The sequence below is a fragment of the Providencia sp. PROV201 genome (assembly GCF_028479545.1).
In the GTDB taxonomy this organism is placed as follows: domain Bacteria; phylum Pseudomonadota; class Gammaproteobacteria; order Enterobacterales; family Enterobacteriaceae; genus Providencia; species Providencia huaxiensis.
In genome coordinates, this window is record NZ_JAMPNW010000010.1 from 115,343 (window position 1) to 161,044 (window position 45,702).

The window sequence follows — 45,702 nt, forward strand, 5'->3', positions numbered from 1 at the left end:
ATAATAATTTCAATTAAACCATTGTGAGCAAACAGGAAATTAATCGTGAATGACAGCGAATTTCATCAGCTAGCCGAAACGCTACTAAGCAGCATCGAAGAGCATTTAGATAACTATGAGGGTGATGCCGATATTGATTGTGAAATCAATGGTGGTGTGATGACCCTTAGCTTTGAAGATGGCAGTAAAATTATTATCAACAAACAAGAGGCATTCCACCAAATATGGTTAGCAACTAAACAGGGTGGGTACCATTATGATTATAAACAAGGTCATTGGATTTGTGACCGCTCAGGGCATGAATTTAAGACTAAACTAGCCGAGGCAATTGCTTTTCAAAGCCAAGAGCCCTTTTCATTCTAAGCGTTACGAGTTTAGACGGTGGGCAGCGTTATACTGCCTACCATCAATAATAGTGCGCTTGTGGGTGCTGCGGTTGGCTCGAATGCATTTCATACCCAATGTCATCATCTTCTGCCGTAAATGGCCATGTCCCGCCAGAAAATGCAACAACTTGGTTTTTACCATCTTGATTAATGATTTGGTAAAATTGCGGTAAATTGAAGTTGATAAAATTTGCACCATAGGTAAACCGGTCGTGGGAAGAAGAATAGAATTTACTCACATCACGGACAAGATCTTCTTTCGACCCTTCACAGTGGGAATAAATTTCAACCCGATTCGCTTCATCTAAAACATAAATATTAAAACCGGTATTGTCTGCAGTATTTTCAAAGAAAAACTGTACAATCCCTTCACTCGCATAGCCATCAACAACGGCAGGCAAATGGTTGTCACTCTTCGCCTGAAGTTTAACTGGCCAGCCATGCAGCTTGTTATGGGAGATAGCCCCATAGAACTCAACCGCATTCTCAAGTTTTTGTACGGATACATTCAGGCGCTCAAAGAATAAACCCCACGTTTGCCCCGCGATACGTAATGCTTTAAAACGCCCAGGGTCATTTCGGTTGCTCGATAAACGTAATTCAACACACTCAGATATTAGCTGTTGTACACGGGTACGAATCAACCCACGTAAGTGCTCACTATAACAAAACACCTCGACCGCTTCAGGAGGCGATGCATCTTGATGCATTTTCCCTAAAATGGTCTTAAGTGCTTCTAACATGCACTGTTCTCCGCTGAAATGTAGCGTTCTTACCTCATTCCACGAATTGCGATATAACAAATCAATGCTACCGATCAGGCATTGTTGTGATTCGCCAAAACTGAAAATATCCAGTTTTCTAAAATCAACATGAACGACTTGCTCTGAATATACCTGTGTTGGGTCTTTTTCTAAATTAACAATGATTGCAAGATGGCGGATTTCACACGGACTATAAAGCGCTTTTGGCGTTGGGGCGGGTAACCTGATAGGAAAATGACTTGAAACATCGTGCATTAGCTCAAGCAGTTTTCGTTCATCACACTGGGATTTCCCATTATGCATATAAACTTGGGTTGTCTCAGTCAGCAGACCATTAAAATACGCCCACGCCACTAATTTATTTAAATAGCGGTTATATTCAAGAGGTTGATGCCCAATAATAGCATCAATATTTGGTGCTTGGTTATACAGATACCAACCACTCCGGTTCGCGCGCCCTTCTGGCACATAAATAAAGGTGAGATGCGCTTCGCTTAAATCAGGTGAAATTTGGGGGTTAACTAATGTCACCTTACCAGGAAGGGCCTCAAAAGCCGCATATAATTTACGGGTTAATACCCCAATATCTTGTGGGCTTGCACTAACACTTAAATTATTTCTACGCGCAAAACGAATAAGATTACGATAACTTTGCATCATCGTGTCAAGTAACTCGTTATGCGCCTCACGGACACGCTCAATTTTCCACTGATTACGCGTATCGAGTATCGACAAACGCGCTGATCCCCACCCCCATGATTCAACCAACTGAGACAACACATCACGGCGCCAGCCTGAGCACGTGTTAGCGTCTTCTTCAGACAGTTTTTCACATACTTTCAAGTAGAAACAGCGACGGATAAGATCAAGGCGAGTTAAATCATTAATTTCAGTCAGGTAACGTGTCACTCGCTCTAACATTAAACAGTATGAATCTAAGCCGTAACACACGATTTCGCCAGCATGTAAATGACGCTTAAACTCCATCGCTAATAGTTTGCCATTGGGATAGTCCCATGAATAGGACTCCAGCAAGATACTCTTCAACACGGCTTTATAGGGGGAATCGACACTTTTGTACAACTGCCATAGGCTTGCACCGAAATATTCCGCAGCAGAAAGTTCGCTTAACCCGCCTAAATCAAGCCATTCATTAGGCGTTAGCACGCCTTGTGCATATAACCCCATAACATATTCATCGTAATGCTGCTCTTCTTCAACCGGTACCATGGTCCACAGCAAACGTTTACCCGCCATACGCACAGCAGTTCGATAAAATTCATCTAATAATAGAATGTGTTGCGTTGAACCACAGTTCTCCCCACCTATATGCCCACTGGCATGATGACGAAAACGATTTTCATCGATTAGAAAAACAGTGACATCAATGCCTAAAGACGCTGCCCACTGTTCAATTAAGGTGCACTTCTTTTGCAAAAAACGTTTTTCTTCGTGGTCTAACCAAGAAGGATGACAAACCCAAACGTCGATATCTGAACACTGACTTTGCCCAACAGATGAAGTACTCCCCATCGAGTAAATACCCGTAATCGGTAATTCACCATTCGTTTCGGTTTCAATCGTGGGCAGAAAACGCGCAAAAGGCTCCAACCATTTTTTTTGCTCTGTATCAGGAGAGAAAAAACAGACACCATGAGGCACATTACCCTCAATAAAACCAGGTATCATTGGATGATGATAATGAAACAAAACAGGCAGCAAGCTATAAACCTTCGAGAAGGCTTCACTCATAGAAGCTGTTGCACGTTCCAACCGTAATTGGTTTATCGCATCCAGTCTTTGTTTTAAGGTTTCAATATAGAGATACAAAGGTTACGCCTGATTGAATGAAAGTAATACAAACCGGAGAATTTCCCAGCACCCAACAGATAGAGATAGATTTAAAATAATTTTCAAATGGATTGTCGGAAACGTGATCAATTTAACACCTTGCATCAAAAGGGTAAAGTAGATCACATAATTTTACGCGCTTATTTTTGATACAAAATGCTTTTCAACATATTGTATAAAAAGGCTTTTTATTTTTTAATCCGTAAAATATCCCTTGTTTTTCAATGGAATAATTTCTTTTTACCCAGTTGTTTAGTAAAAAAGCAAAATAGAATGATATTAAGTACAATACGCACAGCGTCTGTGCTTACACGCTTCAACACGAATTAACAGAAAACACAGAATGTTCCACGCAAAAAATAGCACGATAAGCTAAATAAATCACTTAATAGCAGTTCTAGGTCATCTCATTTTGAATCTCTTTCTTGCATCATGGTAGAAAAAGTGAATCGGTGATAAACGATTCAAAGAGGGTTTTTTCACCTAACTGGAAAAAATATCCTTAACATGTTAAAACTAATGCCAATTGTATGGTTAATCTGCGGCATTCTTCGCCAGAGAAAACAGTAAAAATGACATCAACAAATATCGTGCGTATTGCAACGCGCAAAAGTCCTCTAGCCCTATGGCAAGCACACTTTGTCAAAGACAAATTAGAGCAGCTTCACCCGGGCTTACAGGTTGAATTAGTCCCTATGGTGACAAAAGGCGACATCATCCTTGATACACCTCTCGCGAAAGTTGGCGGAAAAGGGCTGTTCGTCAAAGAGCTAGAACTTGCTTTATTGGAAGGGCGCGCTGACATTGCCGTTCACTCGATGAAAGATGTCCCTGTTGAATTTCCTGAAGGCTTAGGGCTAGTCACGATTTGTGAACGTGAAGATCCTCGAGATGCCTTTGTTTCAAACCACTACGATAGTCTTGATGCATTGCCAGAGGGCAGTATCGTCGGGACATCGAGTTTACGCCGTCAATGCCAATTAAGGGAACTCCGCCCTGATTTAGTCATTCGCGACTTACGCGGCAATGTAGGAACACGCCTATCAAAATTAGATAACGGTGAATATGACGCTATTATTTTGGCCGTTGCAGGGTTAAAACGTTTGGGGTTAGAAACGCGAATTAAAACCGCCCTCGCTCCAGAACAGTGCTTACCTGCGGTAGGCCAAGGAGCGGTCGGTATCGAATGCCGTTTAAATGACAGTAAAACCCGTGAGTTACTTGCGAAGCTAAATAATAACGCAACCTCAACCTGTGTCCTTGCTGAGCGTGCGATGAATATGCGCCTTGAAGGCGGTTGCCAAGTCCCCATTGGCAGTTATGCTATTTGGCAAGATGACAAAATATGGCTGCGTGCCTTGGTGGGAGCCCCAGACGGCAGCGTGATTATTCGTGGGGAACGGCTCGTTTCTCCAAGCGAAGCTAACCAAGCAGGGGTATCATTGGCTGAAGAATTACTTGAGCGTGGTGCAAGGGAAATTTTGGCGGATGTCTATCAAGGAAACCCGCCTGCATGAAAGTGCTTGTCACTCGCCCTGAGCCTGCAGGTTCAGAGCTGATCACGGCAATCACTGCCAAAGGGGGAGAAGCCTTCTCCTCCCCTTTAATTCACATTGGCCCCGGCGCTGAATTAAATACCCTTATTTCTCAACTTGATAGCCTTACTGCGAACGATTTAGTCTTTCTTTTATCTAAAAATGCAGTCGAATACGCAAATTTAACGCTTGAACAAATGGCCCGTAGCTGGTCAGATAAGTTATCTTACTATGCAATTGGTCGTTCTACAGGGCAGTTTTTTCAACGGATAACCGGTAAAAATGTACGTTGGGCAGAGCAAGGGGAAACTAGTGAAGTACTCCTAACCCATTCGGATTTGCAGTTTCTTGAAGGGAAAAAAGCCCTGTTATTGCGTGGAAATGGCGGAAGAGAACTGCTTGCATCGACATTAAGGTCTCGTGGCGCACAAGTCGATTATTGTGAATGTTATGCAAGGCACCCTGTTCATTATGATAAAACCCAGTTCAATGACCAATGGTTTCAAACCGGTATTACCGATGTTGTGATCACGAGTGGTCAAATGTTAGCCTTGTTAGAAGAATTAATCACTGAAGAATACCAAACTTGGTGGTTTTCCCGCCGCCTACTTGTCGTCAGTGAACGGATTGCAGACCAAGCCCGCAAAAGTGGATGGCAAAAGGTCTGTGTAGCTAATAGCGCAGATAATAATGCTTTATTAGAAGCATTAATTTCAATCGATATGGGATGCTAATTTATGACGGAACACGATAAAACAACCGAGACGGTTACCCCAGAAGCTGGCGCAGAACAACAGCGCCCAAAAACTAAACCTTCTTCGGAACAAAAACGTTCTGGTCTGATAGGCGGTGTAATTGCTATCGCTATTATCATCGCTATTGGCGGTGGGTTGTACTATTTCACCCAACAAAGCAACATTAATTTAGCTAATGAAAACAATGAATTAAAGCAAAAGCTAAGTGACTTAGTCGAACAACAAAACTCAGACAGGCAACGGTTAGACGCACTAATTGCGGCTAATTCTGAAATAAAAAGCCATTCTCGTGAATATGAAGAGAACCTCAACCGTCGCATGCAAGAGTTGCAAGCACACGTCACGGCATTGTCCAGCGCTGATGTGAAGAGTTGGCTACTGGCCCAAGCTGACTTTATGGTCAAAATGGCAGGAAGAAAGCTGTGGAATGACCGCGACCCAGTAACCGCAGCCGTTCTGTTAAAAAGTGCAGACTCAAGTCTGGCAGAAATGAATGACCCGAGCCTACTCGACATTCGTAAGTCAATTAACAGTGATATGGCTAAATTAGCTGCGATCAACCAAGTTGACTATGACGGTATTATTTTACGTTTAAACCAGCTAAGTAATGAAGTCGATAACTTACGATTAGCGGATTTAAACAGTGGCGACGCGAAAAGTGAAGATAACGCTGACGTTAGCGATGACATCTCAGATTGGAAACAAAATTTGGCGCGTAGCTGGAAAAGTTTTGCAAATGACTTTGTCACAGTACGAGCTCGTGATGGCTCAGAAGCCCCGCTTCTAGCCCCAAACCAAGATATTTACCTACGTGAAAACATTCGTTCTCAATTATTAATCGCAGCGCAAGCTGTACCCCGTTATCAAGAAGCCACTTACAAACAGTCATTAGAACAAGCTTCGACATGGGTAAGAGCCTATTTTGATACTGAAGCGCCTGAAACTAAAGCGTTCTTATCAACCATTGATGACTTAATCAATCAGCCGATTGACATTGAAATGCCTGACACCTTAGAAAGCCAAGAGAAGCTAGACAAAGTCATGCAAACTCGGGTTCGCAGCTTACTCTCTCAGTCGTCAGACAACACAAAAGTTAACGATGGTGCTGTTGATGCCGCAGCGGATGCACCTGAAGTGTCAACAGAGGCGGCGGCCGATGCCGCAGTTCCTACCACGGATACACAAAAAGCAGAATCAGCTGATAATCCTCACCCTTTTGAATCAGCAGAGCCTGCTGGCAATAGGGGGTAATTATGATAAAAGTCCTGATCCTATTTATAGTACTTATTGCCGGGGTGATCTTAGGCCCATTATTAGCAGGTCACCAAGGTTATGTTTTTATTCGTACTGACAATTATGACATCACAACCAGTGTAACCAGCCTCGTTTTAGGCTTTATCCTGCTCCAATTTGTGCTGTTGTTCCTCGGTTGGTGCTATCGTCGCTTTATCAGTACAACATCACGTACCAGAGGTTGGGTAAGTGGTCGTAAATACCACAAAGCACATACTCAAACACAAAAAGCGCTATTGAAATTAGCAGAAGGTGATTTCGAACAGGTTGAAAAGTTAATGAGCAAACATGCTGATTTCTCTCAACAACCCGTGATTAACTACCTAATGGCAGCTGAAGCCGCTCAACAACGTGGTGATGAATATCGCACTCACCAGTACTTAGATAGAGCCGCAGAAGCCGCGGGAAGTGACCAACTTCCCGTTGATATCAGCCGTGTCCGTATCCAATTAGCGGAAGGGGAAGTCCATGCTGCTCGTAATGGCATTGATAAACTTCTCGACAAAGCTCCAAGGCACCCCGAAGTACTGCGCCTCGCGGAACAAGCTTACTTACGTTCAGGCGCTTACCAGTCGCTGATTGAATTACTTCCGGTCATGGCCAAAGTACAGTTACACAATGAAGATGAGCTCGATGCACTGAAATTAAAGGCTTACAAAGGGCTGATGAACCAATATATGGCTGAAGGGGGTAGTGATGGGCTAAAAGCTTGGTGGAAAGCACAGCCTCGCCGAGTTCGTCATGAAACCGCATTGCAAGCTTTCTTAGCTGAACATTTAATTGAATGTGGTGATACTGCAAGTGCAGAAAAAATAATTATTGATGGCTTAAAACAGCAATATGATGAACGCTTGCTTCTGTTAGTACCGAAACTTAACAGTGAACGCCCTGAAGTTATCGAAAAAACCCTTTTACATCTGCAAAAACAAAACGGTGCCACCCCATTACTCAACAGTACATTGGGCGTTTTGTCGCTACAACACGCCCAATGGGACAAAGCAGAAACCTACTTTAAAGCTGCGTTGGCTCAACGTTTTGATGTGCAGGATGCATCATGGTTAGCCGATGCGTTTGACAAACAACATAAGCCTAGCGATGCGGCAAAAATTCGCCAAGACGCATTAAACCACTCATTAAAACAAGAACGAAACTAATACTCTTGTTTAGCCTCTTCTAAAAACTCCACTTATTTTAGTGGAGTTTTTTTATTCATAAGCTTAACTGCAACTACATTTACCTTCCCAAATAAAAACACAGAAAACAATTTAAATGCATTGCTTTAATCGCATTAAATCATCATAAAAGGAGAATATGAGGTTTATGATTGGCAACATTACAGATCAATAACTCAATGTTTAATCAATAATCGTTATTTAAGGATCAGCAAAACACACTTGGCTATGTTATAAAATAAACACATAGTGTATAAAGCTTTATATACATCTTTGTTTTGAATGAATTAGGGATATCGATATGAATGTAATTAAAACTATTTGGCGCTGGATTATTGCAACCCCAAACCGTTTACAAATATTCTTTGATCTTCTGCTGCTAGTATTATCACCTTTTGTTTTTATTATGGTTATTGGGTTTAACACCGAAGATCTTAGTAAAGACATTTTCATTATTACATTCATTATCCTCTGCTATACCTATATTACTCGCTGGTTCAGTAAGTGGTTTAGTAAAGGTAGAAGCTAATACCTGTTTTATTTTCAGCCTCTTAGTTATTTTCTAAGGGGCTAAGTATTTTGTATAGACAAAAAAACACCTGCACAAGGCAGGTGTAAAATACAATCAGGTCTACAGACGGATGGTGCCTCACTCAACGTTTCGCCCGTTCGTTGATGGTAAGAGGATGAGCTCTTGATCATCTAAGTTGGACAATAGGCACCGATAATCGGCTTTGCGTCATCTCTGGGTTTATGAAGCTTCGCTGTCATAAGAAGTGAGATGAGCATCTACATATAGAATAATGCACAATGCATGCCAACTTTTTTTAAATGATATTTTTTAAGCTCGCTCTTTTAACTTCTCTCTCATCCCTCCGGTTTTACACATAATTTTTCTTCTTGGAAGTCAACCTCTCTAACATTAAAGAATGTACGCATCTGTTGCCCATATCTTGCTGTACTATTTTGTCGCAGTTTAGAGACACCATAAATGAGTTATTTATATTTTCTTATAAATCAATAGGTAATATGTCGCCTTTTGGCGACATCAATATAATGGATTGTATCTATTCTACGACACTAGCGAGATAGCCTGTTAAATTACAAATAAAAACAAGCAATTAACTATATCCAGTCACTAATTGAAAAACACCCTGAATATACTCTAGATAATTCTAGTTATGGCTAAACCGCAAATGAAGATATCCCGATGAACATACATAAGTATGTATGTAACCTGGGTAGCTGAACATAGCCAACAACACACGGTTTGAAGTATGAAGTATGAAGTATGAAGTATGAAGTATGAAGTATGAAAGTATAAGAATAGAAAGCAAAAAACCCGTCGATTAAGACGGGTTTCTTTAAATTGGTCGGCGAGAGAGGATTCGAACCTCCGACCCACTGGTCCCAAACCAGTTGCGCTACCAAGCTGCGCTACTCGCCGAATTTTTTAGTACTCATTACATTTCTTCGTGGTGCGAAAGGGGGGACTTGAACCCCCACGTCCATAGGACACTAACACCTGAAGCTAGCGCGTCTACCAATTCCGCCACCCTCGCAATATCACAAAAAAATGGGGTGGCTAATGGGACTCGAACCCACGACAACTGGAATCACAATCCAGGGCTCTACCAACTGAGCTATAGCCACCATAACTTCACTTTTTTCAAAGCGTTGCTATATTACTACATACAACGTCATTTTGCCAACCGTAGCGAAGCGCTAAAACTGGTGCGCCCGACAGGATTCGAACCTGAGACCTCTGCCTCCGGAGGGCAGCGCTCTATCCAGCTGAGCTACGGGCGCTTAACGCCGTTGCGGGAGAGGATAGTACGGATTTATCCTCCTTCTGTCTAGTCCTTTTTGAAATAAAAATATCGATTGCTTGCCTTTTATCCATTTCGTCGAGAAAGAGAGCATATTTACCCTCTTTTCACTGTACCGCTAATAAAAATCAACCAAAATACGGCGATTAAACTTTTGCATTACGGTTATTGAACAGACGAATGATGAAATAAAGCAGGGAAACGCCCCCTAAAAAGATAGCTCCCACGATTAAAGATAAGCGAGTATCTGGGTTAATCGCCATTCCAACCAAAACGCAGGCTAAAAATAGTAAGGTTGCATAGTTAACCCACGGAAAAAGAATCGATTTGAAAGGGTGTCCGATAAGTTTTTCTTTGTTTTGTTGTCGAAAACGGATTTGACTGGTCAATAGCACTAGCCAAGGCACCATTCCGGGTAACACACTCGCACTATAGACATACACAAAGACTTTCTCTGGATTCGGTATGATGTAATTCAGGCTTGATCCGGCCACTAAGCAAAGGATAGTAAAACCTACACAACGTGCCGGCACACCGTTCTTTGTTAATTTCAATAATGAGCGAGGCAACTGTTTATTTTGCGCTAAGGCATACAGCATCCGTCCACCACTATACATCCCGCTATTACAGCCAGATAACGCTGCGGTTAACACCACAAAGTTAATCACCGCTGCGGCAGATACAATACCGACTTTCGCAAAGGTGAGAACAAATGGACTACCTTGAGAACCCACTTCAGTCCACGGAAACAGCGTTACAACAATAAAGATAGCGCCCACATAAAAAATTAATATGCGCCATAAAATATTATTGATCGCCTTTCTTAACGTGACTTGAGGATTTTTCGCCTCACCCGCAGTGATCCCAACCAGCTCAACCCCTTGATAAGAGGCCACAACGATACACAAAGCAAATAAGAAGCCTTTCCAGCCCCCGGCAAAGAAACCACCATGTTCGGTAAGGTTCGCAAGCCCAATCGGCTCAAAGTTATTACCCAGACCAAAAAAAATCAGCCCTAAACCAATTAAAATCATCACCACAATCGTGGTCACTTTGATCATGGCAAACCAGAACTCAAGCTCTCCATACAGCCGTACAGCGGCTAAGTTAGCTAATGCCACTAATACCACTGCAATAATGGCAAAAATCCATTGCGGCACATCAGGGAACCAATATTCGGCATATACGCCAATGGCCGTGATCTCAGAAATACCGACAGCCACCCACATAAACCAGTAGCCCCATGCGGTGAGACATCCCCAAAATGGACTTAAATATTTATAACCAAACGAAGCAAAAGAACCCGTTACAGGCTCAAGAAATAGCATTTCCCCCATTGAGCGCATAATGAAGAAAACAAAAATTCCTGCGATGATATAAGCCAGTAAAACAGAAGGTCCCGCCCATTTTAGTGTACTGGCGGATCCCATAAATAACCCAACGCCAATAGTTCCACCGAGCGCAATCAGCTCGATATGGCGTGCTTCTAACCCACGTTGAAGCCCCTGCTGTGGATTTCCCATACATACCCCTGTCAAAGTTAGATATTTAAAATGCAGTTTTAATTGAAACTCAGTTAGTAATAATCACTGCAATTATTTGAAAAGCATTAATTAGGCGATTAAAAAAATGCCATAGCCGCAAGATTAAGCACAAACTGGTGCGAATATGATTATTTTTGAGGGATTATAGAAATATTTGAAGGAAGAGACCAGTAATTCGGAGAATTCAGACCGCAAGCAAAAGTTTAAGCCTACTTGCGGTCAGTAAAATACATCGATAATAACGATAAAAATCAAATAATTACAAAAATCACAGCTTGCCACCGTAATAGTAGCCTAAAAATTTCAGTAATTTAAACTGACGAGTAATACGAGAAGGTTGAGATAATAAGCGATACAACCATTCCAGACCTAAGTTTTGCCAAACTTTCGGGGCGCGTTTAACATGCCCTGTAAACACATCATAAGTCCCCCCAACACCCATATATAACGCATCAGGGTGGACTGTTCGGCAATCACGCATAAACAGTTCTTGTTTCGGGGAACCCATCGCAACAGTAACAATTTTGGCACCACTTGCACGAATACGTTCGAACAATGCACTTCGGTCTTCAGCAGTAAAATAACCGTTTTGCGAGCCAACAATGTTCACATTCCACTGCGAGCGCAGCTTGCTTTCGGTTTGTTCTAGGATTTCTGGTTTGCCACCCACTAAGAAAACCGGCGTACCTTCTTTACCGGCTCTTTCCATTAAGCCTTCCCATAAGTCAGCACCAGCCACGCGGGAAACTTCAGCTTGAGGATATTTACGGCGAATAGCACGGACAATACTAATTCCATCAGCATACAAATATTCGGCTTGGCCTAGTAATGTATTTAAAGCCGTATCTTGTTCAGCGATCATCACTTTTTCTGCATTAATCGCAACGAGTGTTCCCGTTTTCGTTTCCCCATCAGCAAATAAGTAGTCTAAAAAGTGGGCCATATCTTTAAAGCCCCAAATATTATGACCACGAATACTATATTGTGGAATAGATGATTGTGGAATAGATGACTGTGTAACTGATGAAGACTGAGTTGATGACGATTCCATGATACTCCTTTAGCGGCTTTCACGCTGTTGGCTTCTTAAAAAAGAAGCTGTTTTTGTGCGAATAAGCCCTGCACTTTCAAATAACCAATACAGTAATTTTGCTAACACCAGACACAGTCCGAATATTAAGCAAAAGAAAACCACCCGTGAGACGAAAGAATCCACGCCTTCACGCGCTAAAACAATAATGTTAAAAATGGCGCCAAAACAAAATGCCTGCATAATGGCGGCCTTATAGCGATTCGGTTCTTTCAGGCTCATGCCATAGATCCAATCAAACCATTTGATGATAAGCCCCACAACGATGGCTCCGAGAGGTATAAAAATCACCCCGCCCATCACCACTAATGAACCAATCAGTGTTGGCGAAATTGCCAGCCCAGAATGGTTGTTGAGCACTTCCCACGTAAAATAGTTGGCAGAATTCAATACCGTATCTGGACGTTCTGGCCAAACCCAAGAAGGAATAAAAACATAAAAGTCACGGATAATCGGCGCTAGGCCTTGAAAATCCATCTCATCGTAATGACTCAGCAGCAATGCTAAGTTTTCCCACGGGGAGAATGTGTCCCGCGTTAAGTACAAGAAAGTGTAATACGCTTCAGCACCACTGACATCTAGGCCATAGCGTTTTAAGGCTAACCAGAACATCCCTACAATACTGGCGACCCCAGCCGCGGCTAGCATCCACAGCGTAATCCAACCTCTGACAATCCCAATAAATAAGAACAGCGCGAAGGCAATAATGATGTTCGCTCTTGTTCCCCCGACGATAACATAGGTTAAGAAACCAAATGCGACGGTACTAACAAGAAAGAAAATCCAGCGTTTCTGTGTTGGCCGCAAGAAATAAACAATCAACATTGCAGGAATGAAGAAATAGAAAAAGCGTTTTAATGCCACGCCAGAAACTTGGCTGGAGAAAATTTGGCTATAGGATTTTAACTTAAACAGCAAAAAACCGTTCTGCATGAAAAAGATACCAACTGTCACGACAGCAATCAGAATCAATAACAGACAGGTTAAATTCGTTTCCACTTTGTTCATGCTAAACAACGCGCGGCGTGGTGCATCCGGTTGCCTAGAAAGCCGTGTTTTATAAGCGACATAATAAATCGCATAAAAACTAGTTGCCGCTAGTTGGGCGTAAAGTAAGTAATCCGCCTTAACAACCGCAACATCAAATTGAAACACTAACGCACAGGTTAATGGAAAACCAAAGTAAAACGTCAATAAATACAGCATTGAGAAGAAAATATTGAAGTTAAACCGAGCACGTAAAAACTCTTTGTATAGCAAAGTACCAATAAAAATAATTGATATCAGGTAGACCAGTGCTAAGCCGCCTAATTCCGTCAGCGTCATGCTCGCTCCTCCACGGCTCTGAGAACGGCTTTCCAGCCCTCAGTAAAGTTGGGAGCAAAAAATTCAATATGGTGTTTATCTAATAAACTCATTTGGCGCTGAGCTTCGTCCACCAGCGGTATCGTCAGGTTGTCACCATAGAAAAACACAGGGACATTTTGAGCAGTTAAATCCTGCCAGAACGTATTTTGACGGCTGATTACAAACGGAATGCCAAATTGGATCAGCAAACAAACCGTTCCCACCCCTTGTTGGCGATTAAAAATAAAATAGCCAAGATCACAGGATTTGAGCAAATTCAGGTACTCGCTAAATTCCATGCGCTCTTTCAGGATTTCGACTTGTCCTGAAGTAAACTCACTATTTGCAGCCTGTTCGACTTGTTCAATATAGCCTTGGTTATTGGCAGGATAGCCCATTGGGACAATCACCTTAACCTCATCACCAAATTGCTGTTTAATCGCACTCAGTGCCTCTACATGGCGATTCGAACGGTCACCTGAGTTACCCAACAAAATAGTCAGTTGAGCGCCTTCACGCACCTTAGGCTCGCTTATTGTTAATGCAGGGTCCATTCGTGTTGGAAAATACAACACTGTCGCAGGTACTTTCGGGTTCGACTGGTGGAAATAACACAAATCCCCGCGTGTAGCACACACGTGCCCTACTTTTTTCTGCGCTAGACGACGTAAGATATAGAATAACTTAAATTTTAATGAGCTAGACTCTTCATAGAGGTCAGCTCCCCATATATGCCACCAAAACTGATGGGATTTGATTTGGCCAAATAACAGCGCTAGCCAAATAGGCGCATTGAATTGCCCATGAAAGAAAAAGCGAGTACGGCGATTTGCCTTGGCACGCTGTATAACACTATTGGCAATAGCCTGTTTATTCGCAAAAACATCTATTTTTAGCTGAGGATAAGCGTCAGCAAGCTGCGCATCGTCGCTTACGACCATAAAATGCGGTGTTGATGACGGAGCGATTTCTGCTTGGCAAATGACGTCATTAAAAAACGTCAATACCGTCTGATTGTGGTGTGGGAGGTTCGATCCCAGTACATGTATTAAGGTTGTCATGCTCGCCTACGGTAAATCAAAAATACGCAACAACATAAGGTAAAATAGACAATATAAGTGGCCATATAAGCCTGAGTTGCACCTACTGCGCCATGTTCAGGGATTAGCCAATGCGCAAAACCCGTTAATAATATAAATTGACTCACTTCAGTAAGGACATAAAAACGCAATGCGGCTTTGGCAATAACCAAATAGCCAAATACGTAAGCCCCCACTTTCAATACATCGCCGACCAGCTGCCATGCAAACAGGTCTCGCATACCTGTAAATTCTTTTGAGAACAGCAACCAAATCGCAAAATCACGTAGTAACCAAACCGTAAAACTGACAACCGCAACGGCAGGTAAAACAAATTTCAATGCTTTAACAATTTCGGCTGAAATTTCATTTTTATGTTGCAAACGCGATAAAGTCGGCAACAAATACACTGAAAATGTCGCGGTAATAAACTGCAAATAGGCGTCTGAAATGGTGGTCACACCGGTCCATAACCCCACTTCATCCCAACTATAGGTTTGGGCGAGTAGGTTTCGCATCATGATATAAGCGACTGGCAACGTGACTGCTGTTAACATCGCCATGACCGTAAATTTGCCTAAATTAGTCGCAATCGCTTTGTCCCATGCGGGCTTCAATGACGATAACGCAAATTGCTTACGTTTAATTACCATCCCAGCCGCAGGCAGTACCACGAGTGCAGGCACTAATGCTAACCCTGCGAGAGCGCCTTCATACCCACCAACCAGATAGCATAAATAATAGGCAACAACTCCGATTATGCTACCCAAAATAATGGCTAATGCGTTTGCCGATGCGTCTCGGTAGCCCTTCAAAATAGCCAGGAAATAGTTCGCATACGCGATACCCATTTGAATTAAAGCGACTATTTGAATAACCGAGCTGTATTTTTCACTATCAAACAACGCTACGCTGATTGGCGCACTGCAAAGTAAAAAGATAAGCGCCAGTAGCGCTGAAAACCCTAGAATAATCGTCGATGACGTTCCCAGAACCGCACGTAATTTTTGTGGGTCTTGGTGGTGCTCTGCAACATATTTTGTGACACCATTGAAAATCCCTGCACCAGATAACACCCCTAGTACAGTAATCAATTGGCGGAAGTTACCCGCTAGCCCTACACCGCTGGGCCCAAATGAGACTGCAAACAACTTAACGATTAACAGGCCTACCCCGATTTTAATCAGGGTAGAGCCAGCAGTCCAAACCGATGCTTTAGCAAGAGACATTAGGCAAAGAACGCTTTGATTCGCTCAATGACTGTCTGCTGTTCATCATCAGTCATGTTGTAGAACATCGGTAAACGCACTAAGCGGTCACTTTCTGATGTTGTATATTTATCTTCACCATGGAAACGGCCAAACTCGATACCCGCAGGGCTAGTATGCAATGCAACATAGTGGAATACCGTCAAAATACCATGAGATTTCATATAATCATTGAACTCGGTACGCTCGTCGATATCTTTAAGTTTGATATAGAACATATGGGCATTGTGTTTTAAGCCTTCTGGCACAGTTGCTAAGACTAAGCGTCCTGCATCAACCAATGGCTGCAACGCTTCATCATAACGTTTCCATAGTAGTAAACGGCGGTCGTTAATTTTGTCCGCTTCTTCTAACTGTGCCCATAGGTAAGCCGCTTGCAAATCAGACAACAAGTAGCTTGAGCCGATGTCACGCCATGTGTATTTATCCACTTGGCCGCGGAAAAATTGGCTACGATTCGTCCCTTTTTCACGGATCACTTCTGCACGGCTAATCAAGTCTTTATCATTGATAAGCGTTGCCCCACCTTCACCGCCTGAAGAGTAGTTTTTCGTTTCATGGAAGCTATAGCAACCAATGTGGCCGATGGTCCCCAGTGCTTTGCCTTTATAGGTCGACATCACACCTTGTGCCGCGTCTTCAATCACGAATAAATTGTGTTTTTTCGCAATGGCCATAATAGTGTCCATCTCACAAGCAACACCTGCATAGTGAACAGGAACGATGGCACGCGTACGTTCAGTGATTGCGGCTTCAATTTTAGTTTCATCAATATTCATAGTATCTGGGCGAATATCAACGAATACGATTTTCGCGCCACGTAACACGAATGCATTAGAGGTTGATACAAAAGTAAAGCTTGGCATGATAATTTCATCACCCGGCTTAGTATCAATCAGGATCGCCGCCATTTCTAATGAGGCCGTACAAGATGGCGTTAACTGCACTTTCGGGCAATTAAACCGTTTTTCCATCCATTCTTCACAACGTTTCGTGAAGCCACCGTCACCACACAGTTTGCCACTTTCCATGGCTTGTCTCATATACTCTAATTCAGTACCTACAACGGGTGGTTTATTAAATGGAATCATGTTGTCCCCTGTATAACCAATAGGCGGTACTGACAATTGCTGCACCGCTACGTGAATAAAGATTTAATGCCGCAACATTACTGATTTGCGTGGCCACATTTAACTGTCTTTTTTGGTGTTCCACACACCAATTAAATGCTGCTGACATCAACTTACGCCCCACACCTTGCCCTTTCGCTTCTGGCATTTTCGCTAGTAGGCCAACCCGCGCAGTTTCAGCATCCAGATGCCGTAAACTCACAAAGCCCAATATCGCACCAGACGCATCTTTAATCAGTAAACAAGTGTGGTCAAACGTGCCAAGTACTGATTTTTCTATCCACAACGCATAAAACTGACCGCTATCACCATCACGATACCAAGGTGCTCTAAAGCGGCTTTTGCTAAAGACAGACTCAGCGGCTTGTCGCAACGTAGGAATATCATCCACTTGTGCGACAACAATGCGATCTTCCGCTGTTAAACCTGCCTTTAAATAAGCATTTTCTGTGCCAATAGTCAGCGCGAAATCGATTTCACCTTCAACAAATGAAAAACCCATACCGGCTAAATCGTCAATCAGCTGCGTTTCAGACGCAGCGACTTTTGCTTGCACGATATCGTATTCATTTATTTGATAAGCAAGGAGGGTTTCGAGATTATCCCCCGTAAAATTCAACTTTGCCGTTGAGCGATGAAAAAATTCGCTCTCCCATGGCAAGCTCTCAATACTGGCGCGGACGGACACGTAATAAATCCTCTAAATATTGCCCATAACCTGTTTTTTTCAGCTGTTGTGCTGAAAAAGCGACTTGTTCATCTGTCAGCCAGCCGTTACGCCACGCGATTTCTTCCAAACAAGCAACTTTGAAACCTTGACGTTTTTCAACGGTTTGCACAAAGGTTCCCGCCTCAATGAGGCTATCGTGGGTGCCTGTATCTAACCAAGCAAAGCCGCGACCGAGCAATTCAACGTTTAGTTCGCCACGTTCTAAGTACATTTGGTTAATCGACGTAATTTCTAACTCGCCACGTTCAGAAGGTTTGACTTGTTTAGCAAATTCAACCACTTGCGAATCATAGAAATACAGCCCTGTCACCGCCCAATTCGATTTAGGCTTAACGGGTTTTTCTTCAATCGACAGTGCTTTAAAATTATCGTCAAATTCCACGACGCCAAAACGCTCAGGATCCATCACTTGGTAACCAAAAACCGTTGCGCCTTTTACTCGTTCAGCAACAGATTTCAATTTTGGGCTAAATGAATGGCCGAAAAAGATATTGTCGCCCAATACTAAACAGCACGAGTCACCATTGATGAACTCTTCACCGATGATAAACGCTTGCGCAAGGCCGTCTGGTGATGGCTGCTCCGCATAGCTCAGCTCAATCCCAAACTCGTGGCCATCCCCTAATAAACGCTTAAACATCGGCAAGTCGTCAGGGGTAGAGATGATTAAAATCTCACGGACTCCCGCTAACATCAGAACTGAAAGCGGGTAGTAAATCATCGGCTTATCGTAGATAGGCAATAACTGTTTAGAAATACCGCGAGTGATAGGATGCAAACGCGTCCCCGACCCTCCCGCTAATATAATACCTTTCATACTGTCACCTAATTTCCTAGACCTAAACGCTCGCCCGCATAAGAACCGTCTTGTACGCGGCGCCACCACGTTTCATTGTTCAAATACCACTGCACTGTTTTGCGGATACCTGATTCGAAGGTTTCTTGTGGCGTCCACCCCAATTCACGCTCAATTTTCGCGGCATCAATGGCATAACGCATATCGTGCCCCGGCCGGTCTTTCACATATGTGATTAAGTCACGGTAGTGCGCCACACCTTGTGGTTTTTGCGGGTGCAGCTCTTCAAGCAGCTCACAAATCGTTTCTACAACATCAATATTACGGCGCTCATTATGGCCACCAATATTATAGGTGGTGCCAGGTTGCGCAGTTGTCGCAACTAAATGCAGTGCGCGTGCATGGTCTTCAACAAACAGCCAGTCACGAATTTGCTCTCCTTTACCATAAACTGGCAGAGGTTTGCCTGCTAAGGCGTTCAAAATAATTAAAGGGATCAATTTCTCAGGAAAATGATACGGCCCGTAGTTATTTGAACAATTAGTGATCATCGTTGGCAGGCCATAGGTTCTTTGCCATGCACGAACTAAATGGTCACTCGATGCTTTCGATGCGGAATAAGGGCTACTTGGTGCATAAGGCGTGGTTTCTGTGAAGAAACCATCAGGCCCCTCGAGGTCACCATAAACTTCATCTGTTGAGATATGGTGAAAACGGAAAGCCGCTTTTTTCTCATCATTCAGTGCAGACCAGTAATGACGAGCCGCCTCTAACAGTGTGTAAGTCCCCACAATGTTAGTTTCGATAAATGCCGCAGGGCCATCAATTGAACGGTCAACATGGCTTTCTGCCGCTAAATGCATCACAGCATCGGGTTGATATTTTTCAAAAACAGCATCTAATGCAGCTCTATCACAAATATTCACCTGCTCAAAAGCATAGCGCGGGTTATTCGCAACCGTTGCAAGAGACTCTAAGTTACCTGCATAGGTTAAACAATCCAGAACCACTGCGCTGTCGTCAGTATTTTCAATAATATGACGAACAACAGCAGAGCCGATAAACCCGGCGCCTCCAGTGATTAAAATGCGTTTCAACGCCATACTCCTTTTGTATCCACGACCCATTTTTGTGGGATCGCAGAACCTTGGATGCCTTTGAACATATTGTGGTCAACTAACATTAAGATCACATCGGCTTCATTAACGGCTTGTTCAATCGAAACCAGCTCAGAAATACCTTTTAAAGAGGTCGGTAATTCATGGATGTGTGGCTCAACCGCATACGTTTTACCTGGGTTCCAGTTCGCCACCATTTTGGTGATGTGCATTGCTGGGCTTTCACGTAAATCATCAATATTCGGTTTAAATGACAGTCCGAAACAGGCAATTGTCACTTCACTGGCTTTTTTACCCGTTTCCACTAAGCAATCAGCCACTGCCGCTTTCACTTGGTCAACAACCCAAATTGGTTTGCCATCATTGACTAAACGAGCGGTATGAATAAGACGTGATTGTTTTGGATTTTGCGCAACAATAAACCATGGGTCAACCGCGATGCAGTGCCCACCAACCCCCGGGCCTGGCTGCAAAATATTAACGCGTGGATGACGATTCGCGAGGCTGATTAACTCCCACACATTGATGTCTTGTTCAGCACAAATTAATGACAATTCATTCGCAAAAGCAATATTCACATCGCGGAAGCTATTTTCCGTTAACTTACACATTTCCGCGGTTCTTGAGTTAGTAATTACACACTCACCTTCAAGGAAAATATTGTATAACTCACTAGCACGCAGGGAGGATTTTGGGGTCATTCCACCAACAACGCGGTCATTTTTAATTAATTCGACCATCACTTGGCCTGGTAACACGCGCTCAGGGCAGTATGCGACATCGATATCGGCTTCTTCACCTGCTTGGTGGGGGAAAGTTAAATCAGGGCGAGCAGCTGCCATCCACTCTGCCATTTGCTCTGTTGTTCCTACTGGCGATGTAGACTCAAGGATGACTAAATCGCCTTTCTTCAATACTGGAGCAACTGACTCAGCGGCAGCACGTACATACGCGAGGTCAGGTTCGTGTTCGCCTTTAAATGGCGTAGGCACAGCAATCAGATAAGCATCCGCAGGTTGCGGCTTAGTAAAGGCTTTCAGGTGGCCTTCTTCAACTGCCTTTTTGACCACGATATCCAGTTCTGGCTCCACGATGTGGATTTTACCTTGATTAATAGTATCAACGGCATGTTGGTTAACATCGACACCAACCACTTGTTTTTTACGTGATGCAAAGGCTGCTGCTGTTGGTAAACCAATATAACCAAGGCCAATAACAGAAATAGTTTCAAAACTCATAATTTCACCTGATTACTTTTCAATGCTGCAAGAATACGCTGACAAGCATGACCATCCCCATAAGGGTTATGTGCGCGGCTCATTTCGTGATACTCCGCGTCATCTGTCAGTAACCGATTAACTTCTTTCACAATTTTTTGTGTGTCTGTTCCCACAAGACGAACCGTTCCTGCATCAACTGCTTCTGGTCGTTCTGTGGTATCTCTCATTACCAAAACAGGCTTACCGAGAGAAGGCGCTTCCTCTTGAATACCGCCTGAATCTGTTAAAATTAAATAAGCATGATTCATTAAATAAACAAATGGTAGGTAGTCTTGAGGGCTAATTAAAATAATATTATCAATATCATGCAGTATACGTTTAACAGGCTCACTCACATTTGGATTTAAGTGAACTGGGTAGACAACTTGCACATCTGGATGTGCTTGTGCAATTTCTGCCAGCGCATGACAAATCCGCTCAAAACCGCCACCAAAACTTTCACGACGGTGGCCTGTGACTAAAATCATTTTTTTATTTGGGTCGATAAACGGATAGTTTGCGGCCAGTTTCTCCATCATATACTGGTCGCTCATGACTTTATCACGTACCCACAATAGCGCATCAATAACACTATTTCCGGTGACAAAAATATGGCTGTCAGGAATAGACTCTTTTAACAGATTTTGGCGTGAGTTTTCAGTTGGGGCGAAGTGATACATTGCTAAATGCCCAGCAATCTTACGGTTTGCTTCCTCAGGCCATGGAGAATACAGGTCTCCTGTACGTAACCCAGCTTCAACGTGCCCTACAGGTATACGATGGTAAAATGCCGCAAGGCTAGTTGCCATCGTCGTTGCGGTGTCGCCATGAACAAGAACAACATCCGGTTGAAAATCAGCAAAAACGCTTTTCAACCCTTCAAGAATACGACATGTGATATCAGTTAAATCTTGCCCTGGTTTCATAATATTGAGATCGTAATCTGGAATGATCTCAAACAGTTTCAGTACTTGATCTAGCATTTCACGATGCTGTGCTGTAACACAAACTTTGGCTTCAAAGTCTGCATCTTCAGCTAATGCATGAACCAGTGGTGCCATTTTAATGGCTTCAGGTCGTGTGCCGAATACAGTCAATACTTTCACAGTGACTCTCTTATATTTATCTTTCGCAGTGAGCTGCTTTTGTAATCTTAATAACTTTATATGCCACTGGTAAATTCACCAGTGGCTTATCCCAAAATCAAGATGGGCGGCGGCGAGCAAGTACCACACCGGCACCTACTAACATCCCTATGGCTCCCCATAGAACCATCATAAAGGCTCGACGAGGACTATCGCGTTTAACGGGCTCTTCAGGCGTTCGTAAATAGCGATATGCTTGAAAATTATCTTGGAGGGTAGGCCCTACGCTCAATGTTGATAACATGGCAATATTTTGATCGTAATCACTATCGTGATCGGGCCCAGTTGCTTTCAATGTTTCAATCTGTGCTTGTAATAAAGGGGCACCTAACATAAACATTTTAGAATCTGGAATTTCATCCACAGGCGTTGCACTTTGATTACGTACAATACCTTGTTTTTCAGCAACTTTTAGTGCTTGTTCTAAAGCATTCAAACGACGTTCATAAGCAGCCTTTGCCACCATGTCTTCGCGTTTAACCAATGCCTTCATAGATTGCATTTTCGTAGCCCAAGTGCCTTTAATTTCATCATTGAGATTCGTTGTCGCACGTTGGTTAGCGAACTGAGTATATTGACGCAGCAACTGGTTCGCATCAGCGGAAGTTTCCGCCACTAACTTAATGCTATCTGTTAAATTTTTGACTTCATCTGCTGGCGTAAACTCAATATCGTTGATGAGCTCATCCAATAATGCGGCATCTGCTTTAGGGTCATTCTCTAAACGCTGCTTATAGTAATCTGTATTTAGCCAAAACTGACGACGCGTATCATAAGAGCCGAGCTGCTTGGTGAATTCTTGATAAGCTTCTTTTGCGATTGTCGGTAATTGCCCTTCTACCCCCGTATTATTAATACGGGAATCGAGGTTGCGCAGAAATTGTTGCTGAGAATAGTAACTTCCCAGATTATTGACGGTTGGTAAATCCGTAATTGCTGTCGCACTCCACTTTGGCTGCATAAAATAGGACGCTCCCAAAGCAATTGCAGCAAAAATAACGGCAAATGCAACGATCCAAATTTTACCTTGCCACAGTGAGCGACATAAACCACGGATATCCAATTCCGGCTCTATTGGCGATTGATGCTGACTCGGTTGTGTTTCTGAGTTATTCACTGCACAGAACCTCTATTTTCGTTTTGTCGTTACCGTACTGCTCCTCTACGTGCTCTACGTCTTACTCGCTTAATAAAACGGGCGACTTTCCAAGCTCGTTTGATGCAGTAACCATACATCATAAATACAAGCAAAAATAATGCCAACATTACCCATTCAGGTACAAATGTTAAATGTTCACCAATAATACCAACACACGCTAAAGCGGCTGCTGATAATGTAATCAGCACAAATGCCCCTTTTGGTGTAAAGCCAGAACGCATAATTAAATGGTGAATGTGTTGGCGATCTGGTGAAAATGGGCTCATGCCTTTACGAATACGTCGATACATAATGGCAACCATATCCATTAGAGGGATCGCAATAATCCATAAAGCGGTAACTGGGTTAATCGGATGTACTTCTTCTTGGGTCGAAGCCACAAGGATCCAAATAATAGTGAACCCAATCAGTGTACTTCCCGCATCCCCCATGAAGACTTTAAAGCGACGACCTAGCACGCCTAAATTCAGAAGAATATAAGGAAGGATAGCTGCAATAAAGGCAAAACACCAAAATGCTAACGCGTAGTTACCGTTTTGATATAACAAAAAGCCAAGAGCACCAAAAGAAACAGACGATAAACCACCCAATAGTCCATCAATGCCATCAACCATGTTAAAAGCGTTAATTGCTGCCCATACCGCAAATAAAGTGACGATATAACCGAATGGACCCAGCACCAGTTCCCATGGGCCAAAGGCATGGCCAAGTGATTCAAGTTTCAACCCTGCCGCTGTCATCATCACAACTGCAACGATCGCTTGGATACCAGCCCTTAATTTCACACTGATATCAAACCTATCATCTAATGCGCCAATAAAAACGAGTAATCCTGCACAAGCGATATATAGCCACTTATGAGGAATGTATTCTCCGGTGATATAAAATGCAAAACAGATCCCAAAGAAAACGGAAATTCCCCCAACAAGAGGAACTAATCCTACGTGTTTCTTTCTGAAATTAGGTTTATCAACTAACCCGATTTTTATTGCAACAACTCGAGCCAGAAAAATAAAAACTAATGAAAACAAGAAAACGTAGAAGAGATTGGTTACAAAGTGTATGGTGTCCACTGTTCGACTCTCTTAATCTTTATATTTAACTTTCAAAACTAATTTTTTAGCGAATGCTGGTAAACAAGCATACGCCAATGCATTATCATCTTAGTACTGGAATCCGCTATAAGACGAATCTTTATTCATAAAGAGATCCCTGTAACATTATTAGTTTTCACACTTTATTAGTGTGTTTGATTTAATAACGAAACATCCCTTAATTTTATACTGAATAGCTGCAATATGCATGCCATAAAAGCAATACTCTAAAATTGCGTTAATCGATTGATGTTTAAATAAGCGCTTGATGATTAAATAATAAAGTGATGAAAATAAATTTAATGCTAATCACAAAATAAATATAAACATAGTATTTATCTTTTAATTCAGTTGGTTAACTTGCATGCATTGGTGTTTTTATCGTTTATCATTAATGTTCTAATAAAAATCTCGCCTATTTATTCAATGTTATTTATAAACAAAGCAATAAAACGGCATCTTAATCCATTGAACTCAATCAGCAAAATATTAAGCCTTACTTAATATGATATGTTTTAATTTTTATACGCGACTACCGTGTATAAAAAACAAAAAAAGGTGCCATAACAGGCACCTTTTTTATAATACACAGAGAACCTTAACGGTTACGCTCTTTTCATAAAATCAAAGAACTCTTCGTTAGTTTTCGTCATCGCTAATTTACTGATGAGGAACTCCATTGCATCGATTTCGCCCATTGGGTGAATGATCTTACGCAGGATCCACATTTTTTGTAACTCATCTTGCGATGTCAGTAACTCTTCTTTACGCGTACCAGAACGGTTGTAGTCTATTGCAGGGAAAACACGTTTTTCTGCAATCTTACGAGACAGGTGCAGTTCCATGTTACCTGTACCTTTAAACTCTTCGTAAATAACTTCATCCATCTTAGAACCGGTATCAACCAGTGCAGTTGCAATGATTGTCAGGCTTCCACCTTCTTCAACATTACGAGCAGCACCGAAGAAACGTTTTGGACGGTGTAATGCGTTAGCATCCACACCACCGGTTAATACTTTCCCAGAGGAAGGTACAACGGTGTTGTATGCACGGGCCAGACGCGTAATAGAGTCGAGTAAAATGATAACGTCTTTTTTATGTTCAACTAGACGTTTCGCTTTCTCAATCACCATCTCAGCGACTTGAACGTGACGTGCTGCAGGCTCATCGAAAGTTGAAGCGATTACTTCACCTTTAACTAAACGCTGCATTTCTGTCACTTCCTCAGGACGTTCATCGATCAACAGAACCATCAGAACGCAATCAGGATAATTGTGTGCAATATTTGCTGCAATGTTTTGCAGCAACATTGTTTTACCCGCTTTCGGTGGAGCAACAATCAGACCACGTTGGCCACGACCGATTGGCGCCGCAAGATCCAGTACACGTGCAGTTAAATCTTCAGTTGAACCGTTACCACGTTCCATACGCAGACGACGGTTTGCATGCAATGGAGTTAGGTTTTCGAAAAGAATTTTACTGCGGGCATTTTCAGGTTTGTCGTAGTTAACTTCGTTGACTTTTAGGAGGGCAAAATAACGTTCACCTTCTTTAGGAGGACGAATTTTTCCTGAAATTGTGTCACCTGTACGTAAGTTAAAACGGCGGATTTGGCTAGGAGAAACGTAGATATCATCAGGACCTGCGAGGTAAGAACTGTCTGCTGAACGGAGGAAACCAAATCCATCCTGCAATATTTCCAGTACGCCATCGCCGAAAATATCTTCGCCACTTTTCGCATGCTGCTTCAAAATAGAGAAAATAATATCCTGCTTTCTCATACGGGCTAAGTTCTCTAGCCCCATGTTTTCGCCTAACGTAATCAATTCTGATACTGGCGTATTTTTTAATTCGGTAAGATTCATAATGGTGGGTTCTTTAACTCGGGGTAATTCTCGAACTATGAACGTAAATTGACGGCAGCTTATTATTAAGTGCCAGTTTAACTTTATACTGCCCTGCTGATCGCTAATTTTTACCAAAAGCAAACAGCAATGCAAAAAAATCTTGTGCTAGCCATTACTAAGATTACTCTAACATTTGACTGCAACTCATCTTGATGATGTGTGGCATATTATTAGAAACACAGACAATATTAGCAATAGTTTTTTGTACATTTAGGACAACATCCATCCCAATATCGCAAATTTAATGTCAGATTAGCATTAAAAAACACATAACAGCTCAATGCCAACCTTCTCCCACTTCATTTTTATATCCAAAAGATATAAAAATATTGAATTTCACTATGTTCGTTTATGCACTATCTTTAATTCATATGAAGGATACATTGAAACAGAAGATATTGAATACGGCTATAACTCAACGTCTAAACTTTCAATTTCATATTTAAAATCATTATGTCATCAGTTTTTTGATCAAAAAAGACATCACAATACTGAACTAACAAGCTAGATATGTAAGATAAGAGCAATGGAATACAAGGTAATTCATATGGGTGCTATACGAGGAATAAAGATAACTTATCATGCTTAAGTGAAGACGTCTAGCGGCTCTCTAGATAAAATAGATATACCGCTAAACGTTTTAGCTTACATATAACGATAACTTACAGATTTTCGTCTAAAAATTCTTTCAGTTGCGTTTTTGATAATGCACCGACTTTCGTTGCTGCGACTTCACCATTTTTGAATAAAAGCAAGGTCGGGATACCACGAATTCCATATTTTGGAGCAGTACCTGGGTTTTCATCAATATTCAGTTTTGTGATAGTCAGTTTGCCTGTATATTCTTCAGCAACTTCATCAAGAATAGGCGCGATCATTTTACAAGGACCACACCATGCTGCCCAAAAATCGACGAGAACAGGTGAACTTGCGTTCAAAACTTCAGTTGCAAAACTTGCATCAGTTATATGTATAATTTTATCGCTCATGTTGTACTCCAAGGGGTCATCTTTTGCAGACTTAGTGTAACATTATTGGCAGCAGTATGCTTTATTTCAAAAGATACACTTTCGTAAACCAACCGTTAACTGATATTCTAACATACTATGAGTAAAGCACACTTGACAGAAAAGAAGTTTTCCGACTTCGCATTGCACCCTAAAGTCATTGAAGCTCTAAATAAAAAAGGCTTCAATTTTTGCACGCCTATCCAGGCGTCCACCTTGCCTTTTACTGTCGAAGGCAAAGACGTGGCGGGTCAAGCGCAAACCGGTACAGGGAAAACGTTAGCTTTTTTAACGTCTACATTCCATTATTTATTAACTCACCCTGCGATTGAGGGTAAAAAAGCGAATCAGCCTCGTGCTCTCATTATGGCGCCGACACGCGAACTCGCTGTACAAATCTATTCAGATGCTAAAGAGCTCGCTGAGTACACTGGCCTGAAAATGGGCTTAGCATACGGTGGTGACGGCTATGATGAGCAACTGAAGGTTTTACAAAACGGTGTTGATATCCTTATTGGTACAACTGGCCGTTTAATCGACTACGCAAAACAAGGCCATGTCGACTTAAGTGCGATTCAAGTTGTGGTCCTCGATGAAGCCGACCGTATGTATGACCTTGGTTTCATTAAAGATATCCGCTGGATTTTCCGTCGCATGCCAGGTGCCGCAGACAGGCTTAACTTGCTGTTTTCTGCAACTTTATCTTACCGAGTAAGAGAATTAGCTTTCGAACAAATGAATAACCCTGAATATGTTGAGGTCGAACCTTTACAAAAAACAGGTCATCGTATTAAAGAAGAGTTATTTTACCCTTCTAATGAAGAGAAAATGCGCTTGCTCCAAACGCTACTTGAAGAAGAGTGGCCAGAGCGTTGTATTATTTTCGCCAATACCAAACACCGTTGTGATGATATTTGGGCGCATTTAGCTGCCGATGGTCATCGTGTAGGCTTGCTAACTGGCGATGTCGCACAGAAAAAACGACTGCGTATATTAGAGCAATTCACACAAGGCCATTTAGATATTTTAGTGGCAACTGATGTTGCTGCACGTGGTTTACATATTCCATCAGTAACTCATGTCTTTAACTACGACTTACCTGATGACTGTGAAGATTATGTACACCGTATTGGCCGTACTGGCCGTGCTGGCGAAAGCGGAAACTCAATTAGCTTAGCCTGTGAAGAATATGCACTTAACCTGCCAGCTATTGAAGAATATATCCAACACTCAATCCCTGTGAGTAAATATAACAGTGATGCATTATTGAGCGATTTACCTGCGCCAAAACGCCGTCATCGCCCACGTCCTGGAGGCCCTCGCCGTAATTCGAATTCGCAGCGTCGCCACAATGGCCCACGTAACAACCATAAACGTCCAGGCTGAGTAAAAACGATATGCTGAAATCTTCTTCTCTTTATGCCGCCATCGATTTAGGCTCAAACAGTTTTCATATGCTCGTTGTACGTGAGACTGCTGGCAGCATTCAGGTCATCTCTAGGGTTAAACGCAAAGTTCGTCTTGCAGCAGGGTTAGATAACAACAACCTGCTTTCTGAGCAAGCAATGGAGCGAGGCTGGCAATGCTTGCGCCTGTTTTCGGAACACTTACAAGATATTCCGAATACACAAATTCGTGTTGTCGCAACAGCGACTTTGCGTCTAGCTAAAAATGCCGATATTTTCATCGAAAAAGCCAGCCAAATTTTAGGAAACCCTGTTAAAGTCATTCAAGGGGAAGAAGAAGCTCGTTTGATTTATCAAGGTGTTGCACATACAACTGGCGGGCCAGATCAACGCTTAGTGGTTGATATTGGAGGGGGAAGCACTGAGCTAGTTACGGGTACAGGCGCAAAAGCAGAGCAACTCTACAGCCTTGAAATGGGGTGTGTAACTTGGCTTGAGCGCTACTTTGGCGATAGAAGTTTAACCGAAGAAAACTTCGCAGCGGCTCAAGCCGCTGCCCATAATGTCATCGCCCCTATTGCTGATGCACTAAAGACACATGGGTGGAAGATATGTGTTGGTGCATCCGGTACTGTACAAGCCATTCAGGAAATCATGATTGCCCAAGGCATGGATGAACTGATCACTCTTTCTAAATTACAACAGCTTAAGCGCAAAGCCATTCAATGCCAAAAACTTGAAGAGCTTGAAATTGACGGCTTAACCTTCGAACGCGCTCTGGTTTTTCCAAGCGGCTTGTCTATTTTGATTGCTATCTTTGAAGCATTAAACATTGATAACATGACACTGGCTGGCGGCGCACTTCGTGAAGGTCTTGTCTATGGTATGCTACAGCTTCCTATTGAGCAGGATATTCGCGCTCGTACCGTTCGCAATATTCAACGGCGCTTCCAAGTCGATATCGAACAAGCTGGCCGAGTTCGTCAACTTGCAGAATATTTTTACTTGCAAGTCGCGAAAGATTGGGGCTTAGATACTCGCTGTCGTGATTTACTATCAAGTGCATGCGCCTTACATGAAATCGGCTTGAGTGTTGATTTCCGTAAAGGCCCCGAGCACGCTAGCTACCTCATAACACACCTTGATTTACCTGGCTTCACTCCAGCTCAAAAACGGTTACTTGCTGCATTATTGATAAACCAGCAAGGCCCTGTTGATTTAACGCCATTAAGCCAACAAAATGCGTTACCCATGCAGCATGCATATGATTTATGTCGTTTACTTCGTCTCGCCATTATTTTTGCGAGCCGTAGACGGGATGATACCTTGCCTGCTCTTAGGCTTAATGTGAATGCACAAATATTAACCATTACATTGCCCTATCGTTGGTTATCTTCTCACCCTCTACGAGCTGAAAATTTACAGCAAGAAGTCCAATGGCAGGGCTATGTAAATTGGGTTTTAGAGTTGGAAGAACGTAATAGTTCAAATTGATAATATTTTCCACACTAGGCCGACTCTAGTGTGGAAATTCAATTAGTTACCGTTACTCGCTTTTTTTATTTAACCCTAAACGGGCTTTAATATCAGCTAATGCTGATTGCCCTTTCTGCATACGCTCCTGCGCACTAACCACTTTACGCTCCTGCTCCCATTGCAAATCATCTTGAGGTAATTCAAGAAGAAAACGGCTTAATTCAGGGCGGATTAATTCACCATATTGGCGGCGCTCACGGCAATGAGAAAAAAACAGCTCTCTTTGTGCCCGCGTAATTCCCACATAGGCTAAACGGCGTTCTTCATCAATATTGTTTTCATCAATACTACTTTGGTGTGGCAATAGCCCCTCTTCCATACCAACCAAAAAAACATAAGGGAATTCAAGACCTTTAGAGGCATGCAACGTCATGAGTTGAACTTGGTCTGATTCTTCATCATCCTCACCACGCTCCATCATATCGCGCAGCGTAAAGCGGGTAACCACTTGGCTCAATGTCATTGGGTCATTGAGCTCATCACCTTCCACCATTTCACTCATCCATGTGAACAATTGGTTGACGTTTTTCATTCGCATTTCAGCCGCTTTAGTACTGGTCGACGTTTCATATAACCAGCTTTCATAATCCATTTCGCGCAGCAAATCACGCACCGCAATTAAAGGTTCACGTTCCGACGTTCGAACAATACTGTCCATCCAATGAGTGAAACGCTGTAATGCTTCTAATCCTTTGCCTTTTAAGCTTTGTTCAAGCCCTAGATCAAAACTGGCTTGATACAAGCTTTTGCCCCGCTGGTTTGCCCATTCCCCCAATTTTTGGATAGTTTTGGGGCCAATCTCTCGACGTGGAGTATTGACGATACGTAAAAAAGCACTGTCATCTTCAGGGTTCGTCAATACTCGCAAATAAGCTAATAAGTCTTTGATTTCAGGGCGAGAGAAAAACGAAGTCCCCCCCGAAATACGATACGGAATGCGGTTTTGCATCAACATTTTTTCAAAAATACGCGATTGATGGTTACCGCGATACAAAATGGCGTAATCTTTATATTCCGTCTTATTAATAAAGTGGTGTGCAATAAGCTCCCCAATCACTCTTTCGGCTTCGTGATCTTCATTATTTGCGGTAAGAACCCGAATTGGCGCACCATACCCCAGCTCTGAAAATAGTTTTTTTTCAAATACATGAGGGTTATTGGCAATTAAAATATTCGCAGCCTTTAAAATTCGTTCGGATGAACGGTAATTTTGCTCAAGCTTAATAACATTTAACTTAGGGAAGTCCTGATTCAATAAAACTAAATTTTGCGGCCTTGCTCCACGCCATGAATAGATTGACTGGTCGTCATCACCCACAACCGTAAACCTTGCCCGCTGCCCCACAAGCAATTTAACCAACTGATACTGACTCGTATTGGTATCTTGGTACTCATCCACCAGCAAGTAACGAATTTTTTGCTGCCAGCGCTCGCGAACTTCTTCATTCTGATATAACAACATGGTAGGTTTGCTGATTAAATCATCAAAATCCAACACATTGCAACTTTTCAGATGAAGTTCATAGCGACGATAACACTCGGCAAAGTGATGCTCTTTTTCACTCCGTGCTTGGCCTATAACCTGTTGTGGCGAGATAAGATCATTTTTCCAATTTGAGATCGCTGAGATCAATTCCTTGAGTAAGTCTTTATCTTCTTCTAGCAAGTCAAAAGTGAGCTCTTTCAACAATGCCATCTGGTCTTGGTCGTCAAATAGCGAAAAGTTGGCTTTAATACCCAGCGCTTTATATTCACGCTTAATAATTTCCAACCCTAATGTATGGAAGGTGGATATGATCAAACCACGCGCTTCTTTCTTACCCAAGGTTTGTGCCACGCGTTCTTTCATTTCCCGCGCTGCTTTATTGGTGAAAGTCACCGCTGCAATTTGCCTAGGCTGATAACCACATTGGCGAATTAAATGCGCAATTTTATTGGTAATAACACGTGTTTTGCCTGACCCCGCTCCCGCCAATACAAGGCACGGGCCATCGACAAATTCAACTGCCTGCTGTTGGCTTGGGTTTAATCGCATGGCTTCTCTACATCACTCAGTTATTCAAAAAGGAATTCGCTACAGATTGTAGCAGAAACCGAGCCAACTCTTGAGCAACGATCTTCTCTATTTATAAAAAACAAAAAACCACATCATTCATCAGAAAGATGTGGTTTTGTTCTTTTTCTTTTATACCATCAATCCATTTTTCTAAACTATTCGCGTTAGAGGAAGGTAACAGAGTGTAGCCAACGCACCTATCACGCGAAGAGTGACGAAAAATTAGCCGACCGCAATCTTCTTCATATCCGTCATATAACCCCGTAAAGTCTTACCGATCTTCTCAATCGGATGATTACGGATAGCTTCGTTGATATCACGTAACTGCGCGTTATCAGTACCATTATCTGCAACTGGTTTCGCTAAATCCCCTGCTTGTAATTTCGTCATGAAATCCTTCAGCATTGGTACAACTGCGAATGAAAACAGATAGTTACCATATTCTGCAGTATCAGAGATAACCACGTTCATTTCATATAAACGTTTACGAGCAATAGTGTTCGCAATCAGTGGTAACTCATGCAGTGACTCATAGTAAGCCGATTCTTCTAAGATACCCGCTTCTAACATCGTATCGAACGCTAACTCAACGCCTGCTTTAACCATAGCAACTAACAGAACACCGTGGTCGAAGTACTCTTGTTCCGCAATTTTCCCGTTATATTCAGGGTAATTTTCAAATGCTGTTTTGCCTGTCTCTTCACGCCATGTCAGCAAGTTTTTATCATCATTTGCCCAGTCTGCCATCATTGTTGCAGAAAATTCGCCTGAAATGATGTCATCCATATGTTTGTGGAACAATGGCGCCATGATAGTTTTCAGTTGCTCAGATAACGCATAAGCACGCACTTTCGCAGGGTTAGATAAGCGATCCATCATCAGCGTGATACCGCCTTGTTTCAGCGCTTCAGTGATAGTTTCCCAACCAAACTGAATTAATTTACCTGCGTAGCCTGGCTCAACACCGTCTGCGACCATTTTGTCGTAGCTCAGTAATGCACCCGCTTGCAACATACCACACAGAATCGTTTGCTCACCCATCAGGTCAGACTTAACTTCTGCAACAAATGAGGATTCCAGAACACCTGCACGGTGACCGCCAGTCGCTGCCGCCCACGCTTTAGCAATCGCCATACCCTCACCTTTCGGGTCATTTTCTGGGTGTACTGCAATCAGCGTTGGAACACCAAAACCACGCTTGTATTCTTCACGTACTTCAGTACCTGGACATTTTGGAGCAACCATCACAACAGTAATGTCTTTACGGATTTCTTCGCCAACTTCAACAATGTTGAAGCCATGTGAATAACCCAGTGCTGCGCCTTGTTTCATCATAGGCTGAACAGCACGAACAACGGCTGAATGCTGTTTGTCTGGCGTTAAGTTAACAACCAAATCAGCAGTAGGGATCAATTCTTTATAAGTCCCAACTTTGAAACCATTTTCTGTCGCTTTGCGCCATGAAGCACGTTTCTCTGCAATTGCTTCATCACGTAATGCATAAGCAATATCTAAACCTGAGTCACGCATATTCAGGCCTTGGTTCAGACCTTGTGCTCCACAACCGACGATGACGATTTTTTTACCTTTCAGAAAGCCCGCTTCATCCGCAAATTCTTCGCGCTGCATAAAACGGCACTTACCTAATTGAGCTAACTGCTCACGTAAATTCAATGTGTTAAAATAATTCGCCATTGTCATACTCCATTGTTCTGTTGTGTTCGTTATGTCCGGCAGTCTGCCTGTCGCTCATTTTTGAGCGTTTATGGATTTACTATATGCGATGTTTCGCATTGCTTAAATTGATATATTAACAATACAATGTTGCAATATCTGCAACGTCATTAATTATGTTATTAGAGGGCAAAATGGACATTCGCGATCTCAAGCTTTTTTTGCATTTAGCACAAAGTTGCCACTTCGGGCGCACATCTAAAGCGATGCATGTCAGCCCTTCCACATTGTCTAGACAAATACAACGCCTCGAAGAACAGCTGGGTCACCCACTATTTGTGCGCGATAACCGCTCAGTCAAATTGACCCAAGCAGGGGAGCATCTTAAGCAATTTGCCCAACAAACATTATTGCAATATCAACAACTGCAACATGCTCTCAACCAGCAAAGCCCATCGCTCAGTGGAGAACTGCACCTTTTCTGTTCTGTTACGGCAGCCTATAGTCATTTACCCGAAGTGTTAGATAAATTCCGTGCGCTGCACCCATTAGTTGAAATTAAGCTCACGACAGGGGACGCAGCTGATGCCGTTGAAAAAGTGGAAACTCATGAGGCTGACCTTGGTATCGCAGGCAAACCCGAGCGCTTACCTGATAACGTCCGTTTTGCAAAAATCGGCGAAATCCCTCTCGTTTTGATTGCTCCATCACTACCCTGTGCAGTACGAAGTATGGTAACAGAGGCTGAACCTGATTGGTCTACCGTCCCCTTCATCCTGCCTGAGCATGGCCCATCACGTAAACGTATCGAACTTTGGTTCCGTCGCCATAATATCAATAACCCCGTCATTTATGCGACGGTATCGGGCCATGAGGCTATTGTGTCAATGGTGGCTTTGGGATGTGGCATTGCCTTGATCCCCAGCGTGGTCGTTGATAACAGCCCAGAGCCCGTACGTAGCCGTATTTCACAGCTCGATAATATTTCAATGGTTGAACCTTTTGAACTCGGCGTTTGCCTATTAAGCAAACGCCTGAGTGAACCATTAATTAAAGCGTTCTGGGAGTTACTCCCGGACAACTCAGTCTAAGGTTCTTTGGTTATCTTGTGGCGCTAAGAAAAAACGGAAAGACGGGTTTCCTGTTTCATCATGATATTCATAACCTAGCGCATCAAGATGCCTATCAAAACGTACTTCTGGCCCGGCCAGTTCAAATGCCGCCAGCACTCGTCCATAATCCGTACCATGGCTGCGATAATGAAATAACGTAATATTCCAATGAGTCCCAAGAGTCTCTAAGAATCTCAGTAATGCACCTGGAGACTCTGGAAATTCAAAGCTATACAATCTTTCATCTAATGGCTTTGATGGGCGGCCACCAATCATGTAACGCACATGGAGTTTGGCCATTTCATCATCAGATAAATCATCGACTTCATAGCCGTTACTTTTGAGCTCTTGGATAATCTCCGAGCGCTCGCCATCACGGCCACTTAAACGCACCCCAACAAAAATACAAGCACGATCAGGATCGGCATCCGTATATCGATAGTTAAACTCCGTAATTGCTCGATGACCTAATAACTGGCAAAAGCGTAAAAAACTCCCTTTTTGCTCAGGAATGGTCACTGCCAGCAAGGCTTCTCGTTGTTCACCAATTTCACAGCGCTCAGAAACATAACGCAGCCCGTGGAAATTCATATTCGCACCGGACAAAATATGTGCTAAACGTTCGCCTTTGATGTTGTGCTGCTGTACATATTTTTTCAATCCGGCCAGTGCCAAAGCGCCTGAAGGTTCTGCTATCGCGCGAACATCTTCAAAAATATCTTTCAGTGCTGCACAAATGGAATCGCTATCAACAGTAATAACATCATCAACATATTGCTGGCACAACCTGAAGGTTTCGTCTCCGATGCGTTTTACTGCTACACCTTCTGCAAATAAGCCAACACGCGGTAAATCAACAGGGTGTCCCGCCTCTAATGCCGCTTTTAAACAAGCAGCGTCTTCCGACTCTACACCAATGATTTTAATTTCAGGCATTAATTGCTTGATAATCACAGCGACGCCCGCAATTAACCCACCGCCACCTACTGGGATAAAAATTCGGTCTAAATGAACATCTTGTTGCAATAGTTCAAGTGCTATCGTGGCTTGGCCTGCAATGACTGAAGGGTGGTCAAAAGGTGGAACGAAAGTGTAACCATCCTCTTCTGCCATTGCAATGGCTTTCGCTTTCGCTTCATCAAAATTGGCACCATGTAAAATAGCTTCGCCACCGAAACTACGTACGGCATCCACTTTGATATCCGCTGTCGCAACTGGCATGACGATTTTTGCTTTCACACCCACACGATTTGCCGATAACGCAACGCCTTGAGCGTGATTCCCAGCAGAAGCGGTCACCACACCTTTGCTTTTTTGCTCTTCAGTTAAACTCGCAATCATGGCGTAAGCACCACGGAGCTTAAAGCTATGTACTGGCTGCCTATCTTCGCGCTTGACTAAAATGGTATTGCCCAAGCGTGAAGATATTTTATCCATCTGTTGAAGAGGCGTTACTTGTGCAGCTTCATAAACCGGCGCACTCAGCGCCGCTTTTAAGTAATCTGCTCCGGTTGGGGCAACCGGTAATGGTTTTGCTGCCGCCACAATTAGCCCCCTAATTTCGACTTGTCACGAACAGCACCTTTGTCTGCGCTCGTCGCCAAAGAAGCGTAAGCACGCAGAGCAAAAGAAACCTCACGCTGACGATTACGCGGAGTATAAGCTTTATCACCTCGAGCCAATTCAGCTTCACGACGTTGATTCAATTCGCTTTCACTAACATCCAGCGCAATCGTTCTTTTTGGAATATCAATATCAATAATATCGCCATCTTGAACTAATGCTAATAAGCCACCACTCGCGGCTTCTGGCGAAATATGGCCGATAGAAAGCCCAGAGCTACCACCTGAAAAGCGGCCATCCGTTATCAATGCACAGCTTTTGCCTAACCCCATTGATTTCAGATATGAGGTTGGATACAGCATTTCTTGCATGCCTGGGCCACCTTTAGGCCCTTCATAGCGAATAACAACCACATCACCTTCAACAACTTTTCCACCGAGGATCGACTCAACGGCATCATCTTGGCTTTCAAACACTTTGGCTGGGCCACGGAATGTTAAGCTACCTTCATCAACCCCTGCTGTTTTAACAATACAGCCATCCTCTGCAATATTTCCAGACAGGACAGCAAGGCCCCCATCCAAACTATACGCATGCTCAATACTACGGATACACCCATTTTCACGGTCAGTATCCAATGACGGCCAACGGCAATTCTGCGAAAAAGCTTTTGTCGTGCGGATCCCGGCAGGGCCTGCGGAAAACATCGATTTGACAGACTCGTCCTTTGTTAACATCACATCATATTGCGCTAGTGTTTCTTGGAAGCTAAGGCCTAAAATATTAGTCACATTTTCTTGCAGCAAACCTGCACGGCTCAGCTCACCTAAAATACCGATAACACCACCAGCACGGTGAACATCTTCCATATGGTATTTTTGCGTACTCGGTGCAACCTTACAGAGGTGTGGAACTTTACGTGATAAGCGGTCGATATCATCCATGGTGAAATCGATCTCTGCTTCCTGAGCGGCTGCCAGTAAGTGCAGGACGGTGTTAGTTGAACCACCCATGGCAATATCCAACGTCATCGCATTTTCAAATGCGGATTTATTAGCAATATTACGTGGTAACGCACTGTCATCATCTTGTTCGTAATAGCGTTTGGTTAATTCAACAATGCGCTTACCTGCATTAATAAATAACGTTTCGCGATCTGCGTGAGTCGCCAACAATGAGCCATTTCCTGGCTGAGATAACCCAAGCGCCTCAGTTAAGCAGTTCATTGAGTTTGCAGTAAACATTCCTGAGCAAGAACCACACGTTGGGCATGCTGAACGTTCTATTTGCTCGCTATCTGCATCGCTCACATTTGGGTTCGCTCCTTGGATCATGGCATCAACCAAATCGAGCTTGATAATTTGGTCTGAAAGCTTGGTTTTACCCGCTTCCATCGGGCCACCCGAAACAAAAATAACTGGAATATTGAGGCGCAATGACGCCATCAACATGCCTGGGGTGATCTTATCGCAGTTTGAAATACATACCATGGCATCCGCACAGTGTGCATTCACCATATATTCAACCGAGTCTGCAATTAATTCACGAGAAGGTAAGGAATACAGCATTCCGCCATGTCCCATGGCAATCCCATCGTCAACTGCGATTGTATTAAACTCTTTCGCAACACCACCTGCATTTTCAATTTGCTCTGCAACTAATTTGCCTAAATCACGTAGATGTACGTGACCAGGAACAAACTGTGTGAATGAGTTAACAACAGCAATAATGGGCTTTCCAAAATCAGCATCGGTCATGCCTGTTGCACGCCATAATGCACGAGCCCCAGCCATATTACGACCATGAGTTGTTGTTGCTGAACGGTACTTAGGCATATCTTTAACTCCCGTGTTTAAAACAGGCGGGGAACGTCCGCCTGTAACATCTATTTCAATTTAATTATTAAGGGTTTACTGGATCTAACCAGCCCCATTTATCTTCTGTTGTGCCATCAAATAAGCCAAAGAATGCTTGCTGAATTTTCTTGGTTACTGGGCCACAACGACCAATGCCGACTTGGATACCATCAACGCTACGTACTGGCGTAATTTCGGCAGCTGTGCCTGTCATAAAGACTTCATCAGCAAGATAGAGAGATTCGCGTGATAGTGTTTGCTCACGAACTTCAATACCCATATCTTTTGCTAAGGTTAAAATTGCATCGCGTGTAATACCTGGTAATGCAGATGATGTGAAAGGAGGCGTATACAGGATGCCATCTTTCACCTCAAAAATATTTTCCCCTGCGCCTTCTGAAAGATACCCATGAACATCTAGTGCAATCCCTTCTTGGTAACCATGGCGACGCGCTTCACTACCAACCAGTAATGAAGACAGGTAGTTACCACCTGCTTTTGCCCCTGTAGGAATGGTGTTTGGTGCAACACGATTCCAAGAAGACACCATCGCATCAATGCCTTGGTCTAACGCTTCTTCACCTAAATAAGCACCCCATGGGAACGCAGCTAAAATCACATCGGTGTTATAACCGTCTGGTGGGTTAACACCCATACCAACATCACCAATAAATACTAATGGGCGAATATATGCACTGACTAAGTTATTTTTACGCAGAGTTGCACGACATGCTTCCATTAACTCTTCCACACTGTAGCTGACAGGCATACGGTAAATTTTCGCTGAATCATGCAAACGTTGCATATGCTCACGGTGGCGGAAGACCACGGGACCTTTGTGTGAGTCATAACAACGGACGCCTTCAAACACTGATGTACCATAGTGCAGAGCATGAGACATAACATGAACCTTTGCATCAGCCCATGGCGTCATTTCACCGTTAAACCAAATAAAGTCAGCTTTCTTAGTCATTTGTATATTCCTTACATTGCACTTTGTGTGCGTAATAGTCGTGATTCTTGTTGTCGTACTTCAACTTCTGTAATGTCTGAAAGCTTGGTTAACTGTGCACAAAGCTGGATTAATGGCCTTTGACTACTTACAGTAAGTTCAATATTAACATTGTCGCCGTCTGTCGATTGCCCCATATTCATGGCATTAATACGAAATCCACGATGGCGAGTGACCCTTAATATACGCTCTAAAACCTCAGGACGGAAACGGGCCAATATCGAGATTTGATGTTGCATCATAATGGTTTCTCCATCATTTTTTCATTACTAGCCCCAGGTGGAACCAACGGCCAGACATTTTCTAATTCATTAATTGATACCTGTAATAAATAGGCACCTTCGCTATTAAGTAATTCATCTAATGCAGAGTTAACTTCCGACTTGTCCGTGATCCGTTGGCCTTTGATACCAAACGCACTGGCTAATGCCACAAAATCAGGGTTATCTGTTAAAATTGTTTCGCTATAGCGCTGTTCAAAAAACAGTTCTTGCCACTGACGGACCATGCCTAATCGTTGGTTATCGATCAAAAGGATTTTTACAGGAAGTTGCTTACGTTTGATGGTTCCCAGCTCTTGGACATTCATCATAAATGAGCCATCCCCAGAGACACAGACAACGGTATCTTCAGGCCTAGCAACCTGTGCACCAATTGCCGCAGGGATACCAAACCCCATGGTTCCAAGCCCGCTTGAAGTTAAGAAGTTTTCAGGCGCATCAACGGTGATATGTTGCGCTGACCACATTTGGTGTTGCCCTACATCAGTGGTAACAACCGTATTTGGCTTCATTTTATCCGACAGCTGTTTCAGTAATAATGGCGCATAAATAGGCTCACCAGGATGGTCATAACGCCAACCGAATTCTTTTTTAAGTTGCTGAACTTCCTGCTGCCAAAGCGCAATTGATTTTTTAAGCATTAATTCAGGCAGTAATACCTTTGCATCACCATGCAGCGCAACATGAGTTTGACGCAATTTATCCAGTTCTACGTGATCTATATCGATATGAATCACTTTGGCGTTCGGTGCAAAAGTATTTAACTTACCTGTTACCCTATCATCAAAACGAGCACCAACAGCGATGAGTAGGTCACAACGTTGTACTGAGATATTGGCTGCCTTAGTGCCATGCATCCCTAACATACCTAAATAGTTTTCATCTAAAGGACTCACAGCACCAAGACCTTTTAATGTTGCAACTGAAGGAATGCCTGTAAACTCAATAAATTCACGCAATTCTGTAACCGCACCAGACATTCCAACACCACCGCCAACATACAACATAGGCTTTTCTGATTGTTCTAATAACATTCTAGCTTGTTGAATTTCAGATAAAGGCGAGGTAACTTCCTGCTCTACTGGCATTAAAAACGGAGACAGCTCAGCTTGTTGTAGCTGAATATCTTTCGGAATATCAATCAGTACAGGGCCAGGACGCCCACTATTTGCGATTGCGAAAGCCTCAGCAAGAATGCGAGGTAAATCTTCGATATCTTCAACTAAAAAGCTATGTTTAGTACAAGCTAAAGACAACCCTAAGACATCGATTTCCTGAAAGGCATCGGTTCCGATAAACTCAGAGGCGACTTGCCCGGTAATCGCGACAACAGGGACGGAGTCTAATAATGCGTCAGCTAATCCCGTGATAACATTTGTTGCACCAGGGCCAGATGTTGCGATACATACCCCTGTTTTTCCTGTTGAACGTGCATAGCCAATCGCAGCGATTACAGCACCTTGCTCATGTCGACACAACAAATGCTCAACTCCACCATCATACAATGCATCATAAACTGGCATTATTGCGCCACCAGGATAACCAAATACGGTATCAACCCCCTGTGCTCGCAATGCTTGAACTAACCATTGTGCTCCGTTCATGCTTTATCTCCTGTCCATCTACTTTATCTATTTGTATTTGTTATGTTTTATTTTGTGTGTTTGCATTAATCAACATTTATGTCAAAAAAAACCCCGCGCCTTTCGGTGCGGGGTTCTCGTAAGATCTGGCTGTTATTTTAGCCTTCGTCGTCCAAGTGCAGCCCCGCACGGTGGGATAATAATCACCACCACGCTAATAATAATTAGGCTAACTGCTTGGATAAATGCGTTCATGTATTTTACTTTTTCAATATTCTTAATTATCTATTATTTAGAGTTATCATTTTAAAATTGTTTTGACAACTTTTATTTAATTTATTTATTTTCAAAACATTAAATCACTTAAAAATCACATACCTATGAGATAATTAGCATTATAAACTACTTAAACACCCATTCATCAGTAATATTCAACAAAATACCCAGCATGATCAGCTATATCATCCATAACAATCATCTAGCGCCATTAAAACTCACACAGAGAAATTAATTATTTTTTCTTACTGATTTCCAAGCTCAGAATAGTCTCCATGCTTTATAACATCCTCACAACCCCAATTATAACAAGACTTCGAAGCTGCTCGCAGTAAATTGAAACAGTCCAGTAACTAAGTAATTAAATTGTCGAGCAGCTTCGCAAACATATTATCTACCCAAGATAAGTAAACTTACTTTCAGCAGAATATTACTCTGTAAATGATATTGGAGGGCTTATGACATTAGCGATTGTTTACACTAGAGCATCAATTGGGTTAGAAGCACCTCTTGTTACTGTTGAAGCACATATTAGTAATGGGCTTCCAGGTTTAACACTTGTTGGGCTACCAGAAACAGCAGTAAAAGAAGCAAGAGATAGAGTTCGAAGCGCTCTACTAAACAGTGGATTTGAATATCCAGCTAAAAAAATGACGGTTAATTTAGCGCCAGCCGATTTACCAAAAGAAAGCGGTCGGTATGACCTCGCAATTGCGATAGCCATACTCGCATCATCAGGCCAACTCCCCCACGAGCCATTAAGACAGTATGAATTTTTAGGCGAACTCGCTTTGTCTGGCGATGTTCGTTATGTCAATAGCGCTATTCCTGCAGCTCAATCAGCATTAAAACAACAGCGTTCTTTGATACTATCCATGGAGAATCAACACCAATTAGGTTTGCTCCCAAATAATAGCGTTTATTTCGCGACATCCTTATTAGAGCTTTGTCATTTTTTACATAACAAACATACATTACTTTGTAATCAACAAATTCATCAACCGCCTATCTCAATCAAGCAAGAGAGTGATATTAACGATATTATCGGCCAAGAACATGGGAAACGGGCATTAGAAATTTGTGCTGCTGGTGGGCATAATTTACTCTTACTGGGTCCTCCGGGAACAGGAAAAACGATGTTAGCAAGCCGGCTAATGACTTTACTTCCCCCTTTAACCCCTCAGGAAGCATTAGAAGTGGCTTCATTGCATAGTTTGAGTGAAAACACAAAAGAAGATATGAACTGGCCAATAAGGCCTTTTAGAGCGCCTCATCATAGCGCATCAATTGCGGCTTTAATTGGGGGAGGCTCGCTTCCCAAACCTGGCGAAATTTCACTTGCGCATCATGGTGTGTTATTTTTAGATGAATTACCAGAATTTAGCCGTTCAGTACTTGATTCTTTACGAGAACCATTAGAATCTAGAAAAATTAGCATTTCTCGAGCAAAAGCAAAAGTTTGCTATCCTGCAAGCTTCCAGCTGATCGCAGCCTTAAATCCTAGTCCAACAGGGCACTACCAAGGAGAAATGAGCCGTTCAGTCCCTTCTCGTATCCTACGTTACCTTTCACGCATATCAGGGCCTTTTATTGATCGATTTGACCTCTCAATAGAAATTCCATTGTTGCCTCTCGGCTCATTGAGTAATCAAACAAATCAAGGTGAAACAAGTGAACACGTTAGACAAAGAGTCATCGAAGCTAGAAATAGACAACTTAGGCGAGCTGGAAAAATTAATAGTTTACTAACGCCAAGAGAAACCACACAATTTTGCCTACTAACAACAAAAGATGCGTTATTCTTAGAACATGCATTAAATAAGTTAGGTCTTTCCATCCGAGCCTGGCATAGAATTTTAAGGGTTGCTAGAACAATAGCCGACCTTAATGCCGCAGAAACTATTGAGCGTTCCGATTTATTAGAAGCGCTGGGGTATCGAGCGATGGATAAGTTATTGCTTCATTTGCAAAAACAAGTAAGCTGAGAAGGGTGGACAGACAAGTACTTATTATCTCGTAAAAATAAAGGGACCGGAGTCCCTCTTATCATACGACGACGATATTAATCATCTGTATCAGTGTAGTCTTCCGATGGGTCTATCTGCGGTTTACCGCCAGATAAAGTATGGAAGCGTTTAGGGCGGTTAATACGGCTAGAATATTTTACCCAAACTTTTTCTTCTGGGGTAGCTGGTTCACGTTCACCACGGCATACAGCGACGAAAAGTTTTTCTTCTTCTGTCTGCGGTGCTCGTTTACCTGCATCAAGCTCATTAAAAGCTTGGCCGAGACGTTCTAGCAACTGAGCTTCTTTGATGGTGAAATCACCATGACGAGAAAAGCCACGTGGGTAATGTTTATTATCAAAAAAACGATTAGTCGTGATGAAGCTATCTGCCATCTGACACACTCCTAACTTATTACAGTCAAACTCTATATGGCGCGGAGTATTAGACAGCATTGACAATCTGTAAAACAAAACATTTAAATCATCACGACAAAAATAATTGGAGATGCGTGTGGACAGCGAGTTATTGAGAACTTTTTTAGAGGTTAGTAAAACTAGGCACTTTGGTAGAGCCGCAGAATCACTCTATTTAACGCAATCAGCGGTTAGCTTCCGTATTAGGCAATTAGAAACACAACTAGGTACAAGCCTATTTACGAGACATAGAAATAATATCCGGTTAACCGCTGCCGGTGAAAGGCTTGTTCCATATGCTGAATCACTAATGAATACCTGGTTGCAAGCTAAAAAAGAGATATCTCATGCCTCACAACACACAGAACTTTCTATTGGTGCAACCGCTTCACTTTGGGAAGGCTATCTAACTGACTGGGCAGAAGAACTTTATAATCAACATGATGAACTACGACTCGAAGCTAGAGTTTCAACGCGTCAGTCCCTCGTTAAGCAATTACATTCTAGAGAATTAGATTTATTAATTGCAACTGAGCCACCCAAAATGGATGAGTTTGAAAGCACAATCATCGGTACTATTGACTTACAACTTATGGCTTCCCAAAAAAATATTGCACTCACAAAATATAATTTTATAAAGCTTGAATGGGGGGCTGATTTTCATCCAAAAAATGAACCAGCACTAACTCAAGATGATACACCCGTAATGATCACTACCTCAGCCCATATTACCCGTCAATTACTTCCTGTATCGCTTTCAGCGGCATTTTTGCCTGCACATTGGGCATATCAATACCCAGGCTTAAAAACGCTCTCAGAAACCTCAATAAGCAAACCCTTGTATGCTGTCTGGCTCCAAAAAAATGATCAACAAGCTCTTATCAATCAATTGATTAAGACGCCAATAAAAAATGCGCCTTTAAGTGAATAATCATAGCCACCCTCATAACGGGTGGTTTGGCATATCTTTATACTAGTGAAAGACTCATAACCCTCACCTATAATTGAACGAATATTATTAAAAGCTAATTTTTGTCTGAGTTTTAGCAAAAGGCGAGATAATATTTACATAGCCACTTTGTATGCTCTGAGCTTTATTCTTTAATTCCTATAAACATCTTTTCATACTTAGCTTACGAATATTAACCTAAGCATCAACCTCTGACATGAAGGTCCTATTATTGAATTAATAGTCTGATTTATAAATAGAATTTAATAACCTCATGTTTAATGACGCTAACGCAACTTAATATAATAAAAAAAATGAATAAGTAAATTATATGCCGCTATTAAATAGTCTTAACTAATATTTTCTTTTATATATCAATAAGTATATCAATCACGAAGAACTCATCGGCATTTATTTTTATAAAACAATAATACAACAATATATTACTTCTTTAGCAAAGTGATTTTTTGAAATTAGTGAAAGTTAATATAGTATGTGGGGGAAAAAAGTGAATTAAAGATTAACTGAAGGGGGTTAAGAAAATAACTCTATATTTACAATTGTACGGATAAAGAAAAACCCGATTAAGCTAATCGGGTTATCAATAGATACTTCTTTTATTATTACTTAATTGGTAACTGGCAGGGGCGGAGAGACTCGAACTCCCAACACCCGGTTTTGGAGACCGGTGCTCTACCAATTGAACTACGCCCCTAAA

Annotated in this window: 36 protein-coding genes and 5 tRNA genes; 11 read left to right on the plus strand and 30 right to left on the minus strand. The window is 42.5% G+C overall.

Features of this window, described 5'->3' with window-relative positions; translation table 11 throughout:
• Positions 1–45 precede the first annotated feature (45 nt).
• Positions 46–363, plus strand: coding sequence for an iron donor protein CyaY (cyaY, locus tag PR809_RS10555; protein WP_102139882.1), 318 nt, complete (start codon positions 46–48; stop codon positions 361–363).
• 43 nt (positions 364–406) lie between these two features.
• Here the strand turns inward: cyaY and PR809_RS10560 are convergent, their stop codons facing one another.
• Entirely contained in the window at positions 407–2,980 is a 2,574-nt protein-coding gene (locus tag PR809_RS10560) for a class I adenylate cyclase (RefSeq protein WP_102139881.1), read from the minus strand.
• Positions 2,981–3,573: 593 nt separating this feature from the next.
• Between PR809_RS10560 and hemC the strand changes: the two genes are divergently transcribed.
• The 5 genes from hemC to PR809_RS10585 all read left to right on the plus strand — a co-directional run bounded on the left by hemC (position 3,574) and on the right by PR809_RS10585 (position 8,285).
• On the plus strand, positions 3,574–4,518 hold the full coding sequence (hemC, locus tag PR809_RS10565; protein WP_166263943.1) for a hydroxymethylbilane synthase: 945 nt from the start codon (positions 3,574–3,576) through the stop codon (positions 4,516–4,518).
• Positions 4,515–5,270 (plus strand): uroporphyrinogen-III synthase, encoded by a 756-nt coding sequence (locus tag PR809_RS10570; protein ID WP_166263941.1) that lies wholly within the window; start codon positions 4,515–4,517, stop codon positions 5,268–5,270. The genes hemC and PR809_RS10570 overlap by 4 nt, the downstream gene beginning before the upstream one ends.
• 3 nt (positions 5,271–5,273) lie before the next feature.
• A complete protein-coding gene (hemX, locus tag PR809_RS10575) occupies positions 5,274–6,542 on the plus strand; it encodes a uroporphyrinogen-III C-methyltransferase (RefSeq protein WP_206276151.1) in 1,269 nt (422 codons plus the stop codon).
• Positions 6,543–6,544: 2 nt separating this feature from the next.
• Complete coding sequence (gene hemY, locus PR809_RS10580) at positions 6,545–7,738, plus strand: protoheme IX biogenesis protein HemY (protein WP_102139877.1); 1,194 nt, start codon at positions 6,545–6,547, stop codon at positions 7,736–7,738.
• 319 nt (positions 7,739–8,057) lie between these two features.
• On the plus strand, positions 8,058–8,285 hold the full coding sequence (locus tag PR809_RS10585; protein ID WP_102139876.1) for a hypothetical protein: 228 nt from the start codon (positions 8,058–8,060) through the stop codon (positions 8,283–8,285).
• 841 nt (positions 8,286–9,126) lie between these two features.
• On the opposite strand, the gene PR809_RS10590 is transcribed toward PR809_RS10585, so the two are convergent.
• From PR809_RS10590 to trxA, 19 genes are all read right to left on the minus strand, one after another.
• A tRNA-Pro gene (locus PR809_RS10590) sits at positions 9,127–9,203 on the minus strand.
• Between the two features lie 29 nt (positions 9,204–9,232).
• Positions 9,233–9,318 (minus strand) — tRNA-Leu (locus tag PR809_RS10595).
• A gap of 15 nt (positions 9,319–9,333) precedes the next feature.
• Positions 9,334–9,409, minus strand: a tRNA-His gene (locus PR809_RS10600).
• Between the two features lie 79 nt (positions 9,410–9,488).
• Positions 9,489–9,565, minus strand: a tRNA-Arg gene (locus PR809_RS10605).
• A gap of 166 nt (positions 9,566–9,731) precedes the next feature.
• Positions 9,732–11,108, minus strand: coding sequence for a bifunctional threonine/serine APC transporter ThrP (gene thrP / locus PR809_RS10610; RefSeq protein WP_166263937.1), 1,377 nt, complete (start codon positions 11,106–11,108; stop codon positions 9,732–9,734).
• 289 nt (positions 11,109–11,397) lie between these two features.
• Complete coding sequence (gene wecG / locus PR809_RS10615; protein WP_166264485.1) at positions 11,398–12,135, minus strand: lipopolysaccharide N-acetylmannosaminouronosyltransferase; 738 nt, start codon at positions 12,133–12,135, stop codon at positions 11,398–11,400.
• A gap of 54 nt (positions 12,136–12,189) precedes the next feature.
• Positions 12,190–13,545 carry an ECA oligosaccharide polymerase gene (wzyE, locus tag PR809_RS10620; RefSeq protein WP_094962456.1) on the minus strand — a complete coding sequence of 452 codons (1,356 nt, stop codon included), beginning with the start codon at positions 13,543–13,545 and terminating at the stop codon, positions 12,190–12,192.
• On the minus strand, positions 13,542–14,627 hold the full coding sequence (locus PR809_RS10625; protein ID WP_102139874.1) for a TDP-N-acetylfucosamine:lipid II N-acetylfucosaminyltransferase: 1,086 nt from the start codon (positions 14,625–14,627) through the stop codon (positions 13,542–13,544). The genes wzyE and PR809_RS10625 overlap by 4 nt, the downstream gene beginning before the upstream one ends.
• A complete protein-coding gene (gene wzxE / locus PR809_RS10630; RefSeq protein ID WP_102139873.1) occupies positions 14,624–15,874 on the minus strand; it encodes a lipid III flippase WzxE in 1,251 nt (416 codons plus the stop codon). Before wzxE ends, PR809_RS10625 begins: the two co-directional genes overlap by 4 nt.
• Complete coding sequence (gene rffA, locus PR809_RS10635) at positions 15,874–17,004, minus strand: dTDP-4-amino-4,6-dideoxygalactose transaminase (protein ID WP_102139872.1); 1,131 nt, start codon at positions 17,002–17,004, stop codon at positions 15,874–15,876. Before rffA ends, wzxE begins: the two co-directional genes overlap by 1 nt.
• A complete protein-coding gene (gene rffC, locus PR809_RS10640; protein WP_102139871.1) occupies positions 16,991–17,731 on the minus strand; it encodes a dTDP-4-amino-4,6-dideoxy-D-galactose acyltransferase in 741 nt (246 codons plus the stop codon). Before rffC ends, rffA begins: the two co-directional genes overlap by 14 nt.
• Positions 17,709–18,590, minus strand: a complete 882-nt coding sequence (gene rfbA, locus PR809_RS10645; protein ID WP_102139870.1) for a glucose-1-phosphate thymidylyltransferase RfbA — start codon at positions 18,588–18,590, stop codon at positions 17,709–17,711. The genes rffC and rfbA overlap by 23 nt, the downstream gene beginning before the upstream one ends.
• Positions 18,591–18,598: 8 nt before the next feature.
• Positions 18,599–19,672 (minus strand): dTDP-glucose 4,6-dehydratase, encoded by a 1,074-nt coding sequence (rffG, locus tag PR809_RS10650; RefSeq protein WP_181489940.1) that lies wholly within the window; start codon positions 19,670–19,672, stop codon positions 18,599–18,601.
• Positions 19,663–20,925 (minus strand): UDP-N-acetyl-D-mannosamine dehydrogenase, encoded by a 1,263-nt coding sequence (wecC, locus tag PR809_RS10655; RefSeq protein ID WP_102139869.1) that lies wholly within the window; start codon positions 20,923–20,925, stop codon positions 19,663–19,665. The genes rffG and wecC overlap by 10 nt, the downstream gene beginning before the upstream one ends.
• Positions 20,922–22,052, minus strand: a complete 1,131-nt coding sequence (gene wecB / locus PR809_RS10660) for a non-hydrolyzing UDP-N-acetylglucosamine 2-epimerase (RefSeq protein WP_102139868.1) — start codon at positions 22,050–22,052, stop codon at positions 20,922–20,924. The genes wecC and wecB overlap by 4 nt, the downstream gene beginning before the upstream one ends.
• 97 nt (positions 22,053–22,149) lie before the next feature.
• Positions 22,150–23,208, minus strand: coding sequence for an ECA polysaccharide chain length modulation protein (wzzE, locus tag PR809_RS10665; RefSeq protein ID WP_195697884.1), 1,059 nt, complete (start codon positions 23,206–23,208; stop codon positions 22,150–22,152).
• A gap of 29 nt (positions 23,209–23,237) precedes the next feature.
• Complete coding sequence (gene wecA / locus PR809_RS10670) at positions 23,238–24,323, minus strand: UDP-N-acetylglucosamine--undecaprenyl-phosphate N-acetylglucosaminephosphotransferase (RefSeq protein WP_102139866.1); 1,086 nt, start codon at positions 24,321–24,323, stop codon at positions 23,238–23,240.
• Between the two features lie 626 nt (positions 24,324–24,949).
• Positions 24,950–26,209, minus strand: coding sequence for a transcription termination factor Rho (gene rho / locus PR809_RS10675; RefSeq protein WP_004906109.1), 1,260 nt, complete (start codon positions 26,207–26,209; stop codon positions 24,950–24,952).
• 704 nt (positions 26,210–26,913) lie between these two features.
• The gene (trxA, locus tag PR809_RS10680) at positions 26,914–27,240 is read right to left on the minus strand and encodes a thioredoxin TrxA (protein WP_102139865.1); all 327 of its coding nucleotides are present in this window, start codon (positions 27,238–27,240) and stop codon (positions 26,914–26,916) included.
• Positions 27,241–27,357: 117 nt separating this feature from the next.
• Here trxA and rhlB point away from each other — a divergent pair, with 117 nt between their 5' ends.
• Together rhlB and gppA are read left to right on the plus strand one after the other, a co-directional pair.
• Entirely contained in the window at positions 27,358–28,644 is a 1,287-nt protein-coding gene (gene rhlB / locus PR809_RS10685; protein WP_166263931.1) for an ATP-dependent RNA helicase RhlB, read from the plus strand.
• 11 nt (positions 28,645–28,655) lie between these two features.
• Positions 28,656–30,158: a guanosine-5'-triphosphate,3'-diphosphate diphosphatase gene (gene gppA, locus PR809_RS10690; protein WP_166263929.1), complete on the plus strand. Its 1,503-nt coding sequence runs from the start codon at positions 28,656–28,658 to the stop codon at positions 30,156–30,158.
• A gap of 52 nt (positions 30,159–30,210) precedes the next feature.
• Here gppA and rep read toward each other — a convergent pair whose 3' ends face one another.
• Positions 30,211–32,235: a DNA helicase Rep gene (gene rep / locus PR809_RS10695; RefSeq protein WP_102139862.1), complete on the minus strand. Its 2,025-nt coding sequence runs from the start codon at positions 32,233–32,235 to the stop codon at positions 30,211–30,213.
• A 243-nt stretch (positions 32,236–32,478) separates the two neighbouring features.
• The gene (gene ilvC, locus PR809_RS10700; protein WP_206276152.1) at positions 32,479–33,951 is read right to left on the minus strand and encodes a ketol-acid reductoisomerase; all 1,473 of its coding nucleotides are present in this window, start codon (positions 33,949–33,951) and stop codon (positions 32,479–32,481) included.
• A gap of 173 nt (positions 33,952–34,124) precedes the next feature.
• Here ilvC and ilvY point away from each other — a divergent pair, with 173 nt between their 5' ends.
• Positions 34,125–35,021, plus strand: coding sequence for an HTH-type transcriptional activator IlvY (ilvY, locus tag PR809_RS10705; protein WP_102139860.1), 897 nt, complete (start codon positions 34,125–34,127; stop codon positions 35,019–35,021).
• Here ilvY and ilvA read toward each other — a convergent pair.
• The 6 genes from ilvA to ilvL all read right to left on the minus strand — a co-directional run bounded on the left by ilvA (position 35,013) and on the right by ilvL (position 41,592).
• A complete protein-coding gene (gene ilvA, locus PR809_RS10710) occupies positions 35,013–36,587 on the minus strand; it encodes a threonine ammonia-lyase, biosynthetic (protein ID WP_102139859.1) in 1,575 nt (524 codons plus the stop codon). The genes ilvY and ilvA overlap by 9 nt on opposite strands.
• Positions 36,588–36,589: 2 nt before the next feature.
• Positions 36,590–38,440, minus strand: a complete 1,851-nt coding sequence (ilvD, locus tag PR809_RS10715) for a dihydroxy-acid dehydratase (protein ID WP_195697888.1) — start codon at positions 38,438–38,440, stop codon at positions 36,590–36,592.
• Between the two features lie 67 nt (positions 38,441–38,507).
• The gene (locus PR809_RS10720) at positions 38,508–39,434 is read right to left on the minus strand and encodes a branched-chain amino acid transaminase (RefSeq protein WP_102139857.1); all 927 of its coding nucleotides are present in this window, start codon (positions 39,432–39,434) and stop codon (positions 38,508–38,510) included.
• A gap of 11 nt (positions 39,435–39,445) precedes the next feature.
• The gene (gene ilvM, locus PR809_RS10725) at positions 39,446–39,715 is read right to left on the minus strand and encodes an acetolactate synthase 2 small subunit (RefSeq protein WP_206276153.1); all 270 of its coding nucleotides are present in this window, start codon (positions 39,713–39,715) and stop codon (positions 39,446–39,448) included.
• Positions 39,712–41,358, minus strand: a complete 1,647-nt coding sequence (gene ilvG / locus PR809_RS10730) for an acetolactate synthase 2 catalytic subunit (RefSeq protein ID WP_102139855.1) — start codon at positions 41,356–41,358, stop codon at positions 39,712–39,714. The genes ilvM and ilvG overlap by 4 nt, the downstream gene beginning before the upstream one ends.
• A 132-nt stretch (positions 41,359–41,490) precedes the next feature.
• Positions 41,491–41,592, minus strand: coding sequence for an ilv operon leader peptide (gene ilvL / locus PR809_RS10735; protein ID WP_071524553.1), 102 nt, complete (start codon positions 41,590–41,592; stop codon positions 41,491–41,493).
• Between the two features lie 479 nt (positions 41,593–42,071).
• Between ilvL and PR809_RS10740 the strand changes: the two genes are divergently transcribed.
• A complete protein-coding gene (locus PR809_RS10740; protein WP_102139854.1) occupies positions 42,072–43,598 on the plus strand; it encodes a YifB family Mg chelatase-like AAA ATPase in 1,527 nt (508 codons plus the stop codon).
• A 77-nt stretch (positions 43,599–43,675) separates the two neighbouring features.
• Here the strand turns inward: PR809_RS10740 and PR809_RS10745 are convergent, their stop codons facing one another.
• Positions 43,676–44,014 (minus strand): DUF413 domain-containing protein, encoded by a 339-nt coding sequence (locus PR809_RS10745; RefSeq protein WP_102139853.1) that lies wholly within the window; start codon positions 44,012–44,014, stop codon positions 43,676–43,678.
• A 112-nt stretch (positions 44,015–44,126) separates the two neighbouring features.
• Between PR809_RS10745 and hdfR the strand changes: the two genes are divergently transcribed.
• The gene (gene hdfR / locus PR809_RS10750) at positions 44,127–44,966 is read left to right on the plus strand and encodes an HTH-type transcriptional regulator HdfR (RefSeq protein ID WP_166263917.1); all 840 of its coding nucleotides are present in this window, start codon (positions 44,127–44,129) and stop codon (positions 44,964–44,966) included.
• 657 nt (positions 44,967–45,623) lie between these two features.
• Here hdfR and PR809_RS10755 read toward each other — a convergent pair.
• Positions 45,624–45,699, minus strand: a tRNA-Trp gene (locus PR809_RS10755).
• Positions 45,700–45,702: the final 3 nt, after the last annotated feature.

Coding starts and splice junctions, on each gene's coding strand:
- hemY (WP_102139877.1), top strand. CDS start 6,545: ATGATAAAAGTCCTGATCCTATTTATAGTACTTATTGCCGGGGTGATC.
- rfbA (WP_102139870.1), bottom strand. CDS start 18,590: ATGAAAGGTATTATATTAGCGGGAGGGTCGGGGACGCGTTTGCATCCT.
- rffG (WP_181489940.1), bottom strand. CDS start 19,672: ATGGCGTTGAAACGCATTTTAATCACTGGAGGCGCCGGGTTTATCGGC.
- gppA (WP_166263929.1), top strand. CDS start 28,656: ATGCTGAAATCTTCTTCTCTTTATGCCGCCATCGATTTAGGCTCAAAC.
- PR809_RS10720 (WP_102139857.1), bottom strand. CDS start 39,434: ATGACTAAGAAAGCTGACTTTATTTGGTTTAACGGTGAAATGACGCCA.
- wzyE (WP_094962456.1), bottom strand. CDS start 13,545: ATGACGCTGACGGAATTAGGCGGCTTAGCACTGGTCTACCTGATATCA.
- PR809_RS10745 (WP_102139853.1), bottom strand. CDS start 44,014: ATGGCAGATAGCTTCATCACGACTAATCGTTTTTTTGATAATAAACAT.
- ilvC (WP_206276152.1), bottom strand. CDS start 33,951: ATGGCGAATTATTTTAACACATTGAATTTACGTGAGCAGTTAGCTCAA.
- rep (WP_102139862.1), bottom strand. CDS start 32,235: ATGCGATTAAACCCAAGCCAACAGCAGGCAGTTGAATTTGTCGATGGC.
- rhlB (WP_166263931.1), top strand. CDS start 27,358: ATGAGTAAAGCACACTTGACAGAAAAGAAGTTTTCCGACTTCGCATTG.
- rffA (WP_102139872.1), bottom strand. CDS start 17,004: ATGATTCCATTTAATAAACCACCCGTTGTAGGTACTGAATTAGAGTAT.
- ilvM (WP_206276153.1), bottom strand. CDS start 39,715: ATGATGCAACATCAAATCTCGATATTGGCCCGTTTCCGTCCTGAGGTT.
- trxA (WP_102139865.1), bottom strand. CDS start 27,240: ATGAGCGATAAAATTATACATATAACTGATGCAAGTTTTGCAACTGAA.
- ilvY (WP_102139860.1), top strand. CDS start 34,125: ATGGACATTCGCGATCTCAAGCTTTTTTTGCATTTAGCACAAAGTTGC.
- PR809_RS10740 (WP_102139854.1), top strand. CDS start 42,072: ATGACATTAGCGATTGTTTACACTAGAGCATCAATTGGGTTAGAAGCA.
- ilvL (WP_071524553.1), bottom strand. CDS start 41,592: ATGAACGCATTTATCCAAGCAGTTAGCCTAATTATTATTAGCGTGGTG.
- ilvG (WP_102139855.1), bottom strand. CDS start 41,358: ATGAACGGAGCACAATGGTTAGTTCAAGCATTGCGAGCACAGGGGGTT.
- hemC (WP_166263943.1), top strand. CDS start 3,574: ATGACATCAACAAATATCGTGCGTATTGCAACGCGCAAAAGTCCTCTA.
- thrP (WP_166263937.1), bottom strand. CDS start 11,108: ATGGGAAATCCACAGCAGGGGCTTCAACGTGGGTTAGAAGCACGCCAT.
- hemX (WP_206276151.1), top strand. CDS start 5,274: ATGACGGAACACGATAAAACAACCGAGACGGTTACCCCAGAAGCTGGC.
- ilvD (WP_195697888.1), bottom strand. CDS start 38,440: ATGCCTAAGTACCGTTCAGCAACAACAACTCATGGTCGTAATATGGCT.
- PR809_RS10585 (WP_102139876.1), top strand. CDS start 8,058: ATGAATGTAATTAAAACTATTTGGCGCTGGATTATTGCAACCCCAAAC.
- PR809_RS10570 (WP_166263941.1), top strand. CDS start 4,515: ATGAAAGTGCTTGTCACTCGCCCTGAGCCTGCAGGTTCAGAGCTGATC.
- rho (WP_004906109.1), bottom strand. CDS start 26,209: ATGAATCTTACCGAATTAAAAAATACGCCAGTATCAGAATTGATTACG.
- wzxE (WP_102139873.1), bottom strand. CDS start 15,874: ATGTCTCTTGCTAAAGCATCGGTTTGGACTGCTGGCTCTACCCTGATT.
- hdfR (WP_166263917.1), top strand. CDS start 44,127: ATGCGTGTGGACAGCGAGTTATTGAGAACTTTTTTAGAGGTTAGTAAA.
- PR809_RS10625 (WP_102139874.1), bottom strand. CDS start 14,627: ATGACAACCTTAATACATGTACTGGGATCGAACCTCCCACACCACAAT.
- wecC (WP_102139869.1), bottom strand. CDS start 20,925: ATGAGTTTTGAAACTATTTCTGTTATTGGCCTTGGTTATATTGGTTTA.